This window comes from Lentzea xerophila, assembly GCF_051094245.1.
Lineage (GTDB): Bacteria > Actinomycetota > Actinomycetes > Mycobacteriales > Pseudonocardiaceae > Lentzea > Lentzea xerophila.
The window spans coordinates 5,740,639-5,798,153 of sequence record NZ_CP194934.1; the positions used below are offsets into that span (position 1 = coordinate 5,740,639).

Annotated in this window: 47 protein-coding genes and 1 pseudogene (1 of these 48 running past the window's edge); 20 read left to right on the plus strand and 28 right to left on the minus strand. The window is 69.1% G+C overall.

Annotation, left to right across the window (positions count from 1 at the left end; all coding sequences use genetic code 11):
* Positions 1-591 precede the first annotated feature (591 nt).
* Complete coding sequence (locus ACRSBM_RS27360) at positions 592-1,059, minus strand: hypothetical protein (RefSeq protein WP_434447412.1); 468 nt, start codon at positions 1,057-1,059, stop codon at positions 592-594.
* A gap of 328 nt (positions 1,060-1,387) precedes the next feature.
* Here ACRSBM_RS27360 and ACRSBM_RS27365 point away from each other — a divergent pair, with 328 nt between their 5' ends.
* The gene (locus ACRSBM_RS27365; RefSeq protein WP_434447414.1) at positions 1,388-2,197 is read left to right on the plus strand and encodes a helix-turn-helix domain-containing protein; all 810 of its coding nucleotides are present in this window, start codon (positions 1,388-1,390) and stop codon (positions 2,195-2,197) included.
* A gap of 237 nt (positions 2,198-2,434) precedes the next feature.
* Complete coding sequence (locus tag ACRSBM_RS27370; protein ID WP_434447416.1) at positions 2,435-2,611, plus strand: hypothetical protein; 177 nt, start codon at positions 2,435-2,437, stop codon at positions 2,609-2,611.
* Positions 2,612-2,965: 354 nt separating this feature from the next.
* Here ACRSBM_RS27370 and ACRSBM_RS27375 read toward each other — a convergent pair whose 3' ends face one another.
* From ACRSBM_RS27375 to ACRSBM_RS27425, 11 genes and pseudogenes are all read right to left on the minus strand, one after another.
* The gene (locus ACRSBM_RS27375; protein WP_434447418.1) at positions 2,966-3,127 is read right to left on the minus strand and encodes a hypothetical protein; all 162 of its coding nucleotides are present in this window, start codon (positions 3,125-3,127) and stop codon (positions 2,966-2,968) included.
* 663 nt (positions 3,128-3,790) lie between these two features.
* On the minus strand, positions 3,791-3,937 hold the full coding sequence (locus tag ACRSBM_RS27380) for a hypothetical protein (RefSeq protein ID WP_434453530.1): 147 nt from the start codon (positions 3,935-3,937) through the stop codon (positions 3,791-3,793).
* A gap of 61 nt (positions 3,938-3,998) precedes the next feature.
* A pseudogene (locus tag ACRSBM_RS27385) lies at positions 3,999-4,376 on the minus strand (alpha/beta fold hydrolase); the annotation flags it as partial.
* 517 nt (positions 4,377-4,893) lie between these two features.
* Positions 4,894-6,675: a tetratricopeptide repeat protein gene (locus ACRSBM_RS27390; protein WP_434447420.1), complete on the minus strand. Its 1,782-nt coding sequence runs from the start codon at positions 6,673-6,675 to the stop codon at positions 4,894-4,896.
* Positions 6,676-6,932: 257 nt separating this feature from the next.
* Complete coding sequence (locus ACRSBM_RS27395) at positions 6,933-7,787, minus strand: hypothetical protein (protein WP_434447422.1); 855 nt, start codon at positions 7,785-7,787, stop codon at positions 6,933-6,935.
* An 8-nt stretch (positions 7,788-7,795) separates the two neighbouring features.
* Positions 7,796-8,353, minus strand: coding sequence for a hypothetical protein (locus ACRSBM_RS27400; RefSeq protein ID WP_434447423.1), 558 nt, complete (start codon positions 8,351-8,353; stop codon positions 7,796-7,798).
* An 867-nt stretch (positions 8,354-9,220) separates the two neighbouring features.
* Complete coding sequence (locus ACRSBM_RS27405) at positions 9,221-10,309, minus strand: GRAS family protein (protein WP_434447425.1); 1,089 nt, start codon at positions 10,307-10,309, stop codon at positions 9,221-9,223.
* 196 nt (positions 10,310-10,505) lie between these two features.
* On the minus strand, positions 10,506-11,684 hold the full coding sequence (locus ACRSBM_RS27410; protein WP_434447427.1) for a 2-oxo acid dehydrogenase subunit E2: 1,179 nt from the start codon (positions 11,682-11,684) through the stop codon (positions 10,506-10,508).
* Positions 11,681-12,694 carry an alpha-ketoacid dehydrogenase subunit beta gene (locus ACRSBM_RS27415; RefSeq protein WP_434447429.1) on the minus strand — a complete coding sequence of 338 codons (1,014 nt, stop codon included), beginning with the start codon at positions 12,692-12,694 and terminating at the stop codon, positions 11,681-11,683. Before ACRSBM_RS27415 ends, ACRSBM_RS27410 begins: the two co-directional genes overlap by 4 nt.
* A complete protein-coding gene (locus ACRSBM_RS27420) occupies positions 12,691-13,662 on the minus strand; it encodes a thiamine pyrophosphate-dependent dehydrogenase E1 component subunit alpha (RefSeq protein ID WP_434447430.1) in 972 nt (323 codons plus the stop codon). Before ACRSBM_RS27420 ends, ACRSBM_RS27415 begins: the two co-directional genes overlap by 4 nt.
* Before the next feature lie 1,613 nt (positions 13,663-15,275).
* Positions 15,276-16,514, minus strand: coding sequence for a hypothetical protein (locus tag ACRSBM_RS27425; RefSeq protein WP_434447432.1), 1,239 nt, complete (start codon positions 16,512-16,514; stop codon positions 15,276-15,278).
* A 1,374-nt stretch (positions 16,515-17,888) separates the two neighbouring features.
* Between ACRSBM_RS27425 and ACRSBM_RS27430 the strand changes: the two genes are divergently transcribed.
* The 6 genes from ACRSBM_RS27430 (at position 17,889) to ACRSBM_RS27455 (ending at position 24,947) form a co-directional block, all read left to right on the plus strand.
* Positions 17,889-18,755, plus strand: a complete 867-nt coding sequence (locus ACRSBM_RS27430) for a hypothetical protein (protein WP_434447434.1) — start codon at positions 17,889-17,891, stop codon at positions 18,753-18,755.
* Between the two features lie 282 nt (positions 18,756-19,037).
* Positions 19,038-20,255, plus strand: a complete 1,218-nt coding sequence (locus tag ACRSBM_RS27435) for an MFS transporter (RefSeq protein ID WP_434447435.1) — start codon at positions 19,038-19,040, stop codon at positions 20,253-20,255.
* An 87-nt stretch (positions 20,256-20,342) separates the two neighbouring features.
* Positions 20,343-21,449, plus strand: coding sequence for an acyl-CoA dehydrogenase family protein (locus ACRSBM_RS27440; protein ID WP_434447437.1), 1,107 nt, complete (start codon positions 20,343-20,345; stop codon positions 21,447-21,449).
* Between the two features lie 16 nt (positions 21,450-21,465).
* Positions 21,466-22,641, plus strand: coding sequence for a hypothetical protein (locus ACRSBM_RS27445; RefSeq protein WP_434447439.1), 1,176 nt, complete (start codon positions 21,466-21,468; stop codon positions 22,639-22,641).
* Complete coding sequence (locus ACRSBM_RS27450) at positions 22,632-24,008, plus strand: pyridoxal phosphate-dependent decarboxylase family protein (protein WP_434447441.1); 1,377 nt, start codon at positions 22,632-22,634, stop codon at positions 24,006-24,008. Before ACRSBM_RS27445 ends, ACRSBM_RS27450 begins: the two co-directional genes overlap by 10 nt.
* A 573-nt stretch (positions 24,009-24,581) precedes the next feature.
* Positions 24,582-24,947, plus strand: a complete 366-nt coding sequence (locus ACRSBM_RS27455) for a hypothetical protein (protein ID WP_434447443.1) — start codon at positions 24,582-24,584, stop codon at positions 24,945-24,947.
* 7 nt (positions 24,948-24,954) lie between these two features.
* Here the strand turns inward: ACRSBM_RS27455 and ACRSBM_RS27460 are convergent, their stop codons facing one another.
* The 5 genes from ACRSBM_RS27460 to ACRSBM_RS27480 are packed head-to-tail and all read right to left on the minus strand — an operon-like array spanning position 24,955 to position 28,710.
* Positions 24,955-26,724: a glutamate decarboxylase gene (locus ACRSBM_RS27460; protein ID WP_434447445.1), complete on the minus strand. Its 1,770-nt coding sequence runs from the start codon at positions 26,722-26,724 to the stop codon at positions 24,955-24,957.
* A gap of 30 nt (positions 26,725-26,754) precedes the next feature.
* A complete protein-coding gene (locus tag ACRSBM_RS27465; protein WP_434447447.1) occupies positions 26,755-27,735 on the minus strand; it encodes an aldo/keto reductase in 981 nt (326 codons plus the stop codon).
* Positions 27,732-28,043, minus strand: coding sequence for an L-rhamnose mutarotase (locus tag ACRSBM_RS27470; protein ID WP_434447449.1), 312 nt, complete (start codon positions 28,041-28,043; stop codon positions 27,732-27,734). The genes ACRSBM_RS27465 and ACRSBM_RS27470 overlap by 4 nt, the downstream gene beginning before the upstream one ends.
* A gap of 26 nt (positions 28,044-28,069) precedes the next feature.
* Positions 28,070-28,564, minus strand: a complete 495-nt coding sequence (locus ACRSBM_RS27475) for a sugar phosphate isomerase/epimerase family protein (RefSeq protein WP_434447451.1) — start codon at positions 28,562-28,564, stop codon at positions 28,070-28,072.
* On the minus strand, positions 28,453-28,710 hold the full coding sequence (locus ACRSBM_RS27480) for a hypothetical protein (protein ID WP_434453532.1): 258 nt from the start codon (positions 28,708-28,710) through the stop codon (positions 28,453-28,455). The genes ACRSBM_RS27475 and ACRSBM_RS27480 overlap by 112 nt, the downstream gene beginning before the upstream one ends.
* Before the next feature lie 45 nt (positions 28,711-28,755).
* On the opposite strand from ACRSBM_RS27480, the gene ACRSBM_RS27485 reads away from it, so the two are divergent.
* Positions 28,756-28,947, plus strand: coding sequence for a hypothetical protein (locus tag ACRSBM_RS27485; RefSeq protein WP_434447453.1), 192 nt, complete (start codon positions 28,756-28,758; stop codon positions 28,945-28,947).
* Positions 28,948-29,002: 55 nt separating this feature from the next.
* Here the strand turns inward: ACRSBM_RS27485 and ACRSBM_RS27490 are convergent, their stop codons facing one another.
* Together ACRSBM_RS27490 and ACRSBM_RS27495 are read right to left on the minus strand one after the other, a co-directional pair.
* Entirely contained in the window at positions 29,003-30,334 is a 1,332-nt protein-coding gene (locus tag ACRSBM_RS27490) for a D-arabinono-1,4-lactone oxidase (RefSeq protein WP_434447455.1), read from the minus strand.
* Positions 30,335-30,336: 2 nt separating this feature from the next.
* A complete protein-coding gene (locus ACRSBM_RS27495) occupies positions 30,337-31,368 on the minus strand; it encodes an NAD-dependent epimerase/dehydratase family protein (protein ID WP_434447457.1) in 1,032 nt (343 codons plus the stop codon).
* Between the two features lie 261 nt (positions 31,369-31,629).
* Here ACRSBM_RS27495 and ACRSBM_RS27500 point away from each other — a divergent pair, with 261 nt between their 5' ends.
* From ACRSBM_RS27500 to ACRSBM_RS27510, 3 genes are all read left to right on the plus strand, one after another.
* A complete protein-coding gene (locus ACRSBM_RS27500; RefSeq protein WP_434447459.1) occupies positions 31,630-32,196 on the plus strand; it encodes an NUDIX domain-containing protein in 567 nt (188 codons plus the stop codon).
* A gap of 150 nt (positions 32,197-32,346) precedes the next feature.
* Positions 32,347-38,418 (plus strand): bifunctional acetaldehyde-CoA/alcohol dehydrogenase, encoded by a 6,072-nt coding sequence (gene adhE / locus ACRSBM_RS27505; protein ID WP_434447461.1) that lies wholly within the window; start codon positions 32,347-32,349, stop codon positions 38,416-38,418.
* Positions 38,419-39,320: 902 nt separating this feature from the next.
* On the plus strand, positions 39,321-42,164 hold the full coding sequence (locus tag ACRSBM_RS27510) for an ATP-binding protein (RefSeq protein ID WP_434447463.1): 2,844 nt from the start codon (positions 39,321-39,323) through the stop codon (positions 42,162-42,164).
* A 13-nt stretch (positions 42,165-42,177) separates the two neighbouring features.
* On the opposite strand, the gene ACRSBM_RS27515 is transcribed toward ACRSBM_RS27510, so the two are convergent.
* Entirely contained in the window at positions 42,178-43,464 is a 1,287-nt protein-coding gene (locus tag ACRSBM_RS27515) for a salicylate synthase (RefSeq protein ID WP_434447465.1), read from the minus strand.
* Positions 43,465-43,781: 317 nt separating this feature from the next.
* Here ACRSBM_RS27515 and ACRSBM_RS27520 point away from each other — a divergent pair, with 317 nt between their 5' ends.
* Positions 43,782-44,618 (plus strand): IclR family transcriptional regulator, encoded by an 837-nt coding sequence (locus ACRSBM_RS27520; protein WP_434447467.1) that lies wholly within the window; start codon positions 43,782-43,784, stop codon positions 44,616-44,618.
* 61 nt (positions 44,619-44,679) lie between these two features.
* On the opposite strand, the gene ACRSBM_RS27525 is transcribed toward ACRSBM_RS27520, so the two are convergent.
* Positions 44,680-45,672: a hypothetical protein gene (locus ACRSBM_RS27525; protein ID WP_434447469.1), complete on the minus strand. Its 993-nt coding sequence runs from the start codon at positions 45,670-45,672 to the stop codon at positions 44,680-44,682.
* Between the two features lie 273 nt (positions 45,673-45,945).
* Here ACRSBM_RS27525 and ACRSBM_RS27530 point away from each other — a divergent pair, with 273 nt between their 5' ends.
* The 3 genes from ACRSBM_RS27530 to ACRSBM_RS27540 are packed head-to-tail and all read left to right on the plus strand — an operon-like array spanning position 45,946 to position 49,517.
* Complete coding sequence (locus tag ACRSBM_RS27530) at positions 45,946-47,631, plus strand: acyl-CoA dehydrogenase family protein (protein WP_434447471.1); 1,686 nt, start codon at positions 45,946-45,948, stop codon at positions 47,629-47,631.
* 12 nt (positions 47,632-47,643) lie between these two features.
* The gene (locus tag ACRSBM_RS27535) at positions 47,644-48,519 is read left to right on the plus strand and encodes an alpha/beta fold hydrolase (protein ID WP_434453234.1); all 876 of its coding nucleotides are present in this window, start codon (positions 47,644-47,646) and stop codon (positions 48,517-48,519) included.
* Positions 48,516-49,517, plus strand: a complete 1,002-nt coding sequence (locus ACRSBM_RS27540) for a zinc-dependent alcohol dehydrogenase (RefSeq protein ID WP_434447473.1) — start codon at positions 48,516-48,518, stop codon at positions 49,515-49,517. Before ACRSBM_RS27535 ends, ACRSBM_RS27540 begins: the two co-directional genes overlap by 4 nt.
* A 167-nt stretch (positions 49,518-49,684) precedes the next feature.
* Here the strand turns inward: ACRSBM_RS27540 and ACRSBM_RS27545 are convergent, their stop codons facing one another.
* Together ACRSBM_RS27545 and ACRSBM_RS27550 are read right to left on the minus strand one after the other, a co-directional pair.
* On the minus strand, positions 49,685-50,197 hold the full coding sequence (locus ACRSBM_RS27545) for an SDR family NAD(P)-dependent oxidoreductase (protein ID WP_434447475.1): 513 nt from the start codon (positions 50,195-50,197) through the stop codon (positions 49,685-49,687).
* On the minus strand, positions 50,092-51,153 hold the full coding sequence (locus ACRSBM_RS27550; protein ID WP_434447477.1) for a hypothetical protein: 1,062 nt from the start codon (positions 51,151-51,153) through the stop codon (positions 50,092-50,094). The genes ACRSBM_RS27545 and ACRSBM_RS27550 overlap by 106 nt, the downstream gene beginning before the upstream one ends.
* Before the next feature lie 407 nt (positions 51,154-51,560).
* On the opposite strand from ACRSBM_RS27550, the gene ACRSBM_RS27555 reads away from it, so the two are divergent.
* Complete coding sequence (locus ACRSBM_RS27555; RefSeq protein WP_434447479.1) at positions 51,561-51,782, plus strand: hypothetical protein; 222 nt, start codon at positions 51,561-51,563, stop codon at positions 51,780-51,782.
* 78 nt (positions 51,783-51,860) lie between these two features.
* Entirely contained in the window at positions 51,861-52,202 is a 342-nt protein-coding gene (locus ACRSBM_RS27560) for a hypothetical protein (protein ID WP_434447481.1), read from the plus strand.
* 285 nt (positions 52,203-52,487) lie between these two features.
* Here ACRSBM_RS27560 and ACRSBM_RS27565 read toward each other — a convergent pair whose 3' ends face one another.
* The 4 genes from ACRSBM_RS27565 to ACRSBM_RS27580 are packed head-to-tail and all read right to left on the minus strand — an operon-like array spanning position 52,488 to position 55,522.
* Positions 52,488-53,363 carry an alpha/beta fold hydrolase gene (locus tag ACRSBM_RS27565; protein ID WP_434447483.1) on the minus strand — a complete coding sequence of 292 codons (876 nt, stop codon included), beginning with the start codon at positions 53,361-53,363 and terminating at the stop codon, positions 52,488-52,490.
* Positions 53,350-54,543, minus strand: coding sequence for a hypothetical protein (locus ACRSBM_RS27570; protein ID WP_434447485.1), 1,194 nt, complete (start codon positions 54,541-54,543; stop codon positions 53,350-53,352). The genes ACRSBM_RS27565 and ACRSBM_RS27570 overlap by 14 nt, the downstream gene beginning before the upstream one ends.
* Complete coding sequence (locus ACRSBM_RS27575) at positions 54,540-55,052, minus strand: cytochrome P450 (RefSeq protein WP_434447487.1); 513 nt, start codon at positions 55,050-55,052, stop codon at positions 54,540-54,542. The genes ACRSBM_RS27570 and ACRSBM_RS27575 overlap by 4 nt, the downstream gene beginning before the upstream one ends.
* Positions 55,004-55,522, minus strand: a complete 519-nt coding sequence (locus ACRSBM_RS27580) for a hypothetical protein (RefSeq protein ID WP_434447488.1) — start codon at positions 55,520-55,522, stop codon at positions 55,004-55,006. Before ACRSBM_RS27580 ends, ACRSBM_RS27575 begins: the two co-directional genes overlap by 49 nt.
* A 259-nt stretch (positions 55,523-55,781) precedes the next feature.
* Between ACRSBM_RS27580 and ACRSBM_RS27585 the strand changes: the two genes are divergently transcribed.
* The gene (locus ACRSBM_RS27585) at positions 55,782-56,312 is read left to right on the plus strand and encodes a hypothetical protein (RefSeq protein ID WP_434447490.1); all 531 of its coding nucleotides are present in this window, start codon (positions 55,782-55,784) and stop codon (positions 56,310-56,312) included.
* A 43-nt stretch (positions 56,313-56,355) separates the two neighbouring features.
* On the opposite strand, the gene ACRSBM_RS27590 is transcribed toward ACRSBM_RS27585, so the two are convergent.
* Positions 56,356-56,589 carry a hypothetical protein gene (locus ACRSBM_RS27590; protein ID WP_434447492.1) on the minus strand — a complete coding sequence of 78 codons (234 nt, stop codon included), beginning with the start codon at positions 56,587-56,589 and terminating at the stop codon, positions 56,356-56,358.
* 559 nt (positions 56,590-57,148) lie between these two features.
* On the opposite strand from ACRSBM_RS27590, the gene ACRSBM_RS27595 reads away from it, so the two are divergent.
* Positions 57,149-57,515 carry the 5' portion of a hypothetical protein gene (locus tag ACRSBM_RS27595; RefSeq protein WP_434447494.1) on the plus strand. Its footprint extends 134 nt past the window's final position, so the window shows 367 of its 501 coding nt (coding positions 1-367); its start codon is at positions 57,149-57,151; its stop codon lies off the right edge, out of view.

Sequence of the window (57,515 nt, forward strand, 5' to 3'; positions counted from 1 at the left end):
GAACTGGGAGTCGCCGGACGGACCAGTGGCCGAGAGCAGCGCGCCACGGTCGTTGTACGTGCTGGTTGCGGCTCAGCTCTACCGCATCAGGCCACGCGTTCCGCGCCAGCTTGGCCGCCATCGCCACGTAGCCCGAGCAGTCGGTGCGGTAACCGCCGTGGGTCTTGCTCTGACTGTAGGGAATCCGCTTGGCGGTGTGCGGGTTCCAGGACTTGGCGCGCTGGATCATTTCCGTGCGCGATACGGCCGCCGCTGCGGACACATTCTCCGTCGCGGACACGACCGTCGAAACAGGTGCGGCGGACACCGCTGGTGCCGCCAACAGCGCGAATCCGAGCGCCCCCCGTGAGCAGCTTCATCATTCTCCCCTAGTAGTCATCTGATGACCGACTGCGAATCCAGATTTCCATAGTTGGCGAAAATCTGATTTTTATTGACGACTAAACAACACATTCGTGGCGATCACATGCCCACCACTGAATTCACACCTCACCCGAGCACAGCGGAAGGCGAGCACGAGCGGTGGCCGGAGGCGCGGTCGACACCCCCTGTCCTCAGCCGACCGAGGTCTACCGGCCACCTGTGCGCCGGCTAGGTCTGCGAGTAGTACGAGCCGCGATACGTGCCGTCTGCCAGGCGGAAGCAGACCCGGAACCTGCCGAAACTAGACCAGGTACCGGTGTTGACCCCGATCTCGCCTGCCGGGACAGTCGCCGATGACACGACGTTGCTGAACCAGTTCTCAGCCCAGACTTTTGAACCCGGCGCGGCGTTGTGGAGGTTGGCATGCCATGTCCATGCGCCCGCCGGTTCGATGATCCGCCACAACGTGCCGGTCGCCTCACCCGCCCTGACGATGGCCATGCGCTCGTAGCCCGCAGCTCGCAACTGCTGGTCGCTCATCGCTTCGCCCGATGACGAAGTCGGCGACGTGACCGCGAGCGCCGGGGCCGCCGACGCGACCGGACCGGCCGTGGCGGCGTCCGCCGGTGCCACGGCGACCGCGGCGGAAAGGGCGAGCAACGCTCCCAGCGCTGCTGCTGTGACTCTGTAAGACATGATCGCTCCCCTGATCGACGTTGCGAACCGCGGCCGGCGCCTGCCCTGGAACGAGCTGGCCCCGCCCTCTGTCTCGACCGCGCGGCCATCGTTTCGAGGTAGCGGTCGAGACTTGCCGATGAAGCTGGACCGGAGGGCCGAAAGACCTAACGTCACCCAGCATTCGGCTGAACACAGCTTGTAGTCGATCAGTTCCCGTGCGCAAGCGTGTCCCGGTTGCTTCAGCTCATTTGGAACCGCTAGGTTCCTGACCTGCTGGGACATGTCCGTCCCGGGACAGGTGCCGCCGGTCGAAGCATGCCGTCGGCCCGGCGCGAACGAGGTCTCGATGGCTGGTGGCCAGCAGAACGGATCCGACCCGGTGCGCAGCCTGGCCACCGCGCTCAGCACTCTGCAGCGGAATTCCGGACGTCCTCTGCGGTCGCTGGAATCCGAGATCCACGTGAGCGACTCGTCGCTGTCGCGATACCTGCGCGGGCGCTCCGTCCCGCCATGGGACGTCGTGCGCGCCCTGTGCACAGCCCTGGGCGCGGACCCCGCCGAATACCGGGCGCGCTGGGAAGCGGCCGATGCGGTTCAGCCCCGCACAGCACCGGAGCCCGCACCGGAGAAACCGGACACAGCGCCCTCCAGGACGGGCCGCGGGTGGTTGTGGGCGTTGGCCGGCGCCGGCGTTGGCGCGGTGCTGGGCAGCGTGATCACCCTGGCAATCGTCTCGACGGCCACCGCACCGACACAGCCGACCTCCGGCATGAACGGTTCAGCGGACTTGGTCTCCGCAGCGGGGAATCGCGTCTTCGTCAGCAGGGCCACCGGCGCTTGCCTGGACGACAGCCTGGACGGCGGACTCAGAACCTATCGCTGCAACGGTATGAGCTACCAGCGGTGGACACCGCGGGCGGCCGGGGACGGCACCTATCGGCTCAGCAACCACGCCACGGGCGCGTGCCTGGACCTCAGCCCCACAGGGCTGCGGAGCGCCGCATGTGCCGAAACAGATTCACAGAAGTGGAAGATCACGGTCTCGCAGGACGCCGCCGAAGTCCGCAGCGCGGGCAATGATGCGTGCCTGCACGACAGCAGCGCAGGCCTACAGCTAGTTCCATGCGATCAGTCCCGCAACCAGCAGTGGGGATGAGCGAGCAGCGACGAAAGCCAAGCGCCGACGCCTGAGGGCGACCGGCGACACGACGGCCCTCGAACACGCGTACTCCCCGAACACGCGTGCTTTCCGCACATACCACTACGACGTCGAGCACTACGCCGGCGTGCCTGCTGGGCTTGCCGTAATGCTTCGTGCAGGTCTGGGGCTTGCTCGGAGAGAGCACGGTGATGACCTCGTCAGACAGCGGTAGCCAGTGGCGCGGGAGATGCCGTGATCGCGCGCCAGCGCCGTGATGTCGCGGTTCTCGCGGAACCAGCACAGCGCGAACACCGCATGCCAGAAGCAGGTCAGCGCCCTGGTGCGGGCGCCGCGGTCGCGGCGTTCGGCGCGCAGCAGGCGCCCGAGGCACTGGGCCAGTTCGCGGGAACGTCGAGTGTGGCGCTATAGGTGATCACGGCGAGCCTCTGGTGTTTCGGACTTGATCTTCGCAAATCCAGGTCCTACCAGGACTCCCCGCCCTTCTTCTTCCAGGCCCCGCAACCCGTCGCGACGCACGGCCACGCGCTCCTCCACGCGTCAGGCGTTCAGCGAGGGGAATCTCCGTTGGTGAGATCACCTCAGTGAACAGCCGGTCGATCTGGTCGCCATTTTTACCCAGGGCTTTGAGCACGAGGATGGCAACGACAATCGCCATTGCCTCAACCGCGACAGCCGGGTGGCGACCTGCGAACGCAGGCCGCCACCCGGCGGTTGATTCATTCAATCCGTCACGGTCTAGGGCTCGATGACCTGACTTCGTGGTCAGCTGGCGTTGTTGCCGCTGCTGAAGCCGTTGACGTACCTCTGGTTGATGTTGGTTTCGCCGGCGTCGGCAAAGCAGCGCCTGGCCCTGGGTGTTGCCCCCGGCTCCGGGAAGCCGACGACGAAATATCCGCTCTCGAAGAAGCAGCTGACTATGTTCACCTCGTTGATCGCATGAGCCGGAGTTGCGCCGATGGCCAGCGCAGCTGAGACGGCAGCGACAAGGCGACGTTTCGCAGAATTCCTCTTGCGCTGCTCGTGTTTCGCTATCTCAGCTCCTCCGTACCCGACGGAACGGCTGAGGTCGACGCGGATCTGACGCCCCTCAGAGGATCTGGATTTCGCCCAGCTTCACTCCGCCGGGAGTGTTCGGCCAGGTAGGAGGTCCACGGTCCGATCGCGTTGGCCGGCCGCCACTGCCCGTCGCCGTACCACTTGGCGCGGTTGTTCCCCGTCCAGATCTCGGTGACCCAGACGCTCCGGCCGAACTGGTCGTAGATACGCCAGGATCCGGCGTTTGCGAAGCAGTCCGTGTAAGAGGCGCCAGTGGTGTAGTGGTACTCGACTCGCAGGTATTCCCTGTTACCGCAGTTGACTTTGTCGATTGCCAATGCTGATCCCGCGGGAATCGCGGCCGTCATCGCGAAGGTGGCCAATGCGGTCGCTGCCAACTTCTTCAACTTTTGATTCAACTGGTCCTCCGTGCGATTGATGACAACTGGTTGGAAACCGGCGGTAGCTGTGTGCGCCAACAAAAATGGTGGCGACGGTCCGGCGAGAAGACCTGACTGAGCGCACCAGAACCGGCATTGGGTTCTCGCTGGATCAGAAGGGCTTGATGCCGATCTGCTCGGTGAGGCAGGGCTGTCCGCGCCGGATCCCGACGACCGGGATGTCACCGGCGTAACCCACCTCTCCGTCCTGAATGGACAGCCGTTCCGGGTTCTGGCCGGCGTAGCCCGCGACGGCCATCGCGCGGGCTACGCCGCCGGCCCGGTAGCGGACTCCGGGATTCCCGCATGGTGTCGGCGACGATGGTCGACGGGATGGCGTCCATCAGGACCAGCCCCGCGACGCGGTCGCGGTGGGCGGGGGTGTAGCGAGCGGCGATCAACCCACCCATGGAGTGCGCGGCCAGCACGACCGGGCGGCCACCGGAAACGCGGTCCAGCACTCCAGTCAGGGCGTTGCCGCTGCTGTCGAGCGTCTGCGGGTCCGGTGGCTGGTCGCTGGCGCCTTCACCGAGCCGACCGGCGACCTGAGTGCCCGAGCAGGGCACGTTCACCGAGCGGCCCTCGAGGGGTGATCTTCGTGGTACCGGAAATCGGGCTCTGCTCGGCGTTTCCGACACCGGCCGGCACCGGCCCTGCCATGACGCACAACAGCGCGGCGACTGCGGTTGCCTTGACATTGCGGACCATCTTTTCTCTGGTAATGGTTTTCGACGTGAACCGATCCGAATTTCGCGGCCCGAACGCTAGGGAATAGACGGAATTTTGATCGTCACCACTGAATGGACACTTGCACGTAGCTCGCACGGGGAACGAAGCGTGGCGCCCACCACCGCGAGCATCGACAAAAGCCTCTAACTAAGTTAAATCACCGCTGCGACTCAGCATGCCTGAACCTTGTTAAGGTGTCAACCGCCATCGCCGCCGCCATGGTGGTCGACCTGACGTTTCTCCTGCTCCGGCTTGTCGACATCTGGGCGATGCGGCTACTTCGGCCTGGCCGACAGCCTCGACCGCGAGCTCGCCGCACCCTCGCTCGGTCGCGCCGGGTCGCAGGCGCCCCGCCATGTCACAACGTCGCGTCGATGACCTCGCCGGTCGTCACGTTCGGCGGTAGCCGAGGTCACCTTGCCGAAACTGGGGCTGGTACCCGAAAACCCGCCCTGCCGAGCGGAACCGGCGGACTGAAAGGCCCCTTCAGCCCACGCCGAGCGATGGATCCGTCGGACCGGACTGGGCAGCGAGCAGCGCGCGGGCTCGTTCGGCGTGGTGACGGTCACCGGTGGAGGTGGCGAGGTCGAGTGCTTCGCGCAGCTGGCCGGCTGCTGGTGCTCCGGTGGTGATCAGAGCCTGGCCCAGATCCAGCAGGGCGACCGCGGTGGTGTTCACGTCACCGGACCGGCGGGCGATATCCACGGCACGACGGTGCAGGTCCACCGCTTCGTCGTGGCGGCCCTGCCGGGTGCGCAGGTGTGCGATCTCGGTGAGGATCTGGCCCTCGTCGGTCTCGTCCTGCTGGCCTTTGGCCAACGCCAAGGCCTCGCCCAGGTGTCGCGCGGCTTCCTCGTGTGCACCCAGTTCGCAGTGGGCGATGCCGAGGATGCGCAGTGCGTGTGCCTGGGCGCAAGTGTCGCCGGCGGAGCGGGCGAGGTCCAGTGCTCTGGCGCCGGAGACCAGGGCTTCCCCATGCCGGTGCAGGAGGTTCAGCACGCCCGCGAGGTTCGCGACCAGCAGCGACTCGTTGCGGTGGTCGCCGTCGGCCGCGAGCAGGCTGATCGCCTTGCGGTAGTGCTCGACCGCATCGTCGAAGGCGCCCTTGCGGTGCAGAACGGTTCCGAGGTTGCCGAGGATCACGGCTTCGCTGCCGCGGTGCAGCAGCAGCGCGCGGCGGTAGTGGTGCTCGGCTTCGTCGAGGTCGCCCCGGTTCGCGTGTGCGGTGGCCAGGTGGGTGCGCGTCTCGGCTTCGGCGAACGGGTCCGCGACGACGGCCAGCACCGTGCGGCCCATGTCGATCCAGTCCTCGATGTGCCTGCGGCGCAAGTAGAAGCGCGCCAACGTGTGCGGCGCGTACCAGGCGTGCTCGGCGAGTCCATGCGCGGCGGCGTATCTGGTCAGCGCGAGAAGGTTGCGGTGCTCGGCGTCCAGCCACGCCAACGCCTCCGGAGATTCCTCTTGTGCCGTAACGGTTTTCGGCGGCGGCACGCGGCGGCGGTGCGGGTCGACCTCGTTCATGCACGTCGTGGCGATGGCCAGGTGGCGGTCCAGCGCGGTCCGCAGTGCCGCGGTCACCTCGGCCGGCTCGGCGAGCTCGGTCGCGTAGGCGCGGAGGAGGTCGTGCATCGTCACGCGTCCCGGCGCCGGTTCCTCGATGAGGTGAGCCCGGGCCAGCACGTCCACGGCCTTGCGCGCATCGCGCGGCCCGGCGCCCAACAACCCCGCCGCGGTCGGAAGATCGACGTCCGGGCCCGGCCACGCGCCCAGCAACCGGAACAGCCGCGCGGCCGGCACCGGCAACAGGCGGTAGGACCACGAGAACACCGCACGCACCGCGCTGTCCGGATCCGTGTCGTCCAACGGGTCCAGGCCTTCATCGAGTTCCTGGAGCAGTTCGCTGAGGCTGTCCGGCCGCCACAGCAACCGTTCCGCCGCCACCCGCAGCGCCAGCGGCAGGTGCGCGCAGCGCCGGGCGAGCTCGGTCAGCGCCGCGGCATCGGCGGTCTCCGCGCCCAGCACCCTGGTGAACAGCTCCTGCGCCTGGTCGTCGGAGAACCGGGGCACCTCCGTGCGATGCGCGCCGTCGCGCGTGACCAGACCGGGCAGGTGATCCCGGCTAGTCACGACCACGCGGCACTGCGGCGAACCCGGCAGCAGTACGCGTACCTGGGCCGTGTCGCGGGCGTTGTCCAGCACCACGAGAACCCTCTTGCCGGACAGGACGGAGCGGAACAACGCGGCCGCCTCGTCCACGCTCGGCGGCACGGCGTCCACGCCCAGCGCGCGCAGGAAATCAGCGCGGTGCGCCGCGGGTCGCCGATGCGTTGGGCGAGCCCAAGGTTGCGGTCCAGCAGTTCGTTCGCTGCGGCGATGTCGCCCTCTTCGAACCTGGCGAGTCCCGCGCCCTCGATCGCGGTGGCTTCCAGCTGCAGGTCGTCGTGCGACTGCGCGAGCAGGCCTGCCTCACGGAGGATGTCCGCTGCCTCCGTGAACCGGCCTCGGGTTCGTTCTGCATAGCCCTTCTACACCAGGAGGAGGGCCTTCACCGCCGGACGAGCGAGGTGATCCGCCACCTCGACGCCGATTTCATGGGTGGCAACGAAATCATCGGAGTACTTCTGGGATTCGTAGAGCCACCACTGCGCCACGCACAGGTGCAGCACCGACTCCAGCTCGCCGAGATCAGCGGCGAGCTGAACAATCGCCTGCAGCGCAGCACGTTCGGCCAGCATCCAGTCCCGCGCGTTGCGGTGTGCCGGGTGTTCGGCGTCGATGACGAGTTCGGGGAAGAGTTGTCCCACCCATGGGCGGTGCGGCTGGAGCACGCAGTCGGCTGCCAGCGCACCCTTGGCGTACCAGCGCACGAAAGCGCGCTGCCTCATGTCACACGCATCGGTGCCGTCGATCTCACGGGCAGTGTTACGGGCGTGTTCGTGCACCAGGGCGTCGAGGCGAAGGCGCCCGTCGATCTGGTCGACCATCCGCTTGCCGTGCACCAGTTCCCGCACTACCGGACGCACCTGGCGCTCAGGCAGCTTCATCACCGCCGCCAACGCCTGCAGAGACACACCGGTCCCGCCGGGGTGCACCCCCGGCGCTCGATAGCAGCGCTGCGCGAGTTCCGTTAGCCGGCGATAGCCGACATCGAGCACGGCGGCGATCGTGGGTTCGTCGCCGACGGTCATCGTGGTGAGGCCGACGGACTCCAGCTCGTCGAGCAGCTCGCTGATCGGCAGGTCCGGGGCATCGTGCAGCACGCGACCGACCACGCTCAGCGCCACTGCCCGGCCTCCGCACAGCGCTACCACCGCGTCGCGCGCTGCCGGTTCGGCATCAACCCTGTCACCCGCGTAGCCGCGTAGCGGCTGGATCGCCATGTCGTCGTTCAGCGGCTCGACGTCGATGAAGGCCGCTTCGTGATCGGCGAGCGCGCCGAAACCTCCTGTCCGGTCACGATCACCATCGAGCGGCCGCGTCCCGGCAGCAGGTCCTTGATCTGTGCCGCCGTGACCGCGTCATCCAGCAGAATCTGGAAGGAACGTCCCGCAGTGAGCGAACGGAACAGATTCACGCGCCGTGGTCCCTTGGGATCATTACGCCCCCAGCCGAGCTTCTCCAACTCCAGCTTGACGGCCGTCTCACCGCGGGTAACGAGTTGCACGGATTCTGGTTGGCGTCTCACTGGATCAGTGAACACCACGCCGAACGTCGCGCCAGCCTCACTATCAGCGCGGTCCTCGCATTGCCCGCCCGGCCCGGCCGCGCACCGCTCAAGCAGCTCAGCGACCATGACCCACGGCATGACCATCTCCTTGCGCTGTGCCCAGCCAGTGGCACCCAGCCAGCACGCGGTGGGCAGGCGCCCCAGCAGGCGTACACCGGCGCTGGCGCCGGGCGCGCCAAATGAACCACCGGAAACGACCAACCGCGCCGCAGCGGCCATCAGGAAGCAGCGCCGGAGGAACCACCCGGACGGGGTACGGATTCGCGTTCGGCAACGCGACCCCATTTCACCGCCAGGAAACGGATCCTCCCGAAAATCCTCCCAAAACCCGGGTTACCCACCAGTACACCACTGCGGATAGTCAAGGGAAGATCGACACGGGCGCACGAAACAACCCGCTGAACTGGGCTTTCACCCAGAATCAGCGGGCTGATTCAGACCGTCGGGACGGCAGGATTTGAACCTGCGACCCCTTGACCCCAGGGTGGATCAAACCACAGCTTGACCTGCAGGAACGTCGCCGCAGCAGGTCACGGCGGTGCAGTTGGGTGCCCTTGAGGGCAGCTCGATCCCGTTACCCCGCCTTGACTTCTCCCATTTTCCTCCCACTACGGCTCTGTGACGACCACTATGGGCGCCGAACACCAATGCGCAAATCAGGTGGCCAGCATCCTCCCGACAACGGCCGTGATACCGCGACGATGCGGTTGATCAGCAGCGATGCAGCTTTGCGGCGGTTGAAACCCGAAGTTCCTCGCCTGTCGGCATCAACGAGGTCGCCACTGCACTCATGCCCTCACCGGCGGCCACACCCACTGGCGACCTAACTTGCGCCAAAGGGCGCAGAGTTCCTGAACTGCAAGCTGGACCCCTTGCCCTGATTGAGCGCGTACGAATGCGATGGTGCTGACCTGACGATCACGCCTGGCTCAGGTCGACGATCTCCATCCTCGACTTCTGCATCTGCGACATGATCCCTGACTGTCCGAAAGCCTCGAGCGCCACTTGAGGTATGGATGGGCAACTGCGGAGAGCACAGACAGGTGCTCGGCAGGTGCGGTCACCGCGCAGACCTCCGGGATGCTCTCATCCGGCAGGACGCGCGCCGATGACTGAGCAGACTGTGGCGTTGCGATAGCCGAGCCGGACCTGCTCGGGCAGGACGCGAACCGTGAAGTCCGCGGGGAGTGGGGGGACCGAAAGCCCCGGGGCGTCACCGTAAGGCTCGAAGCCACAGCGGCGCAGCCGGTTGATCCAGGTAGCGGCCGCCTCGTGCCGCTCGAAACGCTGGTCGTCGGTGCGCGAGCCGACGATGTTCATGACCTCGCGGGCGAAGAACGTCTTCATGTGGTCCTTCTCCTGCCGGGTGGCAGGCGCGGCCTCGATGGCGCGGAGAATGGTGCCGAAGAACCGCCATGAGTTGAAGAACCGCTGCGGGAAGGACACCTCGTGGTGGTCGGTGTCGAACTCGTTCAGCACCACCCCGCACGGGTCCAGCATGCGCAACCGCTGGAAGAACTCGTCCCGGGCGTCGTGGCCGGGACTCGGGTCCTGCATGTGGTGGAGCGCCAAAGAGGCGTTGACCACCAACGGGACGTCGATGCGGGACAGGCTCATCCAGTCGTCATCATCGAGGTCCTCGGCCACCTTCGCCACCGGGAGGAAGTCCAGATCGAGACCGTGCTCGGCCGCGGCCTTCCGCAGAATGCGCTCGGCTGTGGCCAGGCTCTCCCGGTCGGGGTCGACACCGATGACCGTGCAGTGGCGCAACTCCGGGTTTCCGGCCGCGAGAGCGTGCAGCAGAGCGCTCTCCTGGTGGCCGTGCCCGATGCCGACCGACATCAGGGCGAAGTCGGCCGCGGCGCCCACCTGCCCGGCCAGCAGCTCGTTGACGACCCGGGTCGTGTCCATGAACGGCAGGTAGGTGGTGAGCAGGTAGTACAGATTGATCTGCGGCTGGTCGTAGGTCTGTGTGTACAGGTTGGTCTCCGAGGGGCTGCCGTGCTCCTCGACGCGGTTGACCAGTGCGGCGCGGTAGAGCTCGTACGCCGCGTCCTGCGGCCGCACTTCGGGCCCGATCAGCCTCCCCAACGTCTCGAGCGCGGGACGGGCCTGCGCGGGGCGGCCGGCGTGGACGTGGGCGACGGCGTCGCACAGTAGGGCGAACTTCTCCATCGGGCAGCAGCCTCCTCGGTATGACGAGAACTTCTCGGTGTTGCGGAGCGCCGCCGAAGCCTGACTGACCGGACCAGCCGCACACTCAGTCCTTCGACGGGATCACTGTCATCACCCCGGCACCCGCGCTCGTGTGCCGGGGGGTGGGCTGCGGACGCCGTGCTCCGGCTGCCCGCCGCGCGTGGAGGTCCCGCTGTCAGGTCGCGGGCTCGCACGCCTTCTTCGGCGCGTCCTCGTCGCCTTCCGCACCGGCCGCGAGGGCGGCTGGTGTCTCCAGTGCTCGTTTGAGGTCACCGAGGAAGGCCATCGCGTCGCGGCCGTTGACCACGCGGTGGTCATAGACCAGACCCAGGTACGTGAACCGGCGGGCTTCCGGCCTGCCCCGCTCGTCGAGGACGAGCTGTTCGTCGATGCCGCCCAGGGAGAGCGCGCAGGTCTGGCCGGGGAAGACGATGGGGGTCGCGAAAACCACGCCGTCGGCGGTGTGCGGTGCGATCAGGATGTTGGCCCCGGTGAGTTCGTCGGCTCGGAAGGTGCCGCGGACAGCTTTGTCGCGGAATCCCGTTATCAGGTCGGCGATCCGGGCGACGCTCAGCGTGGCGGCGTTGTGCACGACCGGGGTGTAGAGGCCCTGTCCGGCGTCCACTGCCACCGCGACGTGTGCGCAGGGGGCGGGCTGGATGGTGCCGTCGTCGAGGAGCCGGGTGAACAGGCTTGGATGCGCCGGGAGTTGGTCTGCCACCGACTTGACGAGGAGGCCCAGCAGGGAGACGAAGCTGCCGGTGCGGTGGCGCAGTTGCCGGGCGAGGTCCTGAGCCTGGCCGACGTCGACCTTGGCGTAGGCGGCGGCGGCCGGGATGGTGCGCATCGACTCGACGACCACGGCGCCCACCGCCCGCTGCTGCGCCGAGAGTTGCCGGTCGGTGGGAGCACCGGCCCCCGCGGGGCGTGACAGCAGCGCTTCGAGGTCGGCTGCGCGGACCACGGTGCGGCCCAGTCCGCGCAGTTCGTCGTCGGTCAGGCCGTGCTGGTCCGCGAGGGCGCGCGCCGCCTTGGTGAGCGTCAGGCCGGCATCGGCTGCCGGCTCCGGCCGTGCGGTGGGGTCGACGGCCGGTGCGGAGAGGTAGGCATGGCGTTCGTCCGCCGAGGCGAAGAGGTGGGCGACGGTCTGACCCGGGCGGCAGTCGGCGCCGTCTGCGAGGAGGGTGTGCAGAATGCCGTCGGCGGTGCTGTCGATCTCTTCCTGCGCCTTGGCGGTCTCGACCACCACCAGCGGCTGCCCCTTCTTGATGTGTGCGCCGTGCTCGGCGAGCCATTCGACCAGGACATAGCTGGCGTCGTTGGTGTTGAGGGTGGGCAGCTTGACGCTGATCACTGGGAAGCCTCCGTGAGGGCGCGGCGGAGTGCGGTCGCCTGGAGCAGGACGGTGTGCTCGAGGTGGGCGGCGGTGGGGATGACGCTCGGTTGGGCGCTGAGCAGCAGCACGGGGCGGTCCAGCCGTCGCCACAGGTGCTGGTGCAGCTGCTGGGCGAGCATTTCGCCCCAGGTGCCGTCTGCCGTGCTGTCCTCCGCGACACAGATGCGGCGGGCGCGGGACACCGTCGCGAGCAGCGGTTCGACGGCGAACGGGTAGAGCTGGGAGGGCACCAGGAGTTCGCAGGTGACTTCCTCCTCCAGCAGCAGGGTGCGCATGGCGGCGACGGCCCGCTCGGTCAGGCCACCAGGGGCCAGGATGATCCAGTCCGGGTCGGTGCAGTCCACGGGGAACACGCGCGCGGTCCGGCACGGGTCGTCGAGCAGCTCGTACCGGAAGAGGTCGTCGACGACCCCTCCCTGGTGCATCGGGCGGGTGTAGAGGGTCTTGTCCTCGAACAACATGGACGGCTGCTCGCGGGCGAGCATGGCGGTGAGGACGTCCGCGTTGTCGTGGAACGGCGACATCTCGTGCAGGCTGAGCGCGGGGATGCCGATGAAGTGCTTCTGCAGGCTCTGGCTGTGGGTCGGCCCGTAGCCCCGATTGCCGCCGGTGGGGCAGCGGACCACCATGCTCATCGGCACGGTGCGGCCGTACATCGACACGGACTTGCTGGCGAAGTTCAGGAGTTGATCGAAGGCGAGGGCGGCGAAGTCGGAGAACATCATCTCCACGACCGGGTGGTTGCCGGTCAGGGCGAGCCCGGCGGCGACGCCCACGATGCCGCCCTCGCTGATCGGCGAGGAGATCACCCGGTCCGGGTGGCGGTCCGAGAGGCCCCGGGAGGCCTTGAAAGCCCCGCCGTAAGGGTCGGCGATGTCCTCGCCGATGACGTAGGCGCGGGGATCGTTGTCGAGGAGTGTGTGCAGGGCCCGGTTGAGGTTGCCGATCACCCGCTCCGGCCTGCTCATGAGTGCTCCCAGCGGGACACGGGGCGGGCCTGGACCTCGCGCACGAACTCGGCGATCGCCAGTCGCTGGTTCCGGTCCGCCACGGCGAACTGCTCCGGGTACTGCTGCTGGTACCGGTGGTACCAGTCCTGCGCGGCCGCGTGCCGTATCACCTCGGCGGGGCGGGAGTCGTCTCCCTTGCTGTGCGGGCCTACGCGGTTCGTGCTGAACTCCACCACCAGGGGCTGGGGTTGGATGCGGATGTCGTCGATCAAGCCGGACAACTCCCGGCGCACCCAGGCGACGTCATGAGAGGTGACGTGGTGGTGCCGGATGCCGAAGGCCGCCGCGCGGGCCTGGATGGTACCGGCCATCTGCCGCTCGGTCGGAGTGGACTGAGCGATCTTGTTGTTCTCGACCACGACCAGCAGGGGCAGCCGCCACAACTGGGCCATGTTGAGCGCCTCGTACACCGCGCCTTCGCCCCACGTGCCGTCGCCGATGTGCACCACCGCGAGCCGTCCGGGCTCGGCCCGTCGCAGGTGCAGGGCGACACCCGCGGCCACCGGCAGGCTCTCGCCCTGTACGCCGGTGGACAGGTAGCGGTCGCGGTAGATGTGCTGACTCCCCCCCACCCCGTGGCACACGGCGCCCTCGCGCCCCATGATCTCCGCCAGCAGGCCGTGCGGGTCACGGAAGCGGGCCAGGTAGTGGCCGTGCCCACGGTGGTTGCTGAAGATGTAGTCGCCCTCGTCCAGCAGCGCGTAGAGCGCGACGGGGATGTACTCCTGCCCGAGGCAGGTGTGCGTGGTGCCGTGCAGCAGACCCTGCGAGAACAGTTCCAGCACAGCCAGTTCGAAGTGGCGGATCATCAGCAGGGTGTCGAGGTCCTCGGCCGGTAGCAGCGACAGGGGCTCAGCGCCTGTCCGGGGCGGGGGCGCCGTCGCAGTGGTGTTGCCGCCGATGAGGTGGGGTGCTGCGCTGGCCACATTCGACTCCTCAGGGAACTTCGACCACCCGGCCACACCAGGTGATCCGACTTGGCCACTGACTTTCGTACAAGTCGAAGGCGAGGTCACGTGGAGTGCCCGTTACGATTCAATGAAACCGCGACATTCCGAAAAATGCGGAGCAGTCTCGGTCACGGTCCGTTTCTGGATATGAGAGCGAACCTTTCCCTTCGGAGTCTGACATGTCTACCCGTTCCACAGAAGCCGTCATTCCAACGTGCGGGACAGGCTCGGCAACCGCATGCGCCCCTATCGGGCCGATGGTCACCGAAAGAGGACATGACCTGCGACCATCCCCGGAAGTACCCGCCTGTCCACAGCGACTCCTGTGTCGCGTCCACGTCACGACAAGATCGACGCAAGTCGTTACAATGCCTCGATGAGTGTATCCGAACGATACTTTTAAGGTTCAGTTCCTCGTGTTAGGTTCCTGGCCACGACCTCTTCTCAGAGACGACATCAGCATTTCCCGGCCCGAGGACTGCATGTGGAACAGCCATGCCCCGAGCCGGGATTTTCCTTCCGGTCCGGTCCCTGTGCGGCCTTCTCCGCGTTACCGCGAATTGCCCCGACATTCGCGCCCTGCGCAACGGGCAGGAGGCGGTGCTGATCACGCGGCACACCGATGCGGCCGCCGTGCTCGCGGAGCCCCGGCTGACCAGGGGAACGGCGGGATGCTGGACATTCCGAGGTAAACACGGCAGTTTTACGAGTGGAGTGACGTCTTCGCGCTCGCAGACGGCCTCTCGCCCGCACAGCGCGAGTCGATGATGACCGAGTTCGGCGGCTACTCGTCGACATGGCGGCGCGGGCCACCCCTCGGACAGCCTCGTCGACCTGATCGCGGCAAGGGACGGCGACGACGGCCTGAGCAAGCCGGAACTGGTCTTCTTGCTCAACGCACTGATCGTAGGCGGTACGCACACCAGCATTAACGCGAGCGGCGGCCCCATCGGCATGTCGCCTGTTCAGACCCATCGCGGCTCGTTGGGTCTCGACGAGAAGGGGCCCAGGAAGCCCTGGGGGGACTATCGCCAGAGCCCACGATGGATGCGTTCTGCCAGTCGATGGTCTTGTACGCGGTAACGCTCGCTCCTTCCGCCAAATGTCAAACGGGCGTCCCGGATTCCGGCGGTATCTCGTGCGTATCGACCTGCTGCGAACCAAAACGAACAAGCCGTTGATCGGATACTTCGCTGTGCTGGGTCATCGCACTGCGACGACCGTCCTCGGCATGGCCTTCAACTCCACCGGCGGCGGTCGCCCTCGCACGCCTTCAGCAGGGTCCGGTTCGTCTAGACACCTGACAGGTGCAGACCGCAGGATTCGAACCTACGACGTGAACGAGAAACTACATCCGCAGCGAAACCGTCCAAGGAACACATCACCTCTTGCGCGACACCGGCCCCGAAGGCATCCAACTCTGCCGGTCACACGCGCCACCATCGAGCAGCCCAGAACTGTAAGACGAGCGGTGCATCTGCCGATCATGGAACTGGTCGTCCTGGGTGATCCGGTCGGTACGTCGACGCACATCGACCGGATCTCCCCATAACGCGATGCTCCTGCCGCACATCGAGCGCCGAGCGCGGTCAGAAATCGACTGAGCGATCGACGATCGTGACCGTGGGGCGGGCGTACCGGTCAAGTGCGGCCTGCGCCTCGCTCATCTCGCCTCCTCCTGCTCTTCCGACGACGTCCTCGAGAACGGGCTCAAGCCTGCGGTCGGTCAGTCGTCTGACAACGCTTTCGGTCATGCCCGTGATACCGGCGTCGTTGTTCACCGCGGTGACCTCCAGGTCGGCGCGCTCGCCGGCCGGTGCCGAACGACGTTGGGGAATGAAGAGGAATCTCCTCGCCAAGCCCAGGTGGGCGGCCGCGCACAGGCCTGCCGCACGATGGACGGCTCGTACCGCGAGTACGCCTGAAAGCAGTTGGGTTCGCCGACCGTGGCTGCTGTCGTTGCCAGGCGAGAGGCGTTGCAGGCAGGCTTGTCGCACGACCTGTTCCAAGCAGGGAGACCGGATGGCGTCTTCGACGCCTCGTACCTCCCCTGCCAGCAGCTGTGGATACCTTCGGCGCACCTGATCCACGTACTCGGGCGAGCGCTGACCCAGCATCATGTCGCGCCTGAGCCATTCCGCTTCGTGCGGACCACTGGGGGCCTCCGCCCCGGGGTCCCAGGGAACGCCGTACTGGCGGATCTCCCGCATGAAGACCTCGACTGACATGGCACCGCTGTCGGTCGGCCGCCTGACGGTGAACGAGCGCATTTCTTTGCGCATCCTGTCGATCAGCTCCGTCGCGAGGAGAGCTCGCTGGACGAATTCCGGGGATTCCACCTCCACCTCACCGGAGATCAGCGGCGACAGCGACTCGTTGGCGGCGGCACCGAGAGCGACGATCTTCTTGAACAATCTCCAGAGATTCGATTCATCGGTCGTACCCGTCCAGGTCCTCGTTCTTCCATCGCCATAGGCGGAGGCGATTCGCGTGTCCGGCATACCATCGGCGCGCACGACGACTGTGGGCGCGTTCCACGTGACAATGGACGCGAAAGCCTGGCGTGGCGGATGCCCGGCTCCGGATGCTTCCGCCAGGTCAGCGTAATAGCGCCGGAACGCGTGCGCGGATCGCCCGACGCGGAGGTGGCCGAACGCCTGCTCGACGTCCCGTCCGGTCTCCACGGCGAAACGGGCCACCGCGCTGCCGCAGAACCCCAGGCCAACGAGCAACCGCCGCACGTCGTCCTGACTGACCTCTGCCACATCGGGCAGGTCGGCGAGCACTTCCGAACTCAGTTCTTGCACGAGGGCCTCGGCTGCCGCCACGCTTTCTCCAGCACCCCAAGCCGCCGAGGGCAGGCGCCGCAGCACCCACTCGTCTGCTCGAGCGACGGCCATCGATGTCGCTAATCCAGTCATCGCGGACTCCAACGTAATTCCAAGATCCAGCGAGTCGACCATCGAAATTCGCCACACACCGGGGCCAAGCTCACAGCAAAGCCCAAGAAACCACTAAAACTATTCGCATCGAAAGACCACGGTCAAATAGACCACAAGAGACGATGAAGCTCATTTCGAGTGACCAACCTGAACCAAAGGACTGGACTATCCATTTCTGAGCATGACCCGATCAAAAAGACGGGTTCGAATCGCGACGCGCCGGCTCGGAAAGCTGGCGAGCCACCTCATCTCGTAGCATCGATCCTAGTTTCCCCGCCGGGAAGAATGAAGCGAAACGGGACGATTGCCCGTTTGATCGTCACTCTTGCCCGAAACCCCCTTCAGGCTCTCCGGCAAAGCCCCTGTCGCGCGGACGCCGGCGCGTCGAGCAATCGCCCGTGACCTCGATGATCGTCCGCACATCCCGGTACCGCCCGGCGAGAAGCGAGTCCACGCGGTGTAGTCGTTGAGGCGGAGCCCGCGGGCGCGGGCGAGTGCTTCTTGCAGGGCGCCTGAGGAGCAGCCGCTGGGGAGGCAGGAGTTCTCGTGGTCGTCGTGGCTTGCGCGGTAGGTGGCGAAGCCCCAGGCGGTGACGGATGCTTTGTAGCGCGCCCGGAACAGCGGCACACTGGTGCCATCGGGAAGGTGGCCGGTGACGCACGCGAACGCGTCGTGATGGCGGATGGTGACATCACCGAGCTGGGGCCAGCGTTCCCGCGCTCGCGCAGCACACGCTGCCACAGGGAGGTCTTGGTCGACTCGGGCGGGAGAAGGCCATGCGGTCCATGGCGTTCGATACCACCACCCCCTCACAGTTGATCTTCCTTGTTCCAGACTGTCCCGGAAAGTCCACGAAGAACAGGATCAATCGTCTACATAGGACGTTTTACGAGGTGCTCTCGCAGGTCGGACCAGGTTCGCCGTGCTCCGGACGCGCCGCCGGAATCACCTGCCGACCTGCGACGGAAACAGTGGGGGCAGGGCGGACGGACCGGAACAGGCGCGAACCCGACCGACGGTCACCGTCCATGCCCGTACCCGACTTCGGAAATCGAAGTCAGGTAGGACGGGCAACGGGAGAGATCATTCGCGAACCTGCGTCCTCCGGCCCGGTGCCCGAACCGCCACGATCATCGGCCCGAAGGTGACGCGGTGCGGAACAACACTTCACCGCCGGATCAACGGCGTGCTGTGATGCACGCCGCCGGCGGCGCCGGCGGCGCCGGCCCTTCCCCTCCAGCTGAGCAGTCGGGATCCACCATGCCCAGTACCGAGCATCGCGCCCGGCCTCCTCTCGGCAACTTCGCCAGGACCCTGCGCATCGCCGTTCGCTGCGTCGACGCGGAGCTCCGCCTCGCGACCGATCTCCGGGCTGCCACGGCGGCTCCCCCGTCGAGCGCCGAGCTCCTCAGGCAGGTGGAGCCGCCTCTGGTGTTCGCCCGGCTGTTCGCCGTCGTCACCGCGGCGGCAGCGGGAGGTTCTTTGCACAACACCATGCCGGTGTCGGTGATGTCGGCGTTGTGGTGGGCCCGTGCGGACACGCGCACGAGCGGGGCGGCTGCCCGGTTGCCGTTGCGCTATCTGCGTTCTCTCGACATCGCGGAGGACCTCCGCAGGGGGTGGACCACCGACCTCGAAGAGACGGCGGTCGATCTCGATTCGAGGCCAAGCGCTCGAAGCAACGCCTACGCGCGCGAGGCGTTCATGGCGGCGCGGACCTGCGCGCCTTCGGACGGGCCGCAGTGGCGCGAGTTCGGGAGGCTGTACGGGTTGCTGGCCGATCAGGCCGCCGCGAACTCCGCCGGCGACGACCGGACACCACCGCTGTTGCTCGCCAACGCCTGCAAGGTCGCGAGCACGCACCTCAGGCACCACATGATTCGACTCGGCGAGGAGGCCGGCCGGAACGCCGCCGCCAGGACGGTGCTCCGGGACCTCTCCAGCACCCCTGGTGCCGTGCAGCTGTACGACCGCGAGATCCACGACCTGCACTCGCGGGCGGTGAGCACCCTGGCGGGACTGTGCGAGCCGAACCCGTACCGCTTGTTCCTGCGTTCCCGGCTGGACGGACTGTTGCAGCACTCGCTCGTGCGTCCGCGCGAGATGGTGGGTTCGCCCGTCCCATAACGCCCGGCTGCCCCTTAGTTTCAGCGCGGGACCGGTACCAGCCGTCAACTTCGGACCAAGAATGTCTGCCCGTTCGCCTCGGCGAGCTTCCCGATCGGACACAGGCGGCGACGTTGTCGACCGGTTCTTCACAAAACCGTCCCGCCAGGCGAAACGAGTCTCGCATTCGCGACCATCCGCGATGCACAGTGTCGGAGCGCTGCGGCGACCTGATCTCCACGAGCGCGGTGAATTCTCGCTGTCTTGTTCAGCAACTCGTCCGACCGCCCTTGGAGGTCCGCTGTGTTCGCCGGTTACCGCAGCGCCTTCGCCAAGCGGGGTGCCGCGTCCTTCTGCATCGCGGGTGTGCTGTCGCGCCTTTTCGTCGGAATCTACCCGCTTGGCTTGCTCCTCTTGCTGGCCTTGCCCACCGGTCAGTACGGGAAAGCCGCGTTGGTGAGCGGCTGCTGGACGATCGGGAACGCATTGGGCAGTCCCGCCGCCGGGATCATCGCGGACCGTTTCGGGCAGCGCAGAACGCTGCTCCTGTCCATTTTCGCGCATTTCGCGCTGGCCACGATGATGCTCGGATCGGTCGCACTCGGCGCACCTCTTCCGGCGACCCTGCTCCTGGCACTTCTCCTGGGCGCTTCAGTGGTCAACACCGGCCCGATGACGCGAGCGCGATGGGCGACGATGTGGCCGGAGGACAGCGCTGAGAGATCCGCCGCCTACTCGGTCGAAACGGTACTGGACGAGGTCGTCTTCGCGATCGGCCCTCTGCTGACAGCAGCTCTCGCGGTCCACGTCTCGCCGTACCTGGCCGTCGCTTCGGCAGTCCTCTGCACCGCCTCCGGCGCGACCTGGCTGATCTTCCAGCGACACACCGAGCCGCCCAGGCAACCTCCCGTCTCCCGCGGGCATCGGCGCCTCGCCGCACGGTATCCGGGCATGCCGCTGCTGCTCCTCCTGCTGCTCGCGGTGGGAGCCACCTGCGGTGCCGCGGAAGTGCTGCTCGTCGCACGTTCGGCCGACCTGGGCCGGCCAGGTGGCGCCGGCCTCGTTCTCACGTGCTTCGCAGTGGGCAGTGGCGTCTCGGCCATCCTGTACGGCTCACGGACGCGAAGCGGGCCGACGTCGCTTCAGCTTGCCCTGAGCGCCTCGGCTTTCGGCCTGCTCCCCGCCCTCTATCTGACCGCGGACAGCTTGCCCGCCCTCATGACGTGCTCCGCGGTCAACGGCCTCAGCATGGCGCCGACCGTCATCAACAGCTTTCACCTCCTCGACGAGCTCGTTCCGGTGGCGATCCAGACCGAAGCGATGAACTGGGTGTGGTCCAGTCTCTCGCTCGGCTTCGGTTCGGGCACCGCCATCGTCGGCAAGATCGCAGACGAGCTGGGTGCCCGGTCGACCTTCTTCCTCCCGGTCATCTGCGCGTTGTCGGCTGCTGCGGCCGCCCATCTGCTGCATTCGCGGTTGAAGCTCCGAACGAAGACAGAAGCGCTGAACACTTCACGATGAAGGACCAATCACATGGCGAACGATGTTCTTGAGCAGATCGAGGGTTCCCGTGTGCAACTCGGGGCCCAGGCAGCCGAAGCAGAGGAGATGGGGACACTCCCCACGCACACCGCGGACATCTTGCGGAAAACCGGTGTGGTGAGAATGCTGCAACCCGCGAAGCACGGTGGCCTCGAGGCCGATCCGCGGGAGTTCCTCGACGCGGTGATCATGACCGCCGAGTCCTGCGGCGCGGCGGGCTGGGTCGCAGGTGTCCTGGGTTCACACCCGTGGCAGCTGGCCTTGATGCCGGAGTCCGTTCAGGACGACGTGTGGGCGGCTGATCCGGACACCTGGATAGCGTCGCCGTTCTCACCGTTCGGCAAGGCACGGAAGGTTGAGGGAGGCTATCTGCTGAGCGGCAGGTGGCCGTTCTCGTCCGGCACGGACCACTGCGACTGGGCGTGGCTGGGTGCGACCGTGGTCGATGCCGAAGGCGATCGCGCCGGTTCCGACGGCACCCTGCACATGCTGCTGCCGCGGAGCGACTACACGATCATCGACGGGTCGTGGAACGCGGTCGGGCTGCGCGGCAGCGGAAGCAAAGACGTCACGGTGAGCGGCGCGTTCGTGCCTGCCGAGCGCGTGATAGCGGAGCAGAAGGTCGTCAGCGGCGTCGCGGCCCGGGAAGCAGGCAGGCGCGAGAACCTCTTCCGCATGCCCTGGTCCGCCATTTTCCCCAACGCGATCACGGCAGCGATCATCGGCATGTGCCGCGGCGCTCTTGCCGCGTCCTTCGACTACCAGCGCGACCGGGTCGACGAGTCCGGTCGGCTGGTGCGTGAGGACAACTTCCTCTTGGCGCAGCTGAGCGAGTGCCACTCCGAGGTCGAGTCCGCGCGAGTCCAGATGATGGCCAATGTGGGCCGGATGTGGGACATCGTCGACTCCGGGAAAGAGGTGCCGTTCGAGCTCCGCGCCGCAGCCCGCTGCGACCAGGTCCGCGGCAGCCGGCGCGCTGTAGAGGCACTCGACCGCCTCTACAGCCATTCAGGCGGCAACGCCTTGCGGTCGGATCGGCCCATGCAGCGCTTCTGGCGCGATGCGCATGCCGGGTTGAACCACGCCATCAACGTCTACTCCGGACCGTATCAGGCCTACGCGCTGACCAGGATGGGCGCGGCAGTTCCACCCGGTCTCCGGCGTGATGTCTGAGCCGCGGAGAACGACAGTGGGTGAGCGCGCGGCGGCCTCCGTCACCGATGCAGGGCAGGGCAGAACGACACCGGGCCTGGCGAGCTCGATCCGTCTGCAGATACTGCGGCACGGCAAGGACCGGCTCGGGGACGAGACCCTGGAGCAGGTCAGAGCGAACCGCGCCGACGCCGCGACCGAACCGGTGATCGCGGAGTTCTACAACTGCGTTCTGGACAAAGCGGAGAACCGGTACTCCTACCGGAGCTACCTGGCCCTGGACGTTCTGAAGCCCCTGCTCCCAACGACGGGGAACACCCACACCGGACGGGACCTTGTCGCGCACCTCTTGCGGGACCTGGCCGAGTTCGAGTGGATGACGATGAAGGATGACGGCAGCGAGTTCCTCCCGAACGGTCGGCCAAGCCGTCAGCTCGCACTCAAGAGAATTCACAAGACAGCCTCCTTACGCGAGCACTTCGACCCACCGAGAACAAGACCTGATTTCGCGGGAGAACTGGTCGAGGAAGTCGTCCGCTTCAGCGTTCTCCCCGTCTCGGACCACCACGACGAGTATCTTTTCATCCGAGTTCTGCAATGCTACGAGACGGTTTTCACGATGATGGCGGCCACGCTTCAGGAAGCAGTTGCGGTTGCAGCGTCCGGATGTGTCTCCGAGGTTGCCGCTCGGATTGAGTCGGCTGCTACAACACTGGACCAGGCGTCAGGACTGTTCAGCCTGCTGGCCACCATGCCGCCCGCGAACTTCCGGGCCTTCCGCATGCAGACCGACGGATCGAGCGCGATTCAGTCGGAAGCGTACAAGTTGGTGGAGATCTTCTGTGCGTTGCCGAGAAGAGGTCGCCTCGACTCCCCCGCGTTCCTCTCCGTTCCCCGCGTGCGGCTGCGCGCCTTGTCCGGGCACGACTCCCTGTCCGCTTGGCACCGTCGCCGGCAGAGCAGGTGGAGTGACGCGGAGAGCACGCTGGTGACGAACGCGCTGCAGCTGCTGGAACAGCGTCATCAGAAGTGGAAGCGCACTCACCACTCCATCGCGCGATCGATGATAAGCGGCAGCAGCGGAACCGGTGGCACAGAGGGCATCGAGTACTTGCAGCGGTGCACGGAGAACCGGCTCTTCTGGCCGATCGGCGAGCAGCGCCCCCAACACGATCCTTCCTTCGACGGAGGCCGAGGATATCCGTGGATCTGACAAAGTGGATGATCCGAGCACGTGAAGAGAACGCCAGGTGGCAGAGCACTTTCCCACCGTTCTCACCCCATCCGTCGATGGAGGTCGACGATGACGTGTTCGCGGCGGCCTTTCACGACTTCACGAAGAGGCTCGGGAAGAACTACCCCTTCTTCCACCCGTCGTATGCCGGGCACATGGTCCGCCCGCCGCACTCCGCTGCCACCATCGGCTACCTGGCAGCCATGCTGGTCAACCCGAACAACCACGCGTTCGACGGTGGCCCGGCCACCGTCGAGATGGAGAAGGAGGTCGTCGCCCAGCTGTCCGGCATGTTCGGGTTCGGCACCTCGCTCGGCCATCTGACCACCAGCGGCACGATCGCGAACCTCGAAGCCCTCTACGTCGCGCGAGAGCTCCGACCGGGCCGAGGCGTCGCCTTCAGCGAAGAAGCCCACTTCACGCACAGCCGCATGTGCCGCGTCCTGGGCTTGGAAAGTCATGCGGTGCGGGCAGACAGCCGGGGCCGAATGGACGTCGAGGCCCTGGAGGGGCTGCTGCGGACACAGCGCATTGGCACAGTCGTCCTGACAGCCGGCACGACCGGTCTCGGCGCGGTCGACCCGATCCACGAGGTCCTCGCGTTGCGGGAGCGCTACGACATCCGCATCCACGTCGATGCCGCTTATGGCGGCTTCTTCACGCTGCTCAAGGGATCGGACACCGCAGAGGCGCTACCGCCAGAGCCGTGGCAAGCCATTTCCCGGTGTGATTCCGTGGTGGTCGATCCGCACAAGCACGGACTGCAGCCCTACGGCTGCGGCGCGGTGCTCTTCAACGACCCGGACGTCGACCGGTTCTACGCCCACGACTCTCCGTACACCTACTGCGCTCCTGCCGAGTTCAACCCCGGCGAGACGAGCCTGGAGTGCTCGCGGGCCGGTGCGGCCGCGGCAGCCCTCTGGCTCACCTTCCAGGTCCTGCCGCCGACCCCCTCGGGACTGGGCCAAGTGCTCAGCGCCGGCAGGCGGGCCGCCCTGGAGTGGTCAGCCAGGATAGCGTCGTCCGAGACCCTTGAGCTGTACCAGGAACCTGAGCTGGACATCGTCACCTACTTCCCTGCTGTCCGGCCCGCGAGCATGCGGCTGGTGGATCAGACCTCGGCCGCAATGCTGGAGAGCGGTACCACAGAGGCAGACCCCGTGTTCTTGAGCACCTTGAAGGTGCGATCCGACGCACTCATCAGCCGGCATCCCGGTATCACCGCCGATGCTTCCGAGGCGCGGATCATCCGCAGCGCGCTGATGAAACCGGAGTTCGAAGACTTCATCCCGTACCTGCACGGCAGGGTGGAGGCGCTGGCCGTCTCGCACACCGAGCTCAGGTGAGCGCGGCCTACACGGGCGGTCGCCATGGCGGTTCGGGCTGGATCAGTGGACGAGAACTCGTTACCGTCACGGGAAGTACTCAGCTCGCCGGTCACCGCTCGACACCATCGGTGACCCGATCGACCTGTTGGCCTCCGTGATGCGTTCACCTTGACGGCGAACAACTTCATCGTCGCCGGCGAGATCCGAGGCTCTCGGCGCGACCTGCTGCGGGTAGGCCTGCTCTCGAAGCGCTCGGCGGTGATCGCAACGAACCACCGCACGGCTCTGCCGCGGTGTCGGAGCGCCAGCAGCGCGGCGACACGGAGGTGCTCGTCATTCCAGCGCAACGCTTCGACGAGACTGGCACCGCCGAGCTCGAAGCGGCGGGCTTCGGTGTTCCGGGACGCCCGGACCACCACGCGTCGGACGCGACGCCCGGACGCACGTGGGTTCCCACCAGCGGCAGTTCCGGCCGCCCGAAGCGAGTGGCTCACACGCTCGCCGGGTTGACGACGGTGAAGCGGCCCAGGAACGCCGCCGATGGCTCCTCCCCTTCCCCTGGGAAGCTATGCCTGGTGGCAGCTCGTCACCTTGTCCATGGCAGTGCCCGGCCAGGATCTCGTCGGGGTGGATGCCCACCAGCTGGAGCACTGGGCGGACCTGACAGCGGCGGAGGGTGTCACCGCGGTGTCGGCCACGCCGACCTTCTGGCGTCGTGCGCTGCTGCGCGGTGCGAGCGGGCCGTCGTGGTTGGCACTCCAGCAGATCCCCCTCGGCGGAGAGGCCGTCGAACAGCGTCTGCTCGATGAGCTCGCCCGCCGTTTTCCACGTGCGCGCAGGCCGATCACGCCGGTGTCCGCGATTCACGACCAGACCCGTTCCGTGTCGCGCATGTCCGCGTGGACGGCCGCATGTCGGCCGGGCTCGCCGTTGCCTTCGAGCAGCGGGTTCGCGTGATCGACGGTCACCGGCTCGTGCCGGACCCGATGTCGGTGAACTGGCGGATGCCCAGCCGGATGAAGTACCGCACCACCCTGCGCATGGAACATCCGGTTGGCGTAGACAACCGACCTGACCACCGGGTAGTCGCGAAGGACGCGCTCGGCGAACTGCCTGTCGACCGCCCGGTTGTTGGTTCCGCCGAGGTGGAGGCGTAGTTCCGGGCGACGCTCGGCCGGGTCAGATCGGCGCCCGGCAGTGGGAAGGACTCGTCGTTCGGGTGGGACATGACGACTCCTCGGCGGCCTGCGCACCCAGGGAGGCCGGGGTGCGCAGGCAGATCATCGGACACAGCGTGCACCCGGTGAGGCGACTTCCGACGAGCGTCAGGGCGCGAGCCGGCAACCACGGTGTCGAGATCGGCGGATCCCGTGCGCCCCAGGGTTTTCCCCGCGTCGATCGTCAAAGCGATCTCTGAGCTCGACGGCACCACGTCGCGGCGTCGCCGAGAGCGCGAGCCACCGCGGTCGGCGCGGAGTGCGGTGACCGCGGTGGCGATGTCATCCGCGAGCCGGCGGGCGAGGACGTCGGAGAGGTCGTTGCGGCAGACGATCCTCGCGACGGTGACGTCGGCCTGGTTGGACGGGAGTGCGTAGGTGGGCACGAGCCAGCCGCGCTGGCGGAGGCGGTCGGCGAGGTCGGTGACGCTGAAGCCGGCGTGGTCGTGGGTCGTGAACGCGACCACGGGCAGGTGATCCGCGGAGGAGATCACCCGCAGCTCGGGGAACTGGCCGAGATGGGCGGTCAGTGACCGGGCGAGGTCGCGGCAGCGTTGCATGACAGCCCGGTAACCTTCCGCACCCAGACGCAGGAACTGGTAGTACTGCGCGATGACCGGCGCGACGGGCCGGGTGAACGACAGGGTTTGGGTCGACATGCGGCCACCGGTGTAGTCGGTCGAGAACCCGAGCTCGGCGGGTACCACGCTGGGGTCGCGCCACACGATCCACCCCAGCCCCGGAGCGACGAGGCCGTACTTGTGCCCGGAGGTGTTGATCGAGCTCACCCTGGGCAGCCGGAAGTCCCAGACCAGCGCGGGGTCCAGGAACGGCGCCACCATCCCGCCGGAGGCCGCGTCGACGTGCACCGGCACGTCCACGCCGTCGCGGGCGCACCGCTGGTCCAGCGCGGCGCACACCTCCCGCACCGGTTCGTAGAACCCATCGTAGGTGGTGCCGAGCACGGTCACCACGCCGATGGTGTCGCTGTCGCACATCTCGGCGGCGATCTGCGGGTCGATGCCGGAAGCGCCTTCCCGCACCGGGATCTGCCTCGCCTCGACGTCCCAGTAAGCGCAGAACTTGGCCCAGCACACGTGCACGGCGGTGCTCATGACCAGGTTGGGCCGCCTGCCGGAGCGCCCGGCGTGGGAGCGCCACAGCATCAGCATCGCGAGCCCGGCGAGCATGCAGGCCTCGCTGGAACCGCCGGTCGACGTGCCCACCGCGCTGTCCGGGTCGGGAGCGTGCCACAGGTCGGCGAGCGCCGCGACGCACCGCTGCGCCAAGTCGGCCGTGTGCAACGGCTGCACGCCGTCGACGGTGTTGTGGTAGAGGAAGTCGGTCATCAGCTGTTCGGCTTGCGGTTCCATCCCGGTGGTGATGAACGTCGCCAGGTTCAGCTGTGGCCGCACGTCCGGGCGCAGCTCGTCCTGCACCGTCTGGTACGCAGCGCCCGCCGTCGTCGGCTCCTGCGGCAGCCGCCAGCCCGTGGAATTTCCTTGCTGCTCAAACATCACACACCCCACATGAAGATCGAAGGAACATCAGCCGGCCGCCTTCTCGAAGCCCTTCGGCAGCGGCACGGGAACGGTCGGGGAGAGCAGGTTCTCGGCGCGCAGGTCGGACCAGACACGGGCGGGCACCTCGCCGGCGGCCATCGCGATGTTCTCGGTGACCTCCGCCGCTGACCGGGCACCGACCACGACCGCCCGCACCGCCGGGTGCCCGAACGGGAAGTGCAGCGCCGCCCGCGGAAGCGGGACACCGTGCCGGCGGCAGATCCCGGCGATCCTGCGGGCGCGCTCGACCAGCGCGGCCGGTGCCGTCGTGTAGTCGTGCGTGGCGTCGGCCGGGACCTCGTGGCGGGCGAGCAGCCCGGAGTTGAAGACACCGGCCACCACGACGGAGACGTCCCGTTCCGCGCACAGCGAGAGGAAGTCCGCGGTCGCGGCGTGCTCCAGCACCGTGTACCGGCCGGCCAGCATGACGTGGTCCAGGGGATGCCCCAGCACGAACCGTTCCGCCACCTCCCACCGGTTCACGCCCACGCCGATCCCGCGGATCACGCCGTGGGCCTTCAGCTCCGCCAGGGCCGGCAACGCCTCGCGCAGGACCTGCTCGCCGTGGTCGTCCGGGTCGTGGACGTAGACGAGGTCGACCCGGTCCAGGCCGAGCCGGGCCAGCGAAGCCTCCAGCGAGCGGCGTACCCCGTGCGCGCTGAAGTCCCACACCCGGCGGTGGGTCGCGGGCACGGCGAAGCCCTCGGCCAGGTCGTCGCCGCCGCTGTCGCAGCGCTCCAGCAGCCTGCCGACCTTGGTCGAGATGACGAACTCCGACCGGGGCCGTTCCGCGAGCGCCGCACCGAGCCGCCGTTCCGACAGGCCGAGGCCGTAGTGCGGAGCGGTGTCGAAGTACCGGACGCCAGCCTGCCACGCGGCGTCGACGGTGGCACGGGCGTCCATATCGGACACTGGGCGGTACAGGTTCCCCAGTGCGGACCCGCCGAGGCCGAGGCCGTCGATCACGGCAACTCCCACACGAACTTCGCGTCCGAGCGGCCCGAGTCGTAGTCGAGCGGAGCGTCGAGGAACTCGTCCATCCTCTTCTGCCACGGGACGTCCGCCGGGTGCCCGTGCATCTGTTCCATCATGGCCGCGTAGTCGTCCGCCTCGACGACGTGGAACAGGTCGAGACCGCTGCGCCAGATCCGCCACGACCGCACCCCCGCCGCGCGCAGCGCCGCGTCGAGGTCGTCGGGAATCCGTGCATGCGCGGCCTCGTAGGCGGCTTCCTTGCCAGGCTTGAGCCTGGTGTGCAGGGCGACTGTCTCCATCGTGCCGGTACCTTCCGATCGGGTTGCTAGGGCAGCGGTTCAGGGTGCGAGGGTCGTCTCCGTGGACGCGGCGGCGCGTTCGGCGCACTTGCGTGCCACCAGCGGTTTGAGGAACGCGAGCCCGGTCCGCGCGTCGTGGTCGGGGTCGATCCCTCGGCGGTGGAACCCCGTCTCGGCCGTGCGTGAGGTAGCCGTCGAAACCCGTGTCGAGCAGGGCGTCGACCAGACCCCTTCCAGTCCTCTTCCCCGGCGGCCGGCAACCGCGTCCGCGTTCCCCGCGTGTCGGCGATGTGGATCTGGTGCAGGTCCGCGCCCATCAGGTGGACGTGGTCGGCGAGCGACTCCCGCCGGTAGCGGACGTGGCCGCAGTCGAACATCACCTTCACGTTCGGCCGAGCGATGTCCTCCATCAGCTCCATGGCGTCCTCGCCGCTCTCGCACAGGTTCGAGTTCTCCGCGAGCGGCTCGGCCACCACCGTGAGTCCGTCTGCGCCGCGTCGTCGGCGACCCGGGCCAGGCATTCGCGCAACCACGCCCAGGCTTTCCGCCGCCGGGTGCCGAACACGACCCAGCCGGGCAGGTAGACCACCGCTCCGGCGCCCCACTCCGCGCACAGTTCGTTGATCGCCCGGTAGTGCTCCACGGTCGCTTCGCGTTCCTCGGCCACGGGAGAGCTCGGGTTGCAACCGGGTCCCCGGTGGGCGCCGGGCCGATGCCCGAGACCTCGATGCCGTGGTCGTCGAGCAGGCCGCGCACCTCGCGCCGCCTGGCCGGGCTCAGGTACGGCGGACAGGCGTGCGGTGCGGCGGCACCGATCTCGACGCCGCCGAAGCCGATCCGCGCCAGCCGCGTGACGGTCTCGTCCACCGTGTACGCGGGGACCCAACTGCCGAAGCTGGAGTAGGACCAGGTGTGGTGGCCGAACATGATCGCCATGAGCGTCCGCCTCTCGAAAGGGGTCAGCGTTCGAAGAGCTCTCGGAGGTGCCCTGCGAGGAAGACGCCGTCCGGGTCCCAGGCCTTGCGCAGCTCCTGGAACCGGTCCCACTCCGGGTAGCGCCCGGCCAGCTCCCGGCCCGTGCGGAAGTGGACCTTGGCCCAGTGCGGGCGGCCGCCGAAGTCCCACAGCACCGAGTCCACGGCGCGAAGCGGTGCGATCCACCCCTCGGGGTCTCGCGCCGACACGGGGTGTGTCACGCCGATGTGGCAGGTGGTGGCCTGCCTGCTCGGGCTGAGCCAGGCGGTGTCCGCGGCGGTGAAGCGGACGTCCACCGGTGCGCAGACGCGCAAGCCGCCTCGGCGCACCTCCCTGACCAGGGCACGGATCGCGTCGGCCGCTCGTTCAAACGGGACGCTGTACTCGGTGCCTTGCACGGGTGGTGGGAGGTGGTGCAGGAGTGCGTCGTCGCAGCGCATGACCTGCGCACCGCCCCGTCCGGCGGCCACGGCGGCCGCGTAGTGCGCGGCGCCCGCCACCCGCGGCGGCCAGGAGTTGTTGTACAGCAACGAAAGCAGCGCACCGGGCGGTCCCGGTGGCGAGGTCGGTGGCTCGTCCGTCGGCGCGGCCTCCCAGACGATCGCCTGCGAGGTGTGCGGGTACCACCAGAAGCCGCCGAAGTGGACTCCGCGGAACTTGTCGAGGTTCGCCAGCACCTCCGCCAGCGGGCGGCGCCGGACGACCTTGCGCAGCCGGTGGCCGGGCACGACGGCGAAGGTGAGGTCCAGGACCACGCCGAGGCACCCCAGGTGCACGCGGACGCCGTCGAGCTCCGGGTCGTCCTGCGTGACCGTGCGCACCCGGCCGTCCGCGGTGAGGATCCGCACCGCCACGACGTGGCTGGAGAGCGTGCCGTGCCGGGGACTGCTCCCGTGGGTGGCCGTGGCCACGACGCCGGCGACGGTCTGCTCGTCGATCGCGCTCTGGTTCGGCAGCGCGAAGCCCGCCGCGGCGAGCTCCCGGTTCAGCTCGCGCATCGTCGTGCCCGCCTTCACCGTGACCGTCATGGCCACCGGGTCGACGGCGACGACACCGCGGTGGTGGCGCAGGTCGAGCAGCGTCCGGCCGGTCGGTGCGACGAGGTTCGCATACGAGTGCCCCGACCCCACCACGCTGATGCCGCGTGCGCGTGCGGTGTCGTCGAGCACGACCTCGCGCAGCCGGTCCGCGGTGTCGGGAGCGAGGAGGCGGTCCGCGATGCCGCGGACCGCCCCGCTCCAGTTGGACCACGCCGTGCGCCGGCGTTCCCCGGCGGTGATCTCCGGTCCTGGTGTCAACCGCGGTGCGTCGGTCATCTCTACCTCGTGGTCAGCCGCTCGGCGAACTCGTCCGTCGTCATCCGTTCCGCCTGCCGCGACTCGAAGTACCACTCGGTGAGCCTCTTGAGGCCGGTGTGGAACGGCACCTCGGGCGTCCAGCCGAGCCGCTCGAGCGCCATGGCCGCGGACGCGACCCGGTTGTAGGGGCCGGTCGGCTTGTCCGGCAGCGGCTTGATCTCCGTGTCGGCCTGGCCGGTGAACTCGAGGATCATCCTGGCCGCTTCCCTGACCTGGATCGGCTCCTCGGTGCCGAGGTTGATCGCGCTGCCGTCGTGAACGCGCTCTGCGGCGAGGACCAGACCACGCACGATGTCCGTGACGTAGGTCCAGTTGCGGATCTGCGTCCCGTCTCCCCAGACCTCGAAGGGCTTCTGCCGGATGAACGCCCGGCCCACCATGGCGGTCAGGGCATGGCTTTCCGGGCAGCGCTCGCCGTAGACCGTGAACAGGCGGCACGACACCGACGGGAACCCGAGCTCGCTGTGGAGCGCGGCGAGCCGCTGCTCCGTCATCAGCTTGGCCCAGCCGTAGATCCCGTCCGCGTGGAAGGGCGGACCCACCTGGGGTTCGGTGAGCCGCACCTCCTCGTTCACGTCGGCCTGGAGGTCGACCGGGTAGACGCAGCCGGAGGAGGCGAAGACGAAGTTCTCCACTCCCGCGTCGACCGCCGCCTGCGAGACCACGCCGTCCAGGACGAAGTTGCGCGAGCACGCGGCCTGGTGCAGCTCGATGAACCCCCGTCCACCGTGGATCGCGGCGAGATGGAAGACGACGTCGACACCGCGCATCACCTCGGCGGCGAGCCGCGGGTCGCAGAGGTCGCCCTCCACGAACTCCCAGGCGGACTCCGGAACGGCGCTGAGGTTCTCCAGGCGTCCCGAGCTGAGGTCGTCGGCGACGCGCACCCTGGCACCGGCACCGACGAGGTGCTCCACCAGGTGCGATCCGATGAACGAGCAGCCGCCGGTGACCAGGACTCGCTTGCCGCGCCAGAATTCCTGCTGGGTCATGAGGAAATTCCATTCGTGAGATCGGGCTGTCGTGTTTCTTCGCAGCTGCCGATGGGAGTTCTCGACCGACAGCCGTCCGTCGGATGGAGGGAGTGTGTGGCAGCCGTCATCGATCAGCCAGAACCCGTACCAGCGCTCGGGACGGAATGCCGGCCGAGCCTCGTGAAATGCGGCTCGTCCCACCGAACGGGACAAGAGGTGGTCCAGCGTGGAACAGGTCCATACCTTCTCCGGAACGCGATCACCGGAAGGCGGAGGACGATGCCTGGACCGCTCAACCCCGTGCAGTCGGATGCACTGCCCGCAGCACCCGTGCTCGACTGGCGCGACGGCCGCGGCGCCGGGGGCAACGCCTGGGTGCCGGAGGAGCTCTACCGCGAGATCCTGGAACGGATGCCCGTCGTCTGCGTCGACACGCTTGTCGTCCGCGCCGGCGAGGCGTTGCTCACCCGGCGCACCCAGGAACCCCAGGCGGGTTCCCTCTGGTTGCAGGGCGGCCGTATGCGCAAGGGCGAGCAGCTCGCCGAGGCCGCGGTGCGCACGGCCGAGCAGGAGTCGGGGCTGAGCTTGACCCTGCGCGGTGTGCTGGGGACCTTCTCCACCGTCTTCGAGGCCTCGGCGCACGGCGACTCCCCCACCCACACCGTCAACGTCACCTTCCTCGCCCACGCCGAGCACGACGCCCGGCCGCGGGTCGACAACACGCACGACGACTTCGTCTGGTGGCCACTGGCGGAGCCCACCGGGAACGCCTACCTCGACCAGCTCTTCGCGCTGGCGACGGAGCAGCTGGGCGGAACTGAATTCACTCATGTCGCGCTTCGGTGAATGTGCGAGATATTCCAGGATTGTCCATTGGCGATTTCGTCGGCCGACCCAACGGTTGGAACGCGAGCTTCTTACTTTGCCACGACGTCATTAGCTTGGACCCCAATTCCTGCCCCGCCCGTTGACGGGCGCGTCGAAACGGAGTCCTCGGTGTTCGCAGTGCATGTCATTCCTGATGATCTCGGCCGATTCGCTGGATCGAGCGGCGATCTCAACCCGTTGCACCTGGACGCGGACTACGCGTCCAGGAGCGGGTTCGGCGCGGAGGTGGCGCAGGGCGCGCTCACCGTCCTCCACGCGTTGGTGGGCCTGCCCGCGCAGGACGCTGCGGCCGTGCGGCGTGTCCGGGCGCGCTTCCACGCCGCGGTCTACCCGGCGCAGTCGTACTCGCTGGACGTGGCACGCGCCGGGAACGGGGGTGTCCGGCTCGAGGTGTCGGACGGTGCACAGCCGGTCGCGACCGTCGATCTCGAACTGGGTGGCACGGGCAGCGCCGAGGTCGGCGTGGTGCGCGTGGGGTCGGGAGAACGCAGGCAGCAGGCGGCTGACCGCGTGCCGGCGGAACTCCGGGTGGGACAGAGCATCCCGGTCTCCTACCGCAGCGATCCCGGTGACTTCACGAGCCTGCTCGCCCGCATCGGCAGCGGTGTGCGGGAAGAGGTCGCGCGGCTGCTCGGCTGGGCGAGCTACCTGGCGGGCATGGAGGTCCCCGGCCGCCAGTCGCTCATCTCCTCGTTGACCGTCGAGCTCGACCCGGCGGCGACCGGCGACGGCTCGATCCGCGTCACGGCCGTGGACGAGCGCCGCGACATGGTGCGGTTCGGCGGTGCCCTGCCCGGTCTGGGGCGCGTCGAGCTGGCTGTCGTCGCCAGGGCCGTCCCGGCCGAACCGGACGCGCACGTCCTGGCCGCCGCCCTCGCCGGCCAGGACGTCGAACTGGAGGGCAAGGTCGCCGTGGTCACCGGTGGCAGTCGCGGCTTCGGTGCCGCGTTCGCCGCCGCACTGGCCCTGCGCGGTGCGCACGTGTACGTCACCCACCGCCGGGACCCCGGCTTCCCGCCGGACCTGCTGGCCGGTCTCGGAACGGCCGCCGAGCGCGTGCACGCGGTGCGTTCCGACGCGGCCGACCCCGCCGGGTGCGCGCAGCTGCGCGACCACGTGCTCGCCCAGGAGGGCAGGCTGGACCTGTTGGTGCTCAACGCGTTCCCGAGCTTCCAGCCGCTGTTGCCGGGTCCGGACACCGCCGATCGCGCCGCCGCGTACGTCACCTCGGCCGTCACAGCGGTGTCGGCACCGCTGTCCGCCCTGGTCGATCCGCTGTCGGTGGCCGGTGGCCAGGTCGTGCTCGTGTCCAGTGACGTGATCTCCGGCGCCGCGCGGACCTGGCAGCACTACGTGGACGCCAAGCGCCGCTGCGAAGAGCTGCTGCGCACGACGATCAGCGAGCACCCCGACCTCGGCGGGCTCGTCCTGCGGCCCCCGAGGATGGACACCGGGTTCTCGCCGACGGTCCGCGGGGTCGTCGACGGGCTCGCCGTCGAAGCGGTCGCCGCGGCCGCGGTGGCCGGACTCGGTCGGGTGAGCGCCGGCCGGGTCGAGGTGCTGGAGTCCTTCGCACCCGCAGCTGAGTCGTCGACGGCGGACGGCGCCGTGCTCGCCGTCGCCGCGACCTTCACCACCGACCCGCTGGCGGAGCCCCTCACCGCGTGGTGCCGCGACCTCGGTCTCGGCCTGCGTCCGGTGCTCGCGCCGTTCGGGCAGGTGTTCCAGGAGCTGCTCGACCCCGCGAGCACCCTCGGGTCCGCGCGGTCGGGATGTGCGGTGGTGCTGGTGCGCTTCGACGACTGGCCGGCCGAGGAGACCGAGCGCACCCTGCGCGAGCTCGCCGAGGCTGTGCGGTCGTTCGCCGCTCGGGCCCGCGTCCCCCTGCTGCTCCGCGTCTGCCCCAGCCCGTCGGCCCCCGGCGCAGACCCGCGCCAGCAACGGCTTTTCGCCGATCTGGGCGACACCTCCGGGGTGCACCTGCTCGGCGCCGCGGACTGGCACGGTGGCACCGATCCCGGCGACGTGCACGACGAGGCCCGCTACCGCATCGCGCACCTCGCCTACACGCCGGCGGGCTACGACGCCCTGGCCACGGGGATCGCCCGCTCGGTGCACGCCCTGCTCGCCCGGCCGTTCAAGGTGCTCGTCCTCGACTGCGACAACACCCTGTGGGCGGGCGTGGCCGGCGAGGACGGTCCGGAAGGGGTTCAGCTCACCGGCGGTCACCGCCACGTGCAGGAGTGGGCCGTCGCCCTGCGCGAGCGGGGTGTGCTGCTCGCTCTCGCCAGCAAGAACGACCCGGAGACCGTGGACGCGGTCTTCCGCGCCCGTCCCGAGTTCCCGTTGCGGCTTGACCACGTCGCCACGCGGGCGATCGGGTGGGATCCCAAGCCCGTCGGCCTGGCGCGGCTGGCTGCGGAGCTGAACCTCGGCCTCGACAGCTTCGTCTTCCTCGACGACAACCCGGTGGAGGTCGCCCAGGTCCGTGCCGCGTGCCCCGGCGTGCTGGCGCTCACCGTGCCCGCCGACGAGGAGGACATCAAGCCGTTCCTGCAACGGGTGTGGGCCTTCGACCGCCTGGTGGTGACGGAGGAGGACCGCGGTCGCGCTGCCGCCTACGACGCCAACCGGGACCGCGGTGAGCTGCACCGGTCCTCGTTGACCTTCGCCGACTTCATCGCGGGCCTCGACCTGGTCGTGGACATCGCGCCCGCGACGGAGGCGGACCTGCGCCGGGTCGCGCAGATGACCCAGCGCACCAACCAGTTCAACTTCAGCACCGTGCGCAGGCAGGAGAACGAGCTGCGCGCCCTGCTGGCGGAGCCGGGCGTGCGCTGCCAGGTGGTGCGCGCCACCGACCGCTTCGGTGACCACGGCGTGGTGGGCGCGGTGATCAGCAGGCAGGACACCGACGAGCTGGTCGTCGACACGTTCCTGCTCAGCTGCCGGGTGCTCGGCAGGGGCGTGGAGCACCAGGTCCTGGCGTCGCTCGGGTCGGGGACGTCCGCGAAGATCCGCCTGCCCTACGTGCCCACGGCCAAGAACGAGCCCGCTCGTCGTTTCCTCGACAGCGTCGCCGGCGGAGCACCGGCTGCCGGGGGCACGGACTACCTGCTGACGGCGGAGCAGGCCGCCGAGGTCCGCTTCGACCCGGAGTCGGCCGTCCTGGCGGACGATGCCCCGGCGGCTCCCGCGGTCGCGGTGGTCGACGCGGGACCGCGCCTGAGCACGCTCGCCGCACTGGCCGAGAACCCGGCCGGCGCGCGTGAACCTGGCGAGGCCGCAGGTTCCGAGCGGCAGGACGCTCTCGCGATCGTGGTCGACGCGCTGACCGACGTGCTCGCACTGCCGCAGGGAGCGTTGACGGCGGACAGCGCGTTGGCCGAGCTCGGTGCCTCGTCGCTCGCGCTAGTCGAGGCCGCGGTCGCGTTGCAGGCGCATTTCGGTGCCCTGGAACTGGAGGTGTTCTACGAGCACCGCACCGTCGGCGACCTCGCCGCCTCCCTCGGCCCGGCCGTCCACCGGCCGCAGCCGTCCGCCGCGGCTCCGGCGGAGGACGTGGAACCCCTCGTGGACGGTCTGGTCCGCGGTGCGCAGCAGGCGCTGGAGGCGTTCCACGCGCTCGGGCAGGAGCAGGTCGACCACATCGTGGCGAAGGCGGCGCGTGCCGCCGCCGCGAGCCACCTGGACCTCGCCGTGCTGGCGGTCGCCGAGACGGAGCGCGGGGTCGTCGAGGACAAGGCGGTGAAGAACCTCTTCGCCGCGGAGCACGTCACCAACAGCATGACCGGCCTGCGCACCGCGGGAGAGGTCCGCCGCGACGAGCTCACCGGCCTGGTGGAGATTGCTGAACCGGTCGGTGTGGTGTGTGCGATCACGCCCGTCACCAACCCGACCTCGACCGTCGTGTTCAAGGCCCTGATCGCGCTCAAGACCAGGAACCCGATCATCTTCGCCTTCCACCACCTGGCTCCCCGCTGCGGTGCCGAGGCGGCCCGCATCGTGCGCGACGCCGCCGTCACGGCCGGTGCGCCCGCGCACTGCGTGCAGTGGGTGGAGACGCCCAGGCGTGCGGTCACGCAGGCGTTGATGAACCACGACGGCGTCTCGCTCGTGCTCGCCACCGGCGGCAACGACGTCGTGCGCGCCGCGCACTCGGCCGGCAAGCCGGCGATCGGCGTGGGAGCGGGCAACGTGCCCGCGTTCATCGCCGCCGACGCCGACCTGGCCCGTGCCGCGCACGACGTCGTCCTGTCCAAGAGCTTCGACAACGGCATGACGTGCGCCGCCGAGCAGACCCTGCTGATCGACACCGGGGTGTGGGACCAGGCCGTGGACAGCCTGCGGACTCGGCACGCGCATGTGTTGACCGCGCAGGAGAAGCGCGCGCTGGAGGACTTCCTGTTCGGCCCGGACGCGCGCAGGGATGGCAAGGTGTCCGTCAACCCGGCCGCCTCCGGCCGGTCGGCGCACTGGATCGCCAGCCGCGCCGGGTTCAGCGTCCCCGAGCACACCACGCTCCTGCTCGCCGAGGTCGGTGGCATCGGCCCGGACGAACCGCTGACCAGGGAGAAGCCGTGCCCGGTCGTGGCGCTGCTGCGCGTGGCCGGAGCCGAGGAGGGCATCCGGCGGGCCGCTGAGGTCGTCGAGTTCCACGGCAGGGGCCACACGGCGGTCGTGCACACCGCCGACGAGCGCCTGGCGGAGCGGTTCGGCAACGGCGTCAAGGCCGTGCGGGTGGTGTGGAACTCACCTGCGGCGCAGGGCGGTATCGGTGACCTCTACAACGCGTTCCTGCCGTCGATGACCCTCGGTTGTGGCAGCTACGGCGGCAACTCGGTCTCCGGCAACGTGACCGCAGCGAACCTGCTGAACATCCGCCGCATCGCCCGTCGCAACAACAACATCCAGTGGTTCAAGGTGCCGCCGAAGATCTACTTCGAGCCGAACTCGATCCGCTACCTCGGCGAGATGGCCGGGGTGCACCGGGTGAGCATCGTGACCGGTCGCACGGTGGCCAAGCTCGGCTACGCGGACAAGGTGCGATCCGTGCTGGCCGCCCGCTCCGAGCCCGTGGCCGTGCAGCTGATCGACTTCGTCGAGCCGGAACCGTCGCTGCAGACCGTGCAGCGCGGCGCGGAGATGATGCGCGAGTTCCAGCCGGACACCATCGTGGCCATCGGCGGCGGGTCTTCTTTGGACGCCGGGAAGCTCATGTGGCTGTGGTACGAGCACCCCGAGGTCGACTTCGCCGAGGCGAGGGGCCGGTTCGCCGACATCCGCAAGCGCCTCTACCGCTTCCCCGAACCGGAGCGCGCCAAGCTCGTGTGCGTGCCGACGACCTCGGGCAGCGGTTCGGAGGTCACCCCGTTCGCGGTGGTCACCGACCGGGAGACGGGCCGCAAGTACCCGCTGGCCGACTACGCGCTGACCCCGAGCGTGGCCATCGTCGACCCCGTGCTCGTGCGCTCGCTGCCCGCCGGGCTCGCCGCGGACTCCGGGTTCGACGCCCTCACCCACGCCACCGAGGCGTACGTCTCCGTCTACAGCAACGACTTCACCGACGGCCTGTGCCTGCAGGCGATCAAGCTGATCTTCGAGAACCTCGAGGACTCCGTGCTGCTGGGAGCGGAGAAGGCCCAGGAGGCCATGCACAACGCGGCCACCATCGCCGGCATGGCCTTCGGCAGCGCGTTCCTAGGCATCGTCCACGCCATGTCGCACACGCTCGGCGCGACCTTCGGCCTGGCGCACGGCCGGACCAACGCGCTGTTGCTGCCGCACGTGATCCGCTACAACGGTCAGCCGCCGTCGAAGCTCACCGGCTGGCCCAAGTACGAGAACTACCAAGCACCACAACGCTTCCAGCACATCGCCCGCACGCTGGGACTGCCCGCCGCCACGCCTGAGGAGGGGGTGCGCTCCTACGCCGCCGCGATCGAACGGCTGCGCGCGGCCGTCGGGCTGCCCGCCTCGTTCGCGGAGGCAGGGGTGCCCGAGGCGGCGTTCCTGAGCTCGCTGCCGCAGCAGGCCCTCAACGCGTTCGACGACCAGTGCGCTCCGGCCAACCCCAGGCAGCCGGTGCTGGCCGACATGGAGGAGCTGATGCGCACCGCTTACGCCAACGGGGCGGTGGACCTGGAAGACGTGCGCGCCGCGGCCCACAGCGGTCGCTGAGCGATCCCGGTGGGTCCGCCCGTGCGGACCCACCGGGATCGTCGTGTTCCGAGGCGTAACTCGTCGGGTCACGTCTCGTTTGGGTTGTCCGGGACGTGATCGCGGAGGCAGACACCGGGGGCTAGGCGGGCAGTGCGGAATCGGGCGCGCTCCTGCCCGTCGTGCCCAAGCCGCGCGGCGAACCCGTGTTCCGCACACGGTGTCCCGGCGCGCTCGGCACCGCTCCCGCGGTGACGGCGGCCGTCACTGCAGAGATCACCGGGGGTGTGGCGACCGGACCGCTGCGGAGTCCGGGTTCCGCCGACCTGACGAGCAACGTTGCCGCTGGTCACGGCATCAATGAGCAGCGAACCGCACGCTCCGGGTCACACCGCTCGCACAGGATCACCGGCTGCGGTGGACCGCCTCGCGACAGGATGGAGTGGACACCCTCGACGGCACCTCGCGCACGAGCGTTCCAGCACCGCACATGCACCGCCGAAGTCCGGTGACCACGGCCTGTTCGCCGCTGATGTGAACGCGACGGCGACTGGCGCGGCTGTCGTACTGTTCGCCCCGAAGCGGTGGCGGACATCGAGGCAGCCGGAGGCAACGTGCTCAAGGAACACCGAGGGCCGGCTGTGGCCGGTGGCACCCGCACCCACCCCGCGGGCCGAGCCGGGCGGAGTGACCGGCGACCCGGTCGCGCACTCGCACGGGCAGCGGCTCGACCAGGCGCCGACCAGGGTCACCAGCGGGTTGACGGCGGCTGGCCCCTGCCGCAAACTCCGGGCTAATTCGAATTTGCACGCGGTCATGGCCAGGGGGTCACCCGGCACGACATGGCGCCGCAGCGGGCCTGAGCCAGGCCGCGGCGTCGCTGGTGCTCACCAACCGGACCGACTCACGACGGAGCTCCGCAGATGGCTCAGCAGCGCAACGAACCGCACAGGACTTCCTCTGACGCGCCCCTGTCGGTCCACCGGGGCAAGGAGCTCGGCCGGTTGCTCAGCGCGCTCACCGCGGCGGAGACGAACAGGCCGGCGGTGGTGCTGTTGGAGGGCACCACCGGCGTCGGCAAGACGACGTTGCTGGGCGAGGTGGCGGACGCCGCCAGGGCGCGCGGGTTCCAGGTGGCCGGCGCCGTGACGTCCGCTCTGGACAGTTTCATGTCGTTCTCCGTCGTCCGGCAGCTGTTCGAGAACCTCACCGCGGGACCGGAGGCCGGCGCCCTGGAGTCGATCATCGGTGTGGACGGTCGGCCGGGAGCGGACCACCGCACCTCGGCGGGCTTCGACGAACTGGCGACCCACCAGACCTACCACGAGCTCTACCGGCTCGTGAGCGGCCTCGCCGACCGCGGACCGGTCTGCTTCGTCGTCGACGACCTGCAGTGGGCCGACGTCTCGTCGCTGCAATGGCTCAACTACCTCATGCGGCGGGCGACCAAGCTGCCGCTCGCCGTCCTGCTCAGCTGCACGACCGGGGTGTACCCCGCGGACCCGCTCCAGGTCGCGGAGGTGCAGATCTACGCCACTCGCGTGCGGATCGGCGGCCTCACCGCGGAGGAAGTGTCGCAGTTCGCCGAGCCGGTGCTCGGCAGCCGGCCCGAACCTGAGACCGTCAAAGCCCTTCACACGGCCACAGGTGGGAACCCGCTGCTCCTCCGCTCCCTGCTATCGACAACCGGGGAGTTCTCCGTGCAGGAGATCCCGTCCTCGTACGGGGTGGAGGAGCTGGGCGAGTCGGTGCTCGCGCGGCTGCACGGCGAGTCCGAACACCTCGTCCGGCTGGCCAGGACGATCGCGGTATTGGAACCCCCGGACCTCGGGCTCGCGGCCGAGGTCGCCGGGATGACGGTGCCGGAAGCCACCGACGGCGCCGACCGGCTGACGCGGATGGGAATGCTGACCGGCGCGGGCAAGCCGGCGTTCACCCACTCCGTGTTCACGGGCGCGATCACCGGCTCGATCACGCGTGCGGCCAGGGACGACCTCCACGCACGGGCCGCCGCGAGCCTGCACGCGTCCGGGGCACGAGCGGCGCTCGTCGCACGGCACGTCCAGTGCACCTCCGCGAAGCTCGGCCGGTGGGCCGCCGACGCCCTCCACCGGGCAGCGGACGGCTTGCTGCACGACGGTGACGCGACCACCGCCGCGAACTTCCTCACCAGGGCGTTGCAGGAGGACGTGCCGACCGAGCTCAGGACGAAGCTGCTCGTCAAGCTTGGCCACGCCGAGTCGTTCTTCGACCCCTACCAGGCGGCCACGCACCTCAAGCAGGCGTTGGAGGACATCGAGGAGCCCGAGCTCCTCCTCGACGTCACCTCGCTGCTGTCCCGGACGCTGTACCTCGACGGGCGCTACGAGGACGCGCGTGGGGCGTTGAGCGAGTCCATAGCCAGGATGTGCGCCTCGGCGCCGGAGTTCTCCGCTCAGCTGCGCCTCGCGCTCCGCGTCACCCTGCCGACCGAGCAGTCCGGGGAGCACGACGCCGCTCCGGACCGCGTCGCGGTCGACTGGCGGCGCCGCGACGCCCGTGGCCGCAGGCTGGCCGCGCTGGTGGCGGAGGACCTGAGCAACCGGGGAGAAGACCTCACGACGTCCCGCGAGGCCGCGCTGGCCGCGTTGTCCGCGGGCGCGGTGTCGATCACGCAGGATCCGCAGCGGATGATGGCCGCGATCACCTCGCTGATCCGGACCAACGAGCTCGAGCTTGCCCTGCGGTACTCCAGCGAGGCGATCCTGGAAGCCCACCGCCAGAAGTTGGACCTGGTGTTCGTCCTAAGCCACACGCTGCGGTCGAGGGTGCACTTCCACCGCGGGGCGCTGTCCCAGTCGGTCGTGGACGCCCGGCTCGCACTGGCCAAGGCCCAGCGGATGAACCTGCACCAGCGCCACCCAGGCCGCATCTGGCCGATGGACGCGCTCCTGTCCGCGCTGCTGCACCTCGGTGACGTCGAGGCGGCACGGGAGCTGGTCGAGCCCATCGGCCTCACCAGCCCGCTGCCGAACAGCTGGCACCACACCAGCCTCCTGCAGGGACGCGGTCAGCTCCGCATGCGGCTGGGGGACGACGCCGGCGCGCTCACGGACCACCTGGAGTGCGGACGGAGGCTCAAGTTGTGGGGTGCTCCCGGCCCTGCCGTCCTGCCGTGGCGCTCATACGCGGCCGTTGCGCACCTCCACCTCGGTCAGTCGCTGGAGGCGGTGCAGCTGGCCCTCGAAGAGCTCGAACTGGCCAAGAAGTGGGCCTCCGCACCGAGTCTGGCCCGCGCGATGCTCACCGTCGGTATCGCGACCGGTGGTGCGGCAGCGCTGCCGTGGCTCATGGAGGCCGAACACGTCCTGCGCAACACGCAGGCCTTGCTGCTGCGCGCGACGATCCTCGTGGAGCTCGGGACGACGCGGTGGCACCACGGGCAGCAAAAGCTCGCCCGGGAGGAGCTGGCCCAGGCGAAGGTGGCCGCCGAGCGGTGCGGTTCGCTGCCGTTGCTCACCAAGCTCGCCGAACTGCCGCCGGAGGCGGTGGGGCGGTCCGACGCCGTGCTGGCCGCTCCCACTTCCGCGGGCTCTCCGCTGACACCGCAGGAGCACCGCGTGGCGAGCCTGGTGGCCGCGGGCTCCTCGAACGACGAGGTCGCCCGGAAGTTGTCCGTGTCCCGGCGGGCCGTCGAGTTCCACCTCACGCACGTCTACCGCAAGCTCGGGATCCAGCGGCGCACGCAACTGGCGGCGATGCTCTACTCGACCGGCAGCAGCAGGTAGGGAACGGCTTCCGTCACGCAGTGCCCGCCACGAGGTGTGCCGACATGCTGCGCAGCTTCGCGCAGGTCTCCTCGAGCTCCCGCTCCGGGCGAGAGGACGCCACGATCCCCGCTCCCGCGCGCAACCACCGCCGTCCCTTCCGCTCGTACACCGCGCACAGGACGAGGCCGGCGTCCAGGAAACCGTCGTCCGACGCGAACAGCACGGCACCTGAGTAGACCCCCCGCGGCGCGGCTTCCGCCCTGGAGGTGAACTCGCACGCTGCTTCCTTTGGCGCACCTGAGATCGTGACGCCGGGGAACAGCAACTCCAAGGCGTCCCAGGAGGTCTGGCCCTCGGCCAGCCGGCCGCACAGCCGCGACGCCAGGTCGTGGACACCTCCCAGGGCCGTGTCCGTCAGCAGTTCGTCCACCACCACCGAACCCGGTTCGCACACCTCGGTCAGCCCGGCGAACGCGCACTCGACCGCGACCGCGTGGTCGTGCGCCTCGTCGGGGTCCGGCACCAGCTCGTCCGCGAGCGCGCGGGTCCCCAGCCGCGGCCGCGTCGACACCTTCCCGTCTGCCCCGGCCTCCAGCACCGTCTGCGAGCAGAAGCCCGTCGTCGTCAAGCCTCCGATCGACAGCAGGAACGACCGCTCCGGTGCGGTGGCCGCGCGTCCGGCCAGATAGGTCTCCACGAAGTCGACGGGTTCGTCCACGGGCACGCTGCGGGACAGGGTCACCTTGCGCAGTTCCGTGGAACGGATCTCCTCCACCGCCTCCAGCACGGCGGCGCGGTACCGGCCGCTGCCCGAGTCCAGGTCCACCGGCACGGTCGTGCGCCCTGATGCCGGCGCGTCCTCGACCGGTGCCGTGCGCAGGTGTTCGAGCAGTGCGCCGAGCCGCGCGTCGCCGCCCCGCACGACGCTCGCCCTTCCGCTCTCGATGCGCACCTCCACCTCGGGCACCACGAGGTGCACGACCTCCGAGTCCCCGGCGAGGTCCGAGCGGTCGTTCAGCACGTGCACGGCTTCGAACGCGATCCAGCCGCACACCGTCCACTCGGGCAATGACAACCGCTCCAGCGCCGCACGTGCCGCGCGCACGGGCCCGCCGACGACCGGCCACGACTCCTCCACCGAGTCACGCCGAACCCGCACACGGGTCGCGTCCACCACGATCTCCACGCGCACGCCCCAGGCGACCGTCCAGACGTCGCCGTACTCGTAGACGAAGTACGTGTCGAAGAAGCCGGTGCGGATCAGTGCAGCGGCGAGCTCGGCGGACGACCTCGGGGAGGGTTCCGGGAGAACGGCCATTACCAGCTCCTCGGGTGTCGTGGAGGAACCGCGACTTCGGCGATCGGTCTTCCGTCCACACCGGCCACCGTCTTTGCACAGCTCCACGGTGATCCCTCAGCACAAATAAAATTGGTCCCAAACGACTCTATTGACATCCGATCCACCCGGTCAACGAGCCGTGCCAACGGGTGGAACCTCTCCGGACATCAACGGGCAGCAACTCCGAGTGCCCACAACGTTCACTCTTTCGCGTGCGGCTTTGTGGAACTCCGTAGCTACACAACGCGACACCCTCAATACGGTGTGGTGGAACCCACAGGCGAAAGAAGAAAACCTTGATCACCAAGCAGAACACCGCCTTGGAAGCCCCCGCGACCGTGCCGTCCGCGCGAGACCCCCACCCTTCGCGGCGTACCGCCGCCACGAAGGTGTTGTCCGTGCTCCAGGCCTTCGGCGCGTGCGACGGCGCGGCGTCGCTCACTGAGCTCACCCGCTACGCCGACCTCCCGAAGTCCACCGTCCACCGCATGGTCGGCTTCCTGCGAGCGGAGGGACTCGTCGAGATGATCGACAACCGGTTCCTCCTCACTGCCAAGATCACCGAGTTGTCGACCGCCGTTCCCCTGGAGATCTCCGACCACACCCGCGAACGACTGCTGCCGGTGCTCGCGGACCTCTACGAGTCCACTCGCGAGGCCGTCCAGCTCTCCGTCCCCTGCGGCACCACGGCGCGCGTCGTCGAACGCCTTCACGGCAGGCAGTCGAGCGAGCTCGCGACGCGCCTGCGCGGTCCCCTCCCCCTGCACTGCACCGCACCGGGGAAGGTCCTCCTGGCCGGCGACCCCGGCCTGTTCCCCGTCCTGTGCGCCCAGGGGCTGGAGGCGCTCACCCCCGCCTCCATCACCTCCGCGGGGGTGCTGCAGTCCGCGCTGACCGGTGTGCGCAAGCACGGCGTCGCCTTCGACCGCAGCGAATGGCTTCCCGGCTTCACCGGTGTCGCGGCCCCGGTGTGGGGACCCGGCCCGACCCTCGTCGGTGCGATCTCCGTGTTCGGCCCCGTGCAGCGCCTCAGCCCGGACGCCGTCGCGCGCCGCGTCCACCACGCCGCCGAGACCGCGTCCAGGGAGCTCCACTCCACTCCCCCGTCCACGGGTCACCGACTCGCCGGATGAGCACGACCGCCCACCGACATCAGCCGTTCCACAAAGGAGTGGACGGCGATGCCCACCGGTGTCAGATCGCTCGTGCGATGGCGATGTTGCCCGCGAGCCGGTCTCCTGCTTCGTAGATCATGTATTCGTGGCCTTGGTAGGTGCCGAACGAGGGTGCGGCGGAGCGGCCGTTGTCGGGTGCGCCGGGCAGCGAGTCGTGGAAGACGCCGAGGTGGCGGCGCTGAGTGAAGTCGCGGCCGAGTTCGGTGATGAGGATGTTGCCGCCGCTGCCGATGTCGGTGTTGTAGACGACGTAGGCGCTGTTGTTGCGGAACAGCAGGTGTGGTCCGCCGACGTTGACGGCACCGACGTCCTGGTGGCGGATGAGCGGGGTCTGGGCGAACGTCCAGTCGCGGGCGTTGGGCGACCAGCCCCAGCCGATGTCGCGGTGGTTGGTCTTGTTGTTGATCATGAACACCATCACGTAGCGGGCGCCGCGTGCGGGCAGGTCGTGGCGGAAGACCCTGGCATAGGAGGTCTCGGTGGTGCCCGCGGGCATCAGCCGGGTGGACAGTACCTCCTTCTCGTAGCGGAAGTTGATGCCGTCGGCGGAGCTGGCCAGCCGGGTCACGGTGTTCTCGCCGTGGAAGTACAGATACATGCGCTTGACATCGTCGTTCCACATCGCGTGCGGTGAGGACACGTGGCTCACGCTGTACTCGCCGGGCCAGCTGCGGGTGATGATCGGGTTGCCGGGGTACTCGGTGAACTCCTCGTCGAGGGTGTCGGCGTACGCCAAGCAGATCCCGCCCGGTGCGTCGTGCGGCGCGTAGTACAGGTAGTAGGCGGCACGGGCGCCGGGGATCCGGTTCTTGGTGCCCCGGATCGTCGGGAAGATCAGCTCACCGGTCGGGTTGTACCGCAGCTTGCTCTTGACCAGCGCGAGCCTGCGGTACCGGTAGTCCGGAAACCCCGCCGGCGCCGCGGCAGCGGTACCGGCGGTACCGGCCACACCCGCGGTGCCCGCCAGCAGAGCCGCACTGCCCAGCAGAAGACCGCGACGGTTCACTGTCATGGAACGCTCCTCGACGCTGAAGAATCCAATGTGGACTGGACATTGCCGGCGGACGGCGCGTTCGTCGGCAGGTGGAACGACGGTACGCCTGCGACTTCGAGGTCACAGCGGATGCATACCACGCCGTGGGACGAGGGCGTGATCAACTCACGGAACACCGCTAGCTTCGCCTCGGACGCTCCACCGCTCATCGGTCAGCCGCAGACCGAAGACTTCTCACAGGTACCCGCCCATCGGGATGCGCGTACCCGCAGATCGAGAGGATTCGACCACATGACCGCGACCGCAGGTCCTCACGAGCACCAGCTCCTCACCTCGACCCGTTGTCGGCAGACGATGCGCGACCTGCTGCGGGAGGACCTGTTCGATCCGCGGCTGCGGGACGACCTGCCCCTGCGCGACTACATGGACCTGACCATCGACCGGATGAAGGCGATCTTCCGGGAAGGCTTGGTCGACAACGACATGTGGATGGGCCGGCCAGGCGAGCACGCGTTCCGGTCCATGTGCGACGTGATGGGCCTGACGGGAGCGTTCGACTTCGCGCTCACCTCGACCATCACCGACCACCTCATCGCGGGGAGCGCGCTGTTCAACCACGGCTCTCCCGAGCAGGTGGCCCGCTACCACGACGAGATCACGCAGATGCAGCAGGTCTACGCCTTCTGCTGCACGGAGATCGGGGGCGGCACCAACCTGCGGGAGATCCGCACGACGGTGTCCTGGGACCGCGCGGAGCAGTGCTTCACGCTCGACACCCCCTCGGACGCCGCGTGCAAGTTCTGGATCGGGAACATCAAGCACGCCGCGACCGTCGGCATGGTCCTCGCCCGCCTCGTGATCGACGGCGAGGACGTCGGCCACCACTGGTTCCGCGTCCCGCTGCGCACCGAGGAGAACGGCCCTGCCCTTCCGGGCATCACGATCCTCTCCTGCGACCCGAAGGGGGGCATCCAGGCCAACCAGGTCGGCGGTGCCCGCTTCACCGGCGTCCAACTCCCCCGCGAGGCGTTGATGGGACGGTACTCGCGCATCGACGAGAACGGACGTTTCTCCAGCACGCTGCCCGATGCCGGCACCCGCTTCGTGAAGTCGATCGAGACCTTCGTGCAGGAACGCATCTTCCCGCTCAGCGCCGGGGCGCGGGCCGCCGAACTCGCGGCCCACCTCACCTGGCGGTTCGCCGGCCACCGCGAGACCCGCGGTGCGCCCGGGCGCAGGACCCTGCTGGACGAGCCGCTGTTCCGCGACCGCCTGTACCAGGTGCAGCTGCGCTGCCTCGCGCTGCGGCTGCTGGAACGCGCTGTCGTCAGGGGTGTCGAACGCGACTGGCACACTGACCCCGGTCGCAAGAACATGCACGTCCTCACCGCCACGGGGAAGTGCGGTTCCTGGCTGGCCCTGGAGGTCCTGGCCGCGTGCCGGGAGATGTGCGGCTCGCAGGGTTTCCACGGCCACAACCAGATCGTCACCCTGCGGACCGACTTCGAGGTCAACGTGACCTTCGCGGGCGACAACTCCGTGATGGCCTACCAGGTGGCGCGCAGCGCCCTGGGGTCCGACCGGTTCGCCTCCCGTCCGCCGGTGACACTGCCGGGACGGGTCGAGAAGGCGCTGACCGAGACGTGGCGTAGCCGGGAGAACGGATCCTTCACCCACGCCGAGGCCGTCGTGCTCGTCCACGCCCGCATGCTCGACCTCATCACAGCCGAGCACGACGCCGAACCGCTGGTGCCGCAGCAGGTCATGGACGACCTGGTGGCCGACTTCGCCGCGCACCGGCTGCGCGAGCCGCACCGGCCGGTGTCGCCCGACAGGGAGAAGATCGACCTCCTGGCCGACCTGCTCGCGCCCCTGCCGGAGCTCGTCACCGCCCCCATGGTCGACGACCGCTACCTGACCGAGTTCACCTCCTCGGCGCGGGCCCTGGGCGTGCACATCCCGGAACAGGGCAGGTGAACCGCCGTGGCGATGCGCGTTCATGAAGAGACGCGTGCGGTGGGCGGACTGCGGTTCCGCCTGCGGCGCGCCGGAGAGGGCCCGCTGGTCCTCCTGCTGCACGGCTGGCCGCAAACCGGCCACGCCTGGCGCCACGTCCTCCCCGCTCTGGCGCGGGACCACGAGGTGGTCGCGCCGGACCTGCGCGGCTACGGGGCGTCCAGCCGCCCCCGCACCGGGTACGACAAGCGGACCATGGCGGCCGACATGAGCGGGCTCATGCACGAGCTGGGCCACGAGCAGGCCGTCGTGGTCGGCCACGACCGGGGTGCGCGCGTCGCCCACCGGTGGGGGCTGGACCGGCCGCACGAGATCAGCCGCCTGGTACTGCTCAGCGTCGTGCCGACGCGGGAGATGTGGCGGAACATGGACGCACGCGTCGGGACCGCCTACTGGCACTGGCTCTTCCACCTCGTTCCCGACCTCCCCGAGTTCCTCACCGAGGGGAAGGGCGGGGAGTACGTGCGGTTCATGCTGGCGGCCGGGGCGTTCCGGCACGAGGCGTTCACCGAGGAGGACCTGCGCCACTACGCGGAGACCTACACCCAGCCGGGGGCGCTCCGCGCGAGCTTCGACGACTACCGGGCCGCCCGCCACGAGGACCTGGAAGCCGACGACGCCGACGCGGAAGCGGGCCGTCGCCTGACGATGCCCGTGCAGCTGGCCTGGGGCGCCCAAGGACTCGTGGGGAGCCTGCCCGTGCTCGACCTGTGGCGGGACTACGCCACCGGGGTCGAGGGGGCCCAGATCGACTCCTGCGGGCATTTCCCCGCCGAGGAGCAACCCGACGTCCTGGTCGCGCGGATCCGGGCGTTCCTCGCCGACGAGAAAGCTGTGGAGGAAGAATGAGGGCGCTGGTCGTCACCGAGGAACGCGGGCTGTGCCTCGCGGAGGTCCAGGACCGCGAGCCGGCACCCGGCTGGGTGCGCGTGGACGTGGCGTTCTGCGCCATCTGCGGTTCCGACCTGCACCTGCGGGCCATGCCGCACGTCGTCCCGGCCGGGGCCGTGCTCGGACACGAGATCTCCGGCCACGTCGCCGCACCGGGCGGGCAGCGGCTGGCGGAGGGACAGGCCGTGGTCGTGTGGCCGAAGGCGGGCTGCGGGGACTGCGGCGACTGCCGGACGGGCGACAACCACCTGTGCGCGGTGCAGCCGTGGCACCTGAGCTCCCTCGGCCTGGGCACCCGTCCCGGCGGCTACGCCGAGAGCATCGTGGTGCCCGAGCACACGGTCTACCCGGTGCCGGACGGCGTTCCGCTGCAGCACGCCGCCCTGACGGAACCGCTGTCCTGCGCGGTCCACGCGGTCGACCGCTCCGGGGTGTCGGCGGCGGACACCGTCACGGTCCTCGGAGGCGGCACGGTCGGCTTCCTGCTGGCGCACGTGCTGCGGCTGCGGGGAGTCGAGGACGTGTGGGTGGTGGAACCGAACGCCGTGCGGCGGGCACGCCTGGCCGCGACCGGGATCACCGCGGTGGACGTGGACGAGACGACCGCGCCCGCAGACGTGGTGTTCGAGTGCGTGGGTTCGGTGACCGCGCTCGCGGAGTCGGCCCGGCGCGTGCGGATACGGGGAACGGTCGTCGCACTCGGGGTGAACGAGCGGCCCACCGAGCTGGACTCGGTCGCCCTAATCACCAAGGAGATCCGGATCGTGGGCAGCTTCGCCCAGAACAGGGGCGCGTTCGAGGCGGCCCTGGGCCTCATCGCGGGTGGCAGCGTTCCGGTCGACCAGATCATCACCGACGTCGTGCCGCTGGACGGCGGACCGGTCGCGGCGATGATGGACGTCCTCAGCGGACGGCCGGGTGACCACCAGGTGGTCATGATCGCCCCCGGCGGGTGACGCCGAGCTACCACCGGAGCGGAACCCGGTGATGACCAGGTCCCGCTACCAGCTGAGCGGCATCGGTTCCCACGCGGTCCGCGCCAGCGGGGTCCTCGACGGTCAGGTGTTCGCCTGACCGGTGGTCCGCCTTGCCCTCGACGATCCGTCGCAGCACGGAGGCCGCCTCAGCAGCCGGCGTACCGGCGACACCGAGGTCCACCGATCCGGGGTGGTAACTCAGCACCGTGATGCCATGTCCGCGCGTCTCCACGGCCACCCTCCGTCAGCTCGATCACCGCGGCCTTCGCCACCGAGCAGGCTGTCGCGCGGTCTCCGCCCGCGTGGCTCACGACGGTGACGATCCGGCCTTTCTTTCGGGGCACCATGCGCGCGAGCACCGCGGCGATCGTCAACGCCGTGCCGCGCAGGTTGACCTCGACCGCCCGCCACCAGTCGTCCTGGTCGACCTCCCAGACCGGGCCGGTCGGGCACGCCACGTCGGCGATGTTCACCAGCGCGTCGAGCGGTCCGAACGCGGTTTCCACGGCGACCACCGCCGCCTCCACCGAAGCCTGGTCGGTGCTGTCCATAGTCATCGCGCAGACGCCGGCGCGGAGGTCGAGCAGTTCGTCACGGGCTTGCCGCAGTGACCCGGGGTCCCGGCCGGTGATGACGACCGCCGCTCCGGCACGGCACATCTCCTCCGCGAAACGGACTCCAGCTCGGCCGGCGCGATCTGGTGGCCCTTGTACTTGATGAGCTGTTTGATCCGGCCGATGATCGTGACGTGCCCGTCCCGCTCGCGCCGAGCGATGTCACCCGTGTGCAGCCAGCGCTCGTCGTCGGCGAGGCCGTGCACGGTGCCGTCCTCCCCCAGGAAGCCCGGTGGCACCTGCGGACCGCGAACCCAGATCTCCCCGGTCTCCCCGTCCAGTCGCGCGTCGATCGGATCAGCGGCGAGGTCGTCGTGGATAGCGCCCAGCCGCGTCAGCATCGCAGCGGTGAAGTCGGCTTGCATGACCACTCCGCGGTGCACCAGGAAGAACTCGTCGAACAGGTCGCGTTCGGCGTCCGTGACGCCGTTGCCCGCGCGGCCTCCGTGGCCCTTGAACAGCGAGGCCCCCTCGGGCACCAGCATCTGCGCCACAGTCATGTGCACCAAGCGGTTGCGTTTGAGCGCTCGCTTGAGCACGCCGTCGCGGGGCAGGCTCAGCGTCCCCAGCAGGCGGGCCACCCACTCGTGGTCGCGGGCCCACAGGCCGCTGAAGGCCGGGTGCTTCGCGGCCATCCGCGGACGGATGAACCGGGCGTAGACCTCCGGGGTGCAGCTGCCCGCGTAGAGCAGCAGCGCGCTGTAGCAGTCGTACCACCACGCCGCTCGTGCCGTGCCGGCCTCGGACAGGCTGCCGGTTCGTCCCGCGTCGGCGAGCAGGTCCGCGAGCATGCGCCACACGCCGAACGTCACGTGGTGGCCGATCATCCAGCGGTAGAACGCCCGATCCGAGTCGTCGGCCGCCACCCTCGCGACAGGCGCGGACAACTTCGGCGCCACCGAGCCGGCTTCGAAGACCGGGTCCGGCTCGGCCAGCGGCCGGCCGGGCATCGGCAGGCACAGGAGGTCAAGTCCGAGCGGTCGCTCCCACGCGGTCGTCATCACGCGTTCCGGAGTCCGTCGGACGGTTCGCGGTGAGCGGAACACCGACGCACTGACACCCGGAGAGAGGAAATGCCTTGTGCGCACATAGTCAATCGCCTTCTTAGCCCGATGGCTCGATGCGGAAACGTCCCGCCCGTGGGAATGCCTGTTGTGCCGACGTTCGCACCCTTCCGTCGTCACCGGTGAAGTCATCGAAACCTGCCGTGCGGCAGCGGCGGAAGAACGCGTTCCACCGTCCGGGACGAGATCGGGTGCGCGGCGTTGCCCGTGGGCGTAAAGGAAAGCAAGTGTGCGCCCAATGCCCTTGCCGCCCTCTTTCCCTTGGCACCACCACGACTGTTCGCGAGGCTGTGCCACACGCCGCCCCAGTCGGGCACACTCGTGATCTTTTCGAGAGGAACAGCATGGTGAAGAAGTTGATCGCCGGCGCCGCACTCACGTGCGCGTCGCTCGTGGTGGTCGCCCCGGCAGCGCACGCCGCGTCGTTCGCGGGCGTCTACCCCAACCACAACGCGGCGGTCAAAGCCTGCAAGCAGGGCGTCGCCCAGGGCCGTTGGTACGACACGTGCAGGTACCAGGGCTACCGCAACTCCCCGCAGGTCGGTCTCTGGGTCCAGCCCAGGTAGTTCTCCCTTGACCGCCCCGCCCGCGGCTGGGCCCGAGCCGGTTCGGCTCGGGCCCGGCCGCACCGGTGCGGAGTTCTCGTGACCAGACCAGAGGAAGACCTCCGGATCGAGTGGCTGGACGATCCCGCGACCTTCTTCCGCCGCCACGCCGAGGTGCTGTCCGGCATCGGCGCCAGTGCTTTCGCCCAGCCCGAACCCGTGATGAGGCACCAGGTCGCCGACCGGTTCGCCAAGGCGGCGCTGGCGCAGGTCCTGCGGGCCGACGGCGAGATCGTGGGCTTCGGCCTGTTCGACCGGCTGGACGTCCCCGGGCGGGAGCCGGGGCTGTGGGTCGTCGAGGGCCGGGCGATCACACCCGCCATCAGCGGGGAGGGCTGGGAACGCGGTGCTTGCGCGAGTTCGTGGACACGACCGGTATGACCGGTGCGACCGCCGTCGCCACCATTACCCGCAGCCCGGCCGTGTGCCGGATGATGGCGGCCGAGTTCCGCACAGTGCTCCCGGACCTGACGTCCGACCGTCCACTGCGGACTCTGAACCACCCCGGAGCGGCCACGGCCGTCCGCTCTTACGCCGCACATCTCGGCGCCGACGTCGCGGGACTGCCGTTCATCCGCAACCGCTACCCAGGTGGACTGCACGGAGCTCGCGATCCCAGTCAGCACAGGCCTTTTCCGGAGATCAGCCGTGATCCGTCGTGCGGGATTACCGTGGGAGTGACGTGCTGACACGGGCGTCCGGCGCGGTCAGCAGCGCACGCACTGCCGAGGCGACCCCCGCGGGATGGGTCAGGAACCCCTCGTGGCCACCGGGCAGGACGGCGAGGCTCTCCCCGAGCACGTCGGCCAGTCTGGCCGTGGTGCGGCGCAGGAACGCCGAGCTCGCCGTTCCGACCGCTGGCTGGATCCTCGCCGTGCCGGACCGCAGCCCGGCCCAGTCCTCCTCGCCGATCCGGTAGGCCCACGTCATGGCGGCCTCGGCCGCGAGGAACGAGTCGATGTTGGCGATCGTCCGCCTGCTGGGCGGTTCCCAGCCGACGTCCGGCTCCCGATCGAGCGGGTCGCGCGGCTCCGCGCCGAAGCCGGCGTGCAGCAGCATCACCGCCTTGCGCCAACCCGACTTCTCGTGGACCTGCCGCACCTTATGGTGCAACGCGTCGAACTCGGCGCGTTCCGCCGCGTTGGCGAGACACCGCAGCGGGGGTTCGTGGGCCACGAGCACACTCACCCGCTCCGGCCGCTGCCGCGCCAGCTCCAGACCGATGACCGCGCCGGTGCTGCACCCGAACACCGCGACCGGGGTGTCCCCGTAGACGTGCGCGGCCAGCGCGGCCACGTCCTCGGCGTGCTGCTCGATGGGCACCGGGCGCAGCGGGTCGGTGACCGAGGTGCGGCTCTGCCCGCGCCGGTCGTACGTGAGCACGGAGCGCGTTTCAGCGAGCCGGACCGCCAGCGGCGCGGCGCTGTGCGCGTCGCTGCCGCCGCTGGGCAGCACCAGGACCGGCGGACCGCCACCGCGGACGGCGAAGCTGATGTCCGCGCCGTCGGCCCGGAACGTCCCGGCTCGTTCAGCGATCGCCACGGCCGGCTCCGTTGCCCCCGTGGAACCGTTCGGCCAGAGCGAGATCGCCGTTGGACAGCCCGTGACGCCGGAAGAACATGCGGGGGTTGAAGTACACCGCGACGCGTGCCGGACCGTCGGCGGATCGCTGTGCGCTGAGGAAGGAGTGCGCGTACATCTCGCCGTTCGCATCGCCGCCGAGGAAGAACCGGGCGCACCGCTCGTAGGCCGCACGGCTTTCCGGTGACACGTCGTAGGCGTCGAGCACTTCTCGAACCATCCACTGCGCCTCGGCGTCCGACCGGCTGCGCGGGGTGAGCCCGAACTGGTGCATGACGGACTCGATCGGGCGGGTCCGCCCGGGCAGGAACGAGACATATGTTCCGTACGACCAGAAACGGCGGTGGTTGGAGCGCCATTCGAGGCGGGTGCGCGACGGCACCTCCTGCCGCCAGGCCGACCGTTCCCAGGCCCTGGCTGCGATCCGGGCCATCGTGGGGCCGTCGTCCAGCTCGGCGGCCGGCCCGAGCCGGTCCCAGCGGGCGAGCCGGTCCGGTGTGAGGGACCCGCGGTGCTGCACGTAGAGCTTCGTCCTCGCCGACGGTCCCGCGGCGAGGTCGAGGCACAGGTAGGACACGGTGTCGTCGTCGCCCATCACGTCCTCGACGACCTTCCACTGACCGGGGAACCCCAGGGCGGTGAGCACCGCGTCGGTGCGCTCGGCCGTGGCTGACCGGCTGCCACCGGCCAGCCAGAGGTGGATCTTGCCCTCCGGTGGCCTGCCCCGCGTCCACCCCAGGGTGTGGAAGGCCGCCATCGGCGGACGATCGGCTGGCCGGGGCGCCACGAGGTGCTCGATCCGCCGCAGCCTGCGCAGGTCGAGACCGTGGGCGCGGGACAGGCGCTCGCTGAGCCGGAGCGCGCTCTCCCAGTAGGACCGCGGGCTTCCGGGTTCCGCCTGCGCCTCGACCGAGGCGCGCAGCCCGAGCGGTCGATCGCCGAGCACGACGGAGAGTTCCAGCGGTGTGCTGTCCGCGGTGAGCGTCGACCAGGCGGGCGGCGTGCCGGGTGAACGGTGTCCCCACGACTCGCCCATGAGCCGCACGTCCGCTGCCGCCCGGTCGGCGAGGTCGGTGAAACCGCTGGCGCGGCACAGCCCGCGCACGGCGGCGTCGGCGAGGTCGGCGCACGTCCCGCTCATCGGGTGAACCTCATCGGCAGGCTCGTGATCCCGTTGACCACAGTGGACACGAGGTGGTGGGGCGGCCCGGCGAGCTCGAACCGGACACCGCTGTCGGCCAGTTCGCCCACCAGGGCGCCGAGCACGGTGCGACCGGCCGCCGCGCCGACGCAGAAGTGCGGACCGAGACCGAACGCCAGGTGCGGGTTCGGCGCACGCCGGGGGTCGAACCGGTCCGGGTCGGCGAACACGGTCTCGTCCTGGTTCGCCGACGCGAGCCAGGCGACGACCCAGTCCCCCGCCCGCAGGTGCGCACCGGCCATCTCCACGTCGGCGGTGACCCGGCGGACCAGCTGACGTGCCGGGGTGCTCCAGCGCGCCGCCTCGTCCACCAGACCCGGCACCAGCGACCGGTCCTCGACCACTTCCCGCCACAGCTCCGGCGTCCGCGCGAGGTGCAGCAGGAGGTGCAGCGCCGTGTTCAGCGTGGCGGTGGTGCCGCCGACCAGTGCACTGTGGACGTTCGCCATGATCTGGCGGCGGGTGAGGGCGGAGCCTTCGACCGGGACCTGCGACAACGCTCCCGGCAACGTGTCCGGAACCGGCAGCGACGAGGGCAGCGCCTCCCTGATGGCACCGAACAGCTGCCCGCGTCGAGAACCGCCGCGTGCGCCTCCTCGTCATGCCGCGGCACCACCGCCAGCACACTGCTCCACCCCAGCGTGCGCAGTGCCCTGATCAGGTGTGCGCCACGCCTTCCGGTAGCCACCAGGTCGACCAGGGCGAGCCTTCCCGGCGGCTCTGTGAGGACCAGGTGGCGCAGCGACTCGAAGCCGGGCGCCGGGTGGACCACTCGCACGTCCACCGCGTCCAGCGAGTCCGCCACCAGGGACATGACCTGCGCGTCGACGCTCACGACCAACGCGGAATCCCCGCGGTCGCCCTTGAAAGGCGGCCAGAACGTCACCCCCACCTCCGCCGCGCAGCAGATCGCGGTCATCGAACTCCGTTGTCCGGACGGCCTTCCGAGCTCCTCGGGCAGGCCGCTCCACGGTGACACGCCTCGACGACGTCGCCCGGAACAGCACCTGATCACACCCGGTCCGCGACCGTGGACCCCGCACGGCGGAGGGAGGGGGTGTTCGCGCACAGTTCCTGCCCAAACGGACTCGGAAGCGCAGGTGGAGTCGAGAATTTCCGGCGATGGGACGAGCATCCTCATCGACATGGTGAACGCCCGACGACCCGGAGGAGTCTCGATGATCAGCTGGGACCGTTGCGGCGACTCCACCTACGTCGGAGTCCTGAGCAGGTACGAGATCGAGGTACTGCGCAGCTACGCCGACGGGCTCGTCTCGTTGCTGGACCACCACCTCGCCCTGTTCGACACGACGCCGGACGGGTGGTCCTGGTCGCATCCCGCGCTGCACCGCGACGTGAGGGCCACCGCGATCCTCCGGGCTGAGATCGGGGAGCAGGAACCCGACTGGGTCTACTCCGTCTCGGCGGCCGCGTGCCTGCGCGACGTCTCGTCCCGCGCTCGCATCATGGCGTGCGCGCTGTTGTCCTCCACCGGCGTCGTCCGCCTCGCTTCCCGGGCCGAAGCGGAAGCGTGGCTGAGCTGCATCCGGCTCGTCCTCGTCACCATCACCGCGGTGGCGGACGAGCGGGGAGAGGTGCGCGGCAACGCCTGCGAGCCGACCGTGTCCTGGCTGACCGAGGTGTCGGCCGGGCTCAGCGCGGTGCTGGACGGCACCGCGCTGAGCCCGACGATGACGATTGATCGCTGACTCTTGATGTCCTTTGCGGACGATCGGCGGCAACCGGCGGCGTTCACTCCTCTTTGATGCGGAAACCCAGGTTGCGCGGGCTTTCCACCTGACGAGCGAGCAGGTCCAGGTGGAACGCGATCGCTTCGTGATCGCCCCGGTCGAAGGCGGCCATCATCTCGGCGGCCGCGGCGGCGGCGAACTGCAGCTCTCCCACGTCCTGCGCGGCGCGGCCCTCGCCGGCGCCCCGCAGTGCCGAACAGAGCCGGCGCAGCACTTCTTCGAGTGACTCCACCACGTCAGTCCGCCTCCACGGTCCTGGCGACGTTGTTCACCAGATCGACCAGAGAGCCGCGCTCGTTCTCCCACCGGGCTCAGACATCCGTTCTCCGATCGCAGTGGTGGCCACCTTCATCGGCGGCGTTCGCGCAAGACAGCCGAACCAGAGTCGCGTGCTTCGAGCGACGGCTCAAGCTCGTTGCCCGAACGAACTCCGGACTCTGCCTGAACTCCAGCAACCGAATGAAGTCCTAAATAGACACTGACGATCGCCCGAACGGAACGACTTGCCGGACGGCTGCGTCCCGGGCCCGGCCTGATGGCACGAACCCGGGACGGGTACACCGTGGCGCGGCGTACAAACGGCTGGATCAGCCGCCCACCATCGTATTCCGATCGCACCGGCCGCAGGCCCGTTCTGCCTGAACGCACACAAAACGGTGTCGGCGAGTACACCGGCCGGTGGACCACAAGGGAGAACCGCGCTGCCCCTGAGCACCTGTTGCCACACCGGAGCGGGACGGGCTCCTAACCTCGGAACCTCACCCGCTCACGGGTGCTCAGCGAGGAGGTGGCCGATGGTGCTCACCAAGCCCGAGCCGGCGCAGGTCGGCGCGCAGTGGTACCGCGAACGCATGCTCTGGAACGCGGCGGTCGCAGGCAAGTCGATCGTGTTGTCGCTCGGCGGAGGGCTGGTCGCGTTCGAGACCACCGCTTCCCTTCTCCTCCGGGCGCGGAAGGTCATGGAGGACAGCGGGATCGAGATGCCCCCCACGGTGTTGGACCAGCGCAGGAGGACCGCGGTGGTGCTCGCGGAGTCCGACGGTGCCGTGCTCGGGCAGTGCCAGATGCCCGGTGGCGTTCGCTACCTCATGGCACCCAGCACGGTCGAGCTGCCGGTGGTGCACGTCGCCACGGCCGCCCAGGACAGGAGTTGGGTGCGCT

What these genes read in the sequence shown, in the direction of transcription:
- ACRSBM_RS27380 (WP_434453530.1), bottom strand. Translation starts at nt 3,937, where the DNA reads ATGGCCGTCGCGGGCTACGCCGGCCAGAACCCGGAACGGCTGTCCATT.
- ACRSBM_RS27415 (WP_434447429.1), bottom strand. Translation starts at nt 12,694, where the DNA reads ATGAGCAGGCCGGAGCGGGTGATCGGCAACCTCAACCGGGCCCTGCAC.
- ACRSBM_RS27510 (WP_434447463.1), top strand. Translation starts at nt 39,321, where the DNA reads ATGGCTCAGCAGCGCAACGAACCGCACAGGACTTCCTCTGACGCGCCC.
- ACRSBM_RS27535 (WP_434453234.1), top strand. Translation starts at nt 47,644, where the DNA reads ATGCGCGTTCATGAAGAGACGCGTGCGGTGGGCGGACTGCGGTTCCGC.
- ACRSBM_RS27475 (WP_434447451.1), bottom strand. Translation starts at nt 28,564, where the DNA reads ATGCCTGGCCCGGGTCGCCGACGACGCGGCGCAGACGGACTCACGGTG.
- ACRSBM_RS27580 (WP_434447488.1), bottom strand. Translation starts at nt 55,522, where the DNA reads ATGACCGCGATCTGCTGCGCGGCGGAGGTGGGGGTGACGTTCTGGCCG.
- ACRSBM_RS27540 (WP_434447473.1), top strand. Translation starts at nt 48,516, where the DNA reads ATGAGGGCGCTGGTCGTCACCGAGGAACGCGGGCTGTGCCTCGCGGAG.
- ACRSBM_RS27400 (WP_434447423.1), bottom strand. Translation starts at nt 8,353, where the DNA reads ATGGCCGCTGCGGCGCGGTTGGTCGTTTCCGGTGGTTCATTTGGCGCG.
- ACRSBM_RS27575 (WP_434447487.1), bottom strand. Translation starts at nt 55,052, where the DNA reads ATGGCGAACGTCCACAGTGCACTGGTCGGCGGCACCACCGCCACGCTG.
- ACRSBM_RS27395 (WP_434447422.1), bottom strand. Translation starts at nt 7,787, where the DNA reads ATGGCGATCCAGCCGCTACGCGGCTACGCGGGTGACAGGGTTGATGCC.
- ACRSBM_RS27470 (WP_434447449.1), bottom strand. Translation starts at nt 28,043, where the DNA reads ATGGAGACAGTCGCCCTGCACACCAGGCTCAAGCCTGGCAAGGAAGCC.
- ACRSBM_RS27525 (WP_434447469.1), bottom strand. Translation starts at nt 45,672, where the DNA reads ATGACAGTGAACCGTCGCGGTCTTCTGCTGGGCAGTGCGGCTCTGCTG.
- ACRSBM_RS27550 (WP_434447477.1), bottom strand. Translation starts at nt 51,153, where the DNA reads ATGACGACCGCGTGGGAGCGACCGCTCGGACTTGACCTCCTGTGCCTG.
- ACRSBM_RS27405 (WP_434447425.1), bottom strand. Translation starts at nt 10,309, where the DNA reads ATGGAGAAGTTCGCCCTACTGTGCGACGCCGTCGCCCACGTCCACGCC.
- ACRSBM_RS27430 (WP_434447434.1), top strand. Translation starts at nt 17,889, where the DNA reads ATGCCCAGTACCGAGCATCGCGCCCGGCCTCCTCTCGGCAACTTCGCC.
- ACRSBM_RS27555 (WP_434447479.1), top strand. Translation starts at nt 51,561, where the DNA reads ATGGTGAAGAAGTTGATCGCCGGCGCCGCACTCACGTGCGCGTCGCTC.
- ACRSBM_RS27495 (WP_434447457.1), bottom strand. Translation starts at nt 31,368, where the DNA reads ATGACCCAGCAGGAATTCTGGCGCGGCAAGCGAGTCCTGGTCACCGGC.
- ACRSBM_RS27440 (WP_434447437.1), top strand. Translation starts at nt 20,343, where the DNA reads ATGGGGACACTCCCCACGCACACCGCGGACATCTTGCGGAAAACCGGT.
- ACRSBM_RS27460 (WP_434447445.1), bottom strand. Translation starts at nt 26,724, where the DNA reads ATGTTTGAGCAGCAAGGAAATTCCACGGGCTGGCGGCTGCCGCAGGAG.
- ACRSBM_RS27585 (WP_434447490.1), top strand. Translation starts at nt 55,782, where the DNA reads ATGATCAGCTGGGACCGTTGCGGCGACTCCACCTACGTCGGAGTCCTG.
- ACRSBM_RS27570 (WP_434447485.1), bottom strand. Translation starts at nt 54,543, where the DNA reads ATGAGCGGGACGTGCGCCGACCTCGCCGACGCCGCCGTGCGCGGGCTG.
- ACRSBM_RS27500 (WP_434447459.1), top strand. Translation starts at nt 31,630, where the DNA reads ATGCCTGGACCGCTCAACCCCGTGCAGTCGGATGCACTGCCCGCAGCA.
- ACRSBM_RS27490 (WP_434447455.1), bottom strand. Translation starts at nt 30,334, where the DNA reads ATGACCGACGCACCGCGGTTGACACCAGGACCGGAGATCACCGCCGGG.
- ACRSBM_RS27365 (WP_434447414.1), top strand. Translation starts at nt 1,388, where the DNA reads ATGGCTGGTGGCCAGCAGAACGGATCCGACCCGGTGCGCAGCCTGGCC.
- ACRSBM_RS27485 (WP_434447453.1), top strand. Translation starts at nt 28,756, where the DNA reads ATGCCCGAGACCTCGATGCCGTGGTCGTCGAGCAGGCCGCGCACCTCG.
- ACRSBM_RS27360 (WP_434447412.1), bottom strand. Translation starts at nt 1,059, where the DNA reads ATGTCTTACAGAGTCACAGCAGCAGCGCTGGGAGCGTTGCTCGCCCTT.
- ACRSBM_RS27545 (WP_434447475.1), bottom strand. Translation starts at nt 50,197, where the DNA reads ATGTGCCGTGCCGGAGCGGCGGTCGTCATCACCGGCCGGGACCCCGGG.
- ACRSBM_RS27515 (WP_434447465.1), bottom strand. Translation starts at nt 43,464, where the DNA reads ATGGCCGTTCTCCCGGAACCCTCCCCGAGGTCGTCCGCCGAGCTCGCC.
- ACRSBM_RS27530 (WP_434447471.1), top strand. Translation starts at nt 45,946, where the DNA reads ATGACCGCGACCGCAGGTCCTCACGAGCACCAGCTCCTCACCTCGACC.